This window comes from Priestia sp. P5 (genome assembly GCF_029522155.1).
In the GTDB taxonomy this organism is placed as follows: Bacteria; Bacillota; Bacilli; order Bacillales; family Bacillaceae_H; genus Priestia; species Priestia megaterium_E.
Window position 1 is genome coordinate 749729 of record NZ_JAKWFJ010000002.1, and the last position, 57671, is coordinate 807399.

At 38.6% G+C, this 57671-nt stretch carries 59 protein-coding genes and 1 pseudogene (1 of these 60 cut by a window edge); 45 read left to right on the forward strand and 15 right to left on the reverse strand.

Annotated features, from left to right (window positions below):
* Together rnjA and MMB69_RS20570 are read right to left on the reverse strand one after the other, a co-directional pair.
* On the reverse strand, positions 1-1624 hold the 5' portion of the coding sequence (gene rnjA / locus MMB69_RS20565; protein WP_013056048.1) for a ribonuclease J1. It extends 44 nt beyond the left edge of the window; 1624 of the gene's 1668 nt are visible here — the first part of the coding sequence; the start codon lies at positions 1622-1624; the stop codon falls past the left edge of the window.
* Positions 1625-1629: 5 nt separating this feature from the next.
* Positions 1630-1839, reverse strand: coding sequence for a DNA-dependent RNA polymerase subunit epsilon (locus MMB69_RS20570; RefSeq protein ID WP_013056049.1), 210 nt, complete (start codon positions 1837-1839; stop codon positions 1630-1632).
* A 549-nt stretch (positions 1840-2388) separates the two neighbouring features.
* Here MMB69_RS20570 and MMB69_RS20575 point away from each other — a divergent pair.
* Positions 2389-3171: a Cof-type HAD-IIB family hydrolase gene (locus MMB69_RS20575; protein WP_028407939.1), complete on the forward strand. Its 783-nt coding sequence runs from the start codon at positions 2389-2391 to the stop codon at positions 3169-3171.
* A gap of 29 nt (positions 3172-3200) precedes the next feature.
* Here MMB69_RS20575 and def read toward each other — a convergent pair whose 3' ends face one another.
* Together def and MMB69_RS20585 are read right to left on the reverse strand one after the other, a co-directional pair.
* On the reverse strand, positions 3201-3755 hold the full coding sequence (gene def / locus MMB69_RS20580) for a peptide deformylase (RefSeq protein WP_221785657.1): 555 nt from the start codon (positions 3753-3755) through the stop codon (positions 3201-3203).
* 174 nt (positions 3756-3929) lie between these two features.
* On the reverse strand, positions 3930-4040 hold the full coding sequence (locus tag MMB69_RS20585) for a YjcZ family sporulation protein (protein WP_016763434.1): 111 nt from the start codon (positions 4038-4040) through the stop codon (positions 3930-3932).
* Positions 4041-4209: 169 nt separating this feature from the next.
* Between MMB69_RS20585 and MMB69_RS20590 the strand changes: the two genes are divergently transcribed.
* The 6 genes from MMB69_RS20590 (at position 4210) to MMB69_RS20615 (ending at position 10864) form a co-directional block, all read left to right on the forward strand.
* Positions 4210-4875: a YkyA family protein gene (locus MMB69_RS20590; protein WP_221785656.1), complete on the forward strand. Its 666-nt coding sequence runs from the start codon at positions 4210-4212 to the stop codon at positions 4873-4875.
* Between the two features lie 580 nt (positions 4876-5455).
* Entirely contained in the window at positions 5456-6571 is a 1116-nt protein-coding gene (gene pdhA / locus MMB69_RS20595) for a pyruvate dehydrogenase (acetyl-transferring) E1 component subunit alpha (RefSeq protein WP_013082293.1), read from the forward strand.
* 3 nt (positions 6572-6574) lie between these two features.
* The gene (locus tag MMB69_RS20600) at positions 6575-7552 is read left to right on the forward strand and encodes an alpha-ketoacid dehydrogenase subunit beta (RefSeq protein ID WP_013056055.1); all 978 of its coding nucleotides are present in this window, start codon (positions 6575-6577) and stop codon (positions 7550-7552) included.
* A 102-nt stretch (positions 7553-7654) separates the two neighbouring features.
* The gene (locus MMB69_RS20605; protein WP_013082294.1) at positions 7655-8956 is read left to right on the forward strand and encodes a dihydrolipoamide acetyltransferase family protein; all 1302 of its coding nucleotides are present in this window, start codon (positions 7655-7657) and stop codon (positions 8954-8956) included.
* A 3-nt stretch (positions 8957-8959) separates the two neighbouring features.
* A complete protein-coding gene (gene lpdA / locus MMB69_RS20610; RefSeq protein WP_013082295.1) occupies positions 8960-10372 on the forward strand; it encodes a dihydrolipoyl dehydrogenase in 1413 nt (470 codons plus the stop codon).
* Between the two features lie 249 nt (positions 10373-10621).
* A complete protein-coding gene (locus MMB69_RS20615) occupies positions 10622-10864 on the forward strand; it encodes a hypothetical protein (protein WP_014460997.1) in 243 nt (80 codons plus the stop codon).
* Between the two features lie 43 nt (positions 10865-10907).
* Here MMB69_RS20615 and MMB69_RS20620 read toward each other — a convergent pair.
* A pseudogene (locus MMB69_RS20620) lies at positions 10908-11669 on the reverse strand (BCCT family transporter); the annotation flags it as partial.
* 238 nt (positions 11670-11907) lie between these two features.
* Between MMB69_RS20620 and MMB69_RS20625 the strand changes: the two are divergent.
* The gene (locus MMB69_RS20625; protein ID WP_013056059.1) at positions 11908-12033 is read left to right on the forward strand and encodes a GapA-binding peptide SR1P; all 126 of its coding nucleotides are present in this window, start codon (positions 11908-11910) and stop codon (positions 12031-12033) included.
* A gap of 37 nt (positions 12034-12070) precedes the next feature.
* Here MMB69_RS20625 and MMB69_RS20630 read toward each other — a convergent pair whose 3' ends face one another.
* Positions 12071-13546 carry an aminotransferase class I/II-fold pyridoxal phosphate-dependent enzyme gene (locus MMB69_RS20630; RefSeq protein ID WP_277448376.1) on the reverse strand — a complete coding sequence of 492 codons (1476 nt, stop codon included), beginning with the start codon at positions 13544-13546 and terminating at the stop codon, positions 12071-12073.
* Positions 13547-14076: 530 nt separating this feature from the next.
* On the opposite strand from MMB69_RS20630, the gene MMB69_RS20635 reads away from it, so the two are divergent.
* Positions 14077-14346 carry a UPF0223 family protein gene (locus MMB69_RS20635; protein ID WP_014460994.1) on the forward strand — a complete coding sequence of 90 codons (270 nt, stop codon included), beginning with the start codon at positions 14077-14079 and terminating at the stop codon, positions 14344-14346.
* Between the two features lie 49 nt (positions 14347-14395).
* Here the strand turns inward: MMB69_RS20635 and MMB69_RS20640 are convergent, their stop codons facing one another.
* A complete protein-coding gene (locus tag MMB69_RS20640) occupies positions 14396-15031 on the reverse strand; it encodes a YktB family protein (protein WP_057238635.1) in 636 nt (211 codons plus the stop codon).
* Positions 15032-15298: 267 nt separating this feature from the next.
* On the opposite strand from MMB69_RS20640, the gene MMB69_RS20645 reads away from it, so the two are divergent.
* Together MMB69_RS20645 and MMB69_RS20650 are read left to right on the forward strand one after the other, a co-directional pair.
* Positions 15299-15484 carry a hypothetical protein gene (locus MMB69_RS20645; RefSeq protein ID WP_013056063.1) on the forward strand — a complete coding sequence of 62 codons (186 nt, stop codon included), beginning with the start codon at positions 15299-15301 and terminating at the stop codon, positions 15482-15484.
* Between the two features lie 195 nt (positions 15485-15679).
* Positions 15680-16486, forward strand: a complete 807-nt coding sequence (locus MMB69_RS20650) for an inositol monophosphatase family protein (RefSeq protein ID WP_221785654.1) — start codon at positions 15680-15682, stop codon at positions 16484-16486.
* Between the two features lie 108 nt (positions 16487-16594).
* Here MMB69_RS20650 and MMB69_RS20655 read toward each other — a convergent pair whose 3' ends face one another.
* The gene (locus MMB69_RS20655) at positions 16595-16780 is read right to left on the reverse strand and encodes a YlaF family protein (protein WP_016763441.1); all 186 of its coding nucleotides are present in this window, start codon (positions 16778-16780) and stop codon (positions 16595-16597) included.
* Between the two features lie 113 nt (positions 16781-16893).
* On the opposite strand from MMB69_RS20655, the gene typA reads away from it, so the two are divergent.
* Both typA and MMB69_RS20665 read left to right on the forward strand, forming a co-directional pair.
* A complete protein-coding gene (typA, locus tag MMB69_RS20660) occupies positions 16894-18732 on the forward strand; it encodes a translational GTPase TypA (protein WP_013056066.1) in 1839 nt (612 codons plus the stop codon).
* Between the two features lie 159 nt (positions 18733-18891).
* Positions 18892-19209, forward strand: a complete 318-nt coding sequence (locus MMB69_RS20665) for a YlaH-like family protein (protein ID WP_013056067.1) — start codon at positions 18892-18894, stop codon at positions 19207-19209.
* Positions 19210-19235: 26 nt separating this feature from the next.
* Here MMB69_RS20665 and MMB69_RS20670 read toward each other — a convergent pair whose 3' ends face one another.
* Entirely contained in the window at positions 19236-19670 is a 435-nt protein-coding gene (locus tag MMB69_RS20670) for a hypothetical protein (RefSeq protein ID WP_277448377.1), read from the reverse strand.
* Position 19671: 1 nt separating this feature from the next.
* Positions 19672-19872, reverse strand: a complete 201-nt coding sequence (locus MMB69_RS20675; protein ID WP_013056069.1) for a YlaI family protein — start codon at positions 19870-19872, stop codon at positions 19672-19674.
* A gap of 185 nt (positions 19873-20057) precedes the next feature.
* Between MMB69_RS20675 and MMB69_RS20680 the strand changes: the two genes are divergently transcribed.
* Complete coding sequence (locus tag MMB69_RS20680) at positions 20058-20513, forward strand: pyridoxamine 5'-phosphate oxidase family protein (RefSeq protein WP_028414102.1); 456 nt, start codon at positions 20058-20060, stop codon at positions 20511-20513.
* Positions 20514-20539: 26 nt separating this feature from the next.
* On the opposite strand, the gene MMB69_RS20685 is transcribed toward MMB69_RS20680, so the two are convergent.
* On the reverse strand, positions 20540-21139 hold the full coding sequence (locus MMB69_RS20685) for a YhcN/YlaJ family sporulation lipoprotein (RefSeq protein ID WP_074678412.1): 600 nt from the start codon (positions 21137-21139) through the stop codon (positions 20540-20542).
* Between the two features lie 216 nt (positions 21140-21355).
* On the opposite strand from MMB69_RS20685, the gene MMB69_RS20690 reads away from it, so the two are divergent.
* Positions 21356-22684 carry a PhoH family protein gene (locus MMB69_RS20690; RefSeq protein WP_013056072.1) on the forward strand — a complete coding sequence of 443 codons (1329 nt, stop codon included), beginning with the start codon at positions 21356-21358 and terminating at the stop codon, positions 22682-22684.
* Between the two features lie 38 nt (positions 22685-22722).
* Here MMB69_RS20690 and MMB69_RS20695 read toward each other — a convergent pair whose 3' ends face one another.
* Positions 22723-23223 (reverse strand): hypothetical protein, encoded by a 501-nt coding sequence (locus MMB69_RS20695; RefSeq protein WP_014460988.1) that lies wholly within the window; start codon positions 23221-23223, stop codon positions 22723-22725.
* Between the two features lie 281 nt (positions 23224-23504).
* Between MMB69_RS20695 and MMB69_RS20700 the strand changes: the two genes are divergently transcribed.
* The 3 genes from MMB69_RS20700 (at position 23505) to pyc (ending at position 28688) form a co-directional block, all read left to right on the forward strand.
* Positions 23505-23771, forward strand: a complete 267-nt coding sequence (locus MMB69_RS20700) for an Fpa/YlaN family protein (RefSeq protein WP_370506486.1) — start codon at positions 23505-23507, stop codon at positions 23769-23771.
* Positions 23772-23914: 143 nt separating this feature from the next.
* A complete protein-coding gene (locus MMB69_RS20705; protein WP_016763444.1) occupies positions 23915-25105 on the forward strand; it encodes an FtsW/RodA/SpoVE family cell cycle protein in 1191 nt (396 codons plus the stop codon).
* 133 nt (positions 25106-25238) lie between these two features.
* Entirely contained in the window at positions 25239-28688 is a 3450-nt protein-coding gene (gene pyc / locus MMB69_RS20710; RefSeq protein ID WP_277448378.1) for a pyruvate carboxylase, read from the forward strand.
* Positions 28689-28727: 39 nt separating this feature from the next.
* On the opposite strand, the gene MMB69_RS20715 is transcribed toward pyc, so the two are convergent.
* Positions 28728-29630 carry a COX15/CtaA family protein gene (locus tag MMB69_RS20715; RefSeq protein WP_277448379.1) on the reverse strand — a complete coding sequence of 301 codons (903 nt, stop codon included), beginning with the start codon at positions 29628-29630 and terminating at the stop codon, positions 28728-28730.
* Positions 29631-30134: 504 nt separating this feature from the next.
* Between MMB69_RS20715 and cyoE the strand changes: the two genes are divergently transcribed.
* From cyoE to ctaG, 6 genes are all read left to right on the forward strand, one after another.
* Positions 30135-31073 carry a heme o synthase gene (gene cyoE, locus MMB69_RS20720; protein WP_277448380.1) on the forward strand — a complete coding sequence of 313 codons (939 nt, stop codon included), beginning with the start codon at positions 30135-30137 and terminating at the stop codon, positions 31071-31073.
* A 137-nt stretch (positions 31074-31210) separates the two neighbouring features.
* Positions 31211-32266 (forward strand): cytochrome c oxidase subunit II, encoded by a 1056-nt coding sequence (coxB, locus tag MMB69_RS20725; protein WP_013056079.1) that lies wholly within the window; start codon positions 31211-31213, stop codon positions 32264-32266.
* A 34-nt stretch (positions 32267-32300) separates the two neighbouring features.
* Positions 32301-34166, forward strand: a complete 1866-nt coding sequence (gene ctaD / locus MMB69_RS20730) for a cytochrome c oxidase subunit I (RefSeq protein WP_097823984.1) — start codon at positions 32301-32303, stop codon at positions 34164-34166.
* Positions 34166-34786: a cytochrome c oxidase subunit III gene (ctaE, locus tag MMB69_RS20735; RefSeq protein ID WP_013056081.1), complete on the forward strand. Its 621-nt coding sequence runs from the start codon at positions 34166-34168 to the stop codon at positions 34784-34786. The genes ctaD and ctaE overlap by 1 nt, the downstream gene beginning before the upstream one ends.
* A gap of 4 nt (positions 34787-34790) precedes the next feature.
* Entirely contained in the window at positions 34791-35123 is a 333-nt protein-coding gene (ctaF, locus tag MMB69_RS20740) for a cytochrome c oxidase subunit IVB (protein ID WP_195780784.1), read from the forward strand.
* Positions 35124-35180: 57 nt separating this feature from the next.
* Positions 35181-36119, forward strand: a complete 939-nt coding sequence (gene ctaG, locus MMB69_RS20745) for a cytochrome c oxidase assembly factor CtaG (protein WP_277448381.1) — start codon at positions 35181-35183, stop codon at positions 36117-36119.
* A 36-nt stretch (positions 36120-36155) separates the two neighbouring features.
* On the opposite strand, the gene MMB69_RS20750 is transcribed toward ctaG, so the two are convergent.
* Complete coding sequence (locus tag MMB69_RS20750) at positions 36156-36515, reverse strand: YugN family protein (RefSeq protein ID WP_013056084.1); 360 nt, start codon at positions 36513-36515, stop codon at positions 36156-36158.
* Between the two features lie 185 nt (positions 36516-36700).
* Here MMB69_RS20750 and MMB69_RS20755 point away from each other — a divergent pair, with 185 nt between their 5' ends.
* The 4 genes from MMB69_RS20755 to MMB69_RS20770 all read left to right on the forward strand — a co-directional run bounded on the left by MMB69_RS20755 (position 36701) and on the right by MMB69_RS20770 (position 39930).
* Positions 36701-37120, forward strand: a complete 420-nt coding sequence (locus tag MMB69_RS20755) for a CBS domain-containing protein (RefSeq protein WP_013056085.1) — start codon at positions 36701-36703, stop codon at positions 37118-37120.
* Positions 37121-37310: 190 nt separating this feature from the next.
* Positions 37311-38327 (forward strand): CAP domain-containing protein, encoded by a 1017-nt coding sequence (locus MMB69_RS20760; RefSeq protein WP_029325123.1) that lies wholly within the window; start codon positions 37311-37313, stop codon positions 38325-38327.
* An 84-nt stretch (positions 38328-38411) separates the two neighbouring features.
* On the forward strand, positions 38412-39188 hold the full coding sequence (locus tag MMB69_RS20765; RefSeq protein ID WP_221785647.1) for a sporulation protein YpjB: 777 nt from the start codon (positions 38412-38414) through the stop codon (positions 39186-39188).
* A 64-nt stretch (positions 39189-39252) separates the two neighbouring features.
* The gene (locus tag MMB69_RS20770; RefSeq protein WP_013056088.1) at positions 39253-39930 is read left to right on the forward strand and encodes a zinc metallopeptidase; all 678 of its coding nucleotides are present in this window, start codon (positions 39253-39255) and stop codon (positions 39928-39930) included.
* A 29-nt stretch (positions 39931-39959) separates the two neighbouring features.
* Here MMB69_RS20770 and MMB69_RS20775 read toward each other — a convergent pair whose 3' ends face one another.
* On the reverse strand, positions 39960-40826 hold the full coding sequence (locus tag MMB69_RS20775; RefSeq protein ID WP_013082317.1) for a YitT family protein: 867 nt from the start codon (positions 40824-40826) through the stop codon (positions 39960-39962).
* A gap of 312 nt (positions 40827-41138) precedes the next feature.
* On the opposite strand from MMB69_RS20775, the gene MMB69_RS20780 reads away from it, so the two are divergent.
* The 17 genes from MMB69_RS20780 to MMB69_RS20860 all read left to right on the forward strand — a co-directional run bounded on the left by MMB69_RS20780 (position 41139) and on the right by MMB69_RS20860 (position 57634).
* Complete coding sequence (locus MMB69_RS20780) at positions 41139-41468, forward strand: nucleotide pyrophosphohydrolase (RefSeq protein ID WP_013056090.1); 330 nt, start codon at positions 41139-41141, stop codon at positions 41466-41468.
* Between the two features lie 13 nt (positions 41469-41481).
* Complete coding sequence (gene dapB / locus MMB69_RS20785) at positions 41482-42282, forward strand: 4-hydroxy-tetrahydrodipicolinate reductase (RefSeq protein ID WP_013056091.1); 801 nt, start codon at positions 41482-41484, stop codon at positions 42280-42282.
* 12 nt (positions 42283-42294) lie between these two features.
* Positions 42295-42693: a methylglyoxal synthase gene (gene mgsA, locus MMB69_RS20790; RefSeq protein ID WP_013056092.1), complete on the forward strand. Its 399-nt coding sequence runs from the start codon at positions 42295-42297 to the stop codon at positions 42691-42693.
* A 10-nt stretch (positions 42694-42703) separates the two neighbouring features.
* Entirely contained in the window at positions 42704-43414 is a 711-nt protein-coding gene (bshB1, locus tag MMB69_RS20795; protein WP_221785646.1) for a bacillithiol biosynthesis deacetylase BshB1, read from the forward strand.
* Positions 43415-44542 carry an N-acetyl-alpha-D-glucosaminyl L-malate synthase BshA gene (gene bshA / locus MMB69_RS20800; RefSeq protein ID WP_013056094.1) on the forward strand — a complete coding sequence of 376 codons (1128 nt, stop codon included), beginning with the start codon at positions 43415-43417 and terminating at the stop codon, positions 44540-44542.
* Between the two features lie 15 nt (positions 44543-44557).
* Positions 44558-45751 carry a CCA tRNA nucleotidyltransferase gene (locus tag MMB69_RS20805; RefSeq protein ID WP_028407961.1) on the forward strand — a complete coding sequence of 398 codons (1194 nt, stop codon included), beginning with the start codon at positions 44558-44560 and terminating at the stop codon, positions 45749-45751.
* Positions 45736-46725, forward strand: a complete 990-nt coding sequence (locus tag MMB69_RS20810) for a bifunctional biotin--[acetyl-CoA-carboxylase] synthetase/biotin operon repressor (protein WP_013056096.1) — start codon at positions 45736-45738, stop codon at positions 46723-46725. Before MMB69_RS20805 ends, MMB69_RS20810 begins: the two co-directional genes overlap by 16 nt.
* A gap of 272 nt (positions 46726-46997) precedes the next feature.
* The gene (gene panB, locus MMB69_RS20815; protein ID WP_277448382.1) at positions 46998-47831 is read left to right on the forward strand and encodes a 3-methyl-2-oxobutanoate hydroxymethyltransferase; all 834 of its coding nucleotides are present in this window, start codon (positions 46998-47000) and stop codon (positions 47829-47831) included.
* A gap of 1 nt (position 47832) precedes the next feature.
* Complete coding sequence (gene panC / locus MMB69_RS20820) at positions 47833-48690, forward strand: pantoate--beta-alanine ligase (protein WP_221785644.1); 858 nt, start codon at positions 47833-47835, stop codon at positions 48688-48690.
* Positions 48691-49074, forward strand: coding sequence for an aspartate 1-decarboxylase (gene panD, locus MMB69_RS20825; RefSeq protein WP_013056099.1), 384 nt, complete (start codon positions 48691-48693; stop codon positions 49072-49074). It abuts the gene before it with no gap.
* A gap of 202 nt (positions 49075-49276) precedes the next feature.
* On the forward strand, positions 49277-52078 hold the full coding sequence (gene dinG / locus MMB69_RS20830; protein WP_221785643.1) for an ATP-dependent DNA helicase DinG: 2802 nt from the start codon (positions 49277-49279) through the stop codon (positions 52076-52078).
* Positions 52079-52167: 89 nt separating this feature from the next.
* Positions 52168-52965, forward strand: a complete 798-nt coding sequence (locus MMB69_RS20835; RefSeq protein WP_221785642.1) for a ComEC/Rec2 family competence protein — start codon at positions 52168-52170, stop codon at positions 52963-52965.
* Positions 52966-53153: 188 nt separating this feature from the next.
* The gene (locus MMB69_RS20840) at positions 53154-53324 is read left to right on the forward strand and encodes a YpmA family protein (protein ID WP_013056102.1); all 171 of its coding nucleotides are present in this window, start codon (positions 53154-53156) and stop codon (positions 53322-53324) included.
* An 11-nt stretch (positions 53325-53335) separates the two neighbouring features.
* Positions 53336-53824, forward strand: coding sequence for a cell wall elongation regulator TseB-like domain-containing protein (locus tag MMB69_RS20845; protein ID WP_221785641.1), 489 nt, complete (start codon positions 53336-53338; stop codon positions 53822-53824).
* 133 nt (positions 53825-53957) lie between these two features.
* Positions 53958-55142: a pyridoxal phosphate-dependent aminotransferase gene (locus tag MMB69_RS20850; RefSeq protein ID WP_221785640.1), complete on the forward strand. Its 1185-nt coding sequence runs from the start codon at positions 53958-53960 to the stop codon at positions 55140-55142.
* 155 nt (positions 55143-55297) lie between these two features.
* Complete coding sequence (asnS, locus tag MMB69_RS20855; protein WP_028407969.1) at positions 55298-56590, forward strand: asparagine--tRNA ligase; 1293 nt, start codon at positions 55298-55300, stop codon at positions 56588-56590.
* A 336-nt stretch (positions 56591-56926) separates the two neighbouring features.
* Positions 56927-57634 (forward strand): DnaD domain-containing protein, encoded by a 708-nt coding sequence (locus MMB69_RS20860; protein ID WP_028407970.1) that lies wholly within the window; start codon positions 56927-56929, stop codon positions 57632-57634.
* Positions 57635-57671: the final 37 nt, after the last annotated feature.

The following is a 57671-nucleotide window of genomic DNA, read 5'->3' on the forward strand; positions in this document are numbered from 1 at the left end:
TTTTTTCGTAAAGGAATGGAGCCAAAGTGTCTGTGATTTCATTTTTAATCTCAGACCATTGTGACGTACGACGTTCCATCACTTTGTTCAAGTGTTTTGTAATAAGAGATTGTGCATCATTAATTAAGTCACCAGATTCGCGCATATAAACAAAACCACGAGAGATAATGTCTGGACCAGCAGCGATCTTGAAGTCTTTCATATTGATGCTTACAACGACAATAACAAGACCTTCTTCAGATAAAATGCGGCGGTCACGAAGTACGATATTTCCAATGTCACCGATTCCGCTTCCGTCAATATATACAGAGCCTGAAGGGATTTTGCCGGCTACTGAAGCTTCGCTGTCGCTTAAAGCTAGCACCTCTCCATTATCCATAATGAAGCAGTTTTCTTCAGGAACTCCACAGTCTGTTGCAAGTTTGATGTGCATCTTCTGCATGCGATACTCACCGTGAATTGGCATAAAGTATTTTGGCTTCATTAGGCGAAGCATTAATTTTTGCTCTTCCTGTCCACCGTGTCCAGAAGTATGGATATCGTTTAGAGCACCGTGAATAACCTCTGCTCCCGCACGGAATAGCATATCAATTGTTTTGCTAACACTTACTGTATTTCCTGGAATAGGTGAAGATGAGAATACAACCGTATCTCCAGGGATAATTTGAATTTGGCGGTGAGTACCATTTGCAATTCTAGATAGCGCTGCCATCGGTTCACCTTGGCTGCCTGTACATAAAATAGTCACGCGGTTAGCTGGAATTCGGTTAATTTGAGAAGGCTCAATGAACGTATCTTTTGGACATGAAATATATCCAAGCTGTTGGCCAATCTCAATAGCTGCTTCCATACTGCGTCCGAATACAGCAACTTTACGGTTATGCAATACGGCTGCTTCCACTACTTGCTGTAAGCGGTGAATATTTGAAGCAAACGTTGCAAAAATAATACGGCCGTCTACTTTACGGAAAATGTCATGAATGCTGTCACCTACGCGGCGCTCAGACATCGTAAAGTTAGGAATTTCACTGTTTGTACTGTCTGAAAGCAAGCATAGAACGCCTTCTTTACCGATTTCAGCCATTTTTGTTAAGTTAGCCGGTTCGCCCACTGGTGTAAAATCAAACTTGAAATCTCCTGTATGTACGATTTGTCCGTTTGGTGTTTTTACCACAATTCCGTAAGAATCAGGAATACTGTGAGTTGTACGGAAGAACGTTACCGATGTTTTACGGAATTTAATTACGTCATCTTCAGTAATTTCATGAAGCTGAGCTGTACGAAGCAACCCATGCTCGTCTAATTTGTTGCGAAGAAGCCCAAGGGCTAATTTCCCTGCATAAATAGGAATGTTTAATTCTCTTAATAAGTAAGGAATTCCGCCGATGTGATCTTCATGACCATGTGTAACGAAAAGGCCACGGATTTTATCTGCATTTTTTACTAAATAACTGTAGTCAGGAATAACGTAGTCAATTCCTAAAAGCTCATCTTCAGGGAATTTAATTCCTGCATCAATAAGAATAATTTCATCTTGAAACTGTACGGCATACGTGTTTTTACCGATTTCGCCTAGTCCACCCAGGGCGAAAACTGCCGTTTGATTATTTTTTACAAATTTCATTTTCATCATATCTCCAATACTTTAAAATCTTCATGCTGTTGTTCATATTCTAGATAGTCTCCAGTCACTGCTTGAACAAACTCAATATTAATTGAACGCGCTTTTAACTTTTTACGAACGTCACGCTCAGAATCTGCGTTCACATACACTGTTTTTGTATTTTCACGTACAGCTACTTCACTCATTTTTTCTTGAAAATAAACTTTAAAAATCATAACAAAAATCTCTCCTTAATTCCGAAATTCAAATAACTTATTTTATTATATTATAAAATGTGTATGTATTTCATGTATTTTCTAAAGAAACTTGCTTTCACTACATTTTAGTCATCTAAATATAACAAGTCAATTAATTATAGAATAATATTAATAGGAAACGGATACAAGACTATATTTTCCGGGCGTATAAAAAATAAGGGCTATTCCATTGTACGATGCAGACACACACTCTGCAAATTTTACAACAGAAAGCCCTAAAAAAATCGATTATGCCATCGTTTTTTTACGCAATAATTCATTCCAGCGTTTTAGCAGCCTTTTTCGAAAATCTTTTAACATGATTTTTCAGCTCCTTTGTTTTTTTGCGATACCTGCCTGTCTCTCTCTGTACTTTTATTATATGATGAAAAGGGAGAGGTTTCTCGTGGTTAAATATGGAAAAATTGTAAATGAGGCCGTCCATTTATAGAGAAACCAGCGCTTGTTTGATATAATTGGAAAGGCTTAACAAAGAGATAAAAAATTATAAAAAATAAGGTGATAAACGTGGAACGAAAGATTATTTTTTTTGATATTGATGGAACGTTATTGGATCATGATAAAAAACTGCCTGCTTCTACAAAAAAAGCTGTCCAGCTGTTAAAAGAGCAGGGGCATGAAGTGGCAATTGCAACTGGAAGGGCTCCTTTTATGTTTAAAGATCTGCGTGAAGAGTTGGATATTCAAACATATATTAGCTTTAATGGTCAGTACATTGTTTTAAATGGAGAAGTTCTTTATAAAAACCCGTTAAATAAAGAAGAGCTTCAAGATTTAACAGCTTTTGCTGTTGAGCACGATCACCCTGTCGTATACATGGATCATGAAGATATGAAATCAAACATTGAATTTCATGATTATATCGAATCCAGCATCAGCACGCTGAAAATTGGATTTACCCACCCTCACCACGATCCTACTTATTTCAAAGGGCGTGAAATTTATCAATCCCTCTTATTCTGTACAGCGGGAGAAGAAGCTCCTTATGAAGAAAAATTTAAGAAATTTGATTTTATTCGCTGGCATGAATTTTCAACTGATGTTCTGCCAAAAGGTGGATCAAAAGCGCGAGGAATTGAGACCATGATTGAAAAGCTTGGCTTTGACAAAAAAGATGTATATGCATTCGGAGACGGCTTAAACGATATCGAAATGCTGGAATTTGTCGGAAATGGCGTAGCGATGGGAAATGCGGAAGAAGTCGTGAAAGAAGTTGCTAATCTTGTTACAAAAGATGTAGCAGAAGATGGTATTCTCCACGGATTAGAGCTAGTAGGATTATTAAAGTAAGAAAAAACGCGAGCTCTGGCTCGCGTTTTTTAGCGTTCATATGGAAAAGCATTTTCAGGTTCTTGAAATGGACTTTCTTTATTAATGTAATCATAAAACATAATTCCGTCTAAATGATCAATTTCGTGCTGAAATACGACAGCAGGAAGGCCCTTCAAACGAATTTTGACTTCTTCGCCTTCAAGCGTTGTGCCTTTTACTGTGATACGTGCATATCGAGGAACAAATCCTGGGATATCTTGATCGACAGACAAGCAGCCTTCACCGCCTGTAAGATATGTCTTTTCAACTGAGTGGCTAATGATCTTAGGGTTAAATAATGCATAGCTGTATAGCTTGCCTTTTTCATCCGTAACGTGTACCCCAATCATTCGTTTTGATACATTGATTTGAGGAGCGGCAAGCCCGATACCAGATCGCAGTCCATATTTAGCAGCAATTTCAGGATCTTGGCTGTTTTTTACATATTCTAATAAGCTATGTAAAATCTTTTTGTCTTCTTCAGAAGCAGGTAACGGTACTTCTTTTGCTACTTCTCGCAGCGTTGGGTGTCCGTCTTGAATAATATCATTCATTGTAATCAACTTTCACATCTCCCTAGGCTATTTTATAGGTATAAAGTGTACCAAATCCGTATAAAAAAGTCATTACCTCGACCTTCACCACATAAATGTTTCTACTAATTATATGTATCAAACATATGGAAAAACATGCATAAGAAAAAATAAAAGCGACCGTTAGCCGCTTTTATTGTATAATTACCAGCCGCCACAGCTGCAGCCGATAATAACTAATAAAATGAACAGTACGATTAATAACACAAAACCTTTATTAGAACCGCCGCAGCCATATCCACCATAACCCAACATAATATAACCTCCCGTAGTTATCAATCCCAAGGTAAAAAGTAATAAACTCCCTTTTTTTCACGATTGGGTTAGTATAATATATTAAAAGGTGGAAAAAGGGTGTAGATAAATTGCTAATTTCCTACAAAAATTGTATAATGACCCATGAATAAGGGAGGATTTACCAGATATGAAATGCGTCGGAAGATATATAGTTATCGGCATTGCTGCTATGTCACTAGCAGGCTGTGCAGAAGGCTCATCGCCTGAACTTGAAGTATATAATGGATTAGAAAAAGTGGTAGCCCAAGAAAAGCAATTTGCTGATCAGCAAAAACCGTTAGCTGACTTAGAACAGCAAGAAAATGCGATATACGACCAAATTATTGAGCTAGGAATTAAAGATAAAAAGAAAATAAAAAATAAAGCACAAAAAGCGCAGCAGTTATTAGATGAGCGTGAAAGTAAATTACAAAAAGAAGAAAAAAGCATCAGCGCTTCGCAAAAACAGTTTGAAGCAACAGAGCCAAAGATCCAAAAGCTAGAGGATGGGAAAGCAAAAGAAGAGGCGCTTGAACTATCTTCGTTAATGAAGAAGCGTTATAAGGCCTACCAGTCCTTACATGACGCCTATCTTCATTCCATTGAATTAGATCGTCAGCTATATACGCTCTTTGAAAAAGACAATGTGAAATTAGAGAATCTTGAAACACAAATCGCTTCGATCAATACTACTTATAAAGAAGTTGAAAAGAAAAAAGAAGCGTTTAACACATTAACAGCTGACTATAACAAAGCCAAAGAGGATTTTTATAACAAAACGAAGTTAAAGGTGAAAGATAGCGAGGATAAATGAGGAGGCCTGTGAAGTTTACAGGTCTTTTTTTTGGCTGAAAAGGAAGGTTTTCTGAAATAAAGAAAGAGTTTCGACATGATTCAAGTAAAAATTACAAAAGGTTATTGTTTTAAAAAATCGTTTATTTGTGGCAAGATAGGAGTTGTGCAGACGTAAAAAAAGAGAAGGTTATTATAAAACATATAATACAGTTTGTGTCTGTGTAATAGTACAGCATGTCTTTTTTATGTGTTTTATTTCACAAACTAAAAAAGCGTAATTTCTTGATGTAAATGCATTGACGAACTGTTTTAGTGTATTGTAAACTAGGTAGCGTAGTAAGTGTTGTATTAATCATTTTTGCAAAATAATTAATACAGTTTAACGAAACGCTCGTTTCGCTTAAACTTTCCTTTTACGTAAATGTTTGCACAGAATTCGCTGGGGAATACATAGAAATGTTAAGGATTAGCGAATTCAAAAAGCTACTCGACAAAATATGACTTTTACTTGTCCATTTGGGACATTCTAAAAGCGTGTATGTTTGTTTGATTAGTAAAATGAATTTATACGGCTTAAATGAAAGGAAGAGGTGACTTAGATGGCTGCTAAAACTAAAAAGGCTATTATTGATGTATCAAAGCAACTTGATAAAATCGCTGAGCAGTACCAAACGTTCCAAATTCTTAATGAAGAGGGCGAAGTAGTAAATAAATCAGCGTTGCCAGATTTATCTGACGAAAAATTAAAAGAGTTAATGACTCGCATGGTATACACTCGTATTCTTGATCAACGTTCAATTTCATTGAACCGTCAAGGTCGTTTAGGTTTCTATGCACCAACTGCTGGGCAAGAAGCTTCTCAAATCGCTTCACATTTCGCATTAGAAAAAGAAGACTTCATTTTACCTGGGTACCGTGATGTGCCTCAGTTAATTTGGCATGGTCTTCCACTATATCAAGCGTTCTTATTCTCACGTGGTCATTTCCACGGTAACCAAGCGCCAGAAGGTGTAGATATACTTTCTCCACAAATCATCATCGGTGCACAAATCGTGCAAACTGCTGGTGTGGCACTAGGTCTTAAAAAGCGCGGTAAAAAAGCAGTAGCAATCACTTATACAGGTGACGGCGGAGCTTCACAAGGTGACTTCTACGAAGGTATGAACTTCGCAGGTGCATTCAAAGCTCCAGCAATCTTTGTTGTACAAAACAACCGCTTTGCAATTTCAACACCAGTTGAAAAGCAATCTGCAGCACGTACAATCGCTCAAAAAGCAGCGGCTGTTGGTATCCCAGGCGTTCAAGTAGACGGTATGGATGCACTAGCAGTATACGTTGCAGTAAGCGAAGCTCGTGAGCGTGCAGTAAACGGTGAAGGTCCAACTTTAATTGAAACATTAACTTACCGTTATGGTCCACATACAATGGCTGGTGACGATCCAACTCGTTATCGTACAGCTGAGCTTGACACTGAGTGGGAAAAGAAAGATCCACTTGTTCGCTTCCGTAAATTCTTAGAAGCTAAAGGCATCTGGAATGAAGAAGAAGAAAACAAAGTAATCGAGCAAGCTAAAGAAGATATCAAACAAGCTATTAAGAAGGCTGACGATTATCCAAAACAAAAAGTTACAGATTTAATGGAAATCATGTACGAAACTATGCCTTCAAACTTACAAGAGCAATATGAAATCTACAAAGAGAAGGAGTCGAAGTAAGCCATGGCGCAAATGACAATGATTCAAGCGATTACTGATGCGTTACGCACAGAAATGAAAAACGACGAAAACGTATTAGTTTTTGGTGAAGACGTTGGCGTAAACGGTGGAGTATTCCGTGCGACTGAAGGTCTTCAACAAGAATTCGGCGAAGATCGCGTATTCGATACGCCATTAGCTGAATCTGGTATCGGTGGTCTTGCTGTGGGTCTATCGACTCAAGGTTTCCGTCCGGTTCCTGAAATTCAATTCTTTGGTTTCGTATACGAAGTACTTGATTCTGTATCAGGTCAAGCTGCACGTATGCGCTACCGTTCTGGCGGTCGCTGGAATGCACCAATCACATTCCGTTCACCATTCGGTGGAGGCGTTCATACACCAGAACTTCACGCTGATAGCTTAGAAGGTATCGTAGCATCTCAACCTGGTTTAAAAGTTGTAATTCCTTCAACTCCATACGATGCAAAAGGTCTTTTAATTTCATCAATTCGTGATAACGATCCGGTTGTATACTTAGAGCACATGAAGCTTTACCGTTCATTCCGTCAAGAAGTACCTGAAGAATCATACACAATTGATTTAGGTACAGCTGATGTGAAACGTGAAGGTACAGACGTAACGCTTATCGCTTACGGTGCAATGGTACACTCATCATTAAAAGCAGCTGAAGAACTAGAAAAAGAAGGTATCTCTGCTGAAGTAGTGGACTTACGTACAGTTCAACCTTTAGATATCGATACAATTCTTGCATCAGTTGAAAAAACTGGTCGCGTAGTAGTAGTTCAAGAAGCTCAAAAACAAGCTGGTATCGCAGCTAACGTTGTAGCTGAAATTAACGATCGTGCAATCTTAAGCTTAGAAGCACCAGTATTACGTGTAACAGCACCGGATACTGTGTTCCCATTCTCTCAAGCTGAGGGCGTATGGTTACCAGACCACAAAGATATCGTTGAAACAGCTAAGAAAGTACTTGAATTTTAATTAGCATTTTACTGTGATAGAAATCAGCTTTGTGCTGATTTCTGTCTTAGATAAAATAAACACTAACAAATTGAACGCAACTAACTAGGAGGGTGAAGACACGTGGCATTTGAATTTAAACTGCCGGATATCGGTGAAGGTATCCACGAAGGTGAAATTGTAAAATGGTTCGTAAAAGCTGGAGATGAAATTGATGAGGATGATGTACTAGCAGAAGTACAAAATGACAAAGCTGTTGTTGAAATCCCATCTCCTGTAAAAGGTAAAGTATTAGAAGTAAAAGTTGACGAAGGTACAGTAGCTACTGTAGGACAAGTTATCGTTACTTTTGATGCTCCTGGATACGAAGACTTAAAATTCAAAGGTGACGATCATGATGATGCACCAGCAGAAGAAGCTAAAGAAGAAGCTTCAACTGAAGAAGTGACTGAAGAAGCAACGGCTCCTGCAGCACAAGCTGATGTTGATCCTAACCGTAAAGTAATTGCTATGCCTTCAGTGCGCAAATATGCTCGTGAAAAAGGTGTAGACATTAAAGCTGTTCCTGGTTCAGGTAAAAACGGACGTATTGTTAAAGATGACATCGATGGCTTCCTATCTGGTGGTTCTACAGCTACAGCAACTGCTGAAGCTCCAGCTAAAGAGGAAACTGCTTCAGCTGAACCAAAAGCAGCAGCAGCACAAGCTATTCCTGAAGGCGACCTACCAGAAACTCGCGAGAAAATGAGCGGTATCCGTCGTGCAATCGCAAAAGCTATGGTTAACTCTAAACACACTGCTCCACACGTAACATTAATGGATGAAATCGATGTAACAGCTCTTGTTGCTCATCGTAAAAAATTCAAAACAGTTGCAGCAGATCAAGGTATTAAATTAACATTCTTACCTTACGTGGTAAAAGCGTTAACTTCAGCACTTAAGAAGTTCCCAGCTCTTAACACTTCAATCGATGACTCTACTGATGAAGTAATTCAAAAACATTACTACAACATCGGTATCGCTGCTGACACTGAAAAAGGTCTTTTAGTACCAGTTGTGAAAAATGCTGATCGTAAATCTGTGTTCGAAATTTCTGATCAAATTAACGACCTTGCTGGAAAAGCACGTGATGGTAAATTAGCTCCTGCTGAAATGAAAGGCGCTTCTTGTACAATCACAAATATTGGTTCTGCTGGTGGACAATGGTTTACTCCTGTTATCAACCACCCAGAAGTTGCAATTCTAGGTATCGGACGTATCGCTGAAAAACCAGTTGTACGCGACGGTGAAATTGTAATTGCTCCAGTATTAGCATTATCACTAAGCTTTGACCACCGTATTATCGATGGCGCAACAGCTCAAAACGCTCTTAACCAAATCAAGCGTTTATTAAATGATCCAGAATTATTATTAATGGAGGCGTAATAAATGGTAGTAGGAGATTTCCCAATCGAAACTGATACTCTTGTCATTGGTGCTGGCCCTGGTGGCTACGTTGCAGCAATTCGTGCAGCTCAATTAGGTCAAAAAGTTACAATCGTAGAAAAAGGTAACCTTGGAGGCGTATGCTTAAACGTTGGTTGTATTCCTTCAAAAGCATTAATCGCTGCAGGTCACCGTTTTGAACACGCTAAACATTCTGAAGACATGGGGATTATCGCTGAGAACGTAACAGTTGATTTCTCTAAAGTTCAAGAATTCAAAAACGGCGTTGTAAACAAACTTACTGGCGGTGTTGAAGGCCTTCTTAAAGGTAACAAAGTTGACATCGTAAAAGGTGAAGCTTACTTCGTTGACAGCGAAACTGTACGTGTAATGGATGAAAATTCTGCACAAACGTACAAATTCAAAAATGCTATCCTTGCAACTGGTTCTCGTCCAATCGAGATCCCTGGATTCAAATTCTCTGAGCGCGTAATCAACTCTACAGGTGCATTAGCGCTTAAAGAAGTTCCTAAAAAATTAGTTGTAATCGGCGGAGGTTACATCGGTACTGAGCTTGGTACTGCTTTTGCTAACTTCGGTACAGAAGTTACATTTGTAGAAGCTGCTGATGAAATCTTAGCTGGTTTTGAGAAACAAATGAGTTCACTTGTTAAACGTAACCTTAAGAAAAAAGGAAACGTTGAAATCTATACAAAAGCAATGGCTAAAGGTGTTGAAGAAACTGCTGACGGCGTACAAGTTACGTTTGAAGTAGGCGGAGAGTCAAAAGTAATCGATGCTGACTACGTATTAGTTACTGTAGGCCGTCGTCCTAACACTGATGAGCTTGGTCTTGAGCAAGTTGGCGTTAAAATGACTGACCGTGGTCTTATCGAAATCGATAACCAAACTCGTACATCTGTAAGCAACATCTTTGCAATTGGTGATATCGTAACTGGACCACCACTTGCACACAAAGCTTCTTACGAAGGTAAAATCGCAGCTGAAGTAATCGCGGGCGAACCTGCTGAAATTGACTACTTAGGAATTCCAGCAGTTGTATTCTCTGAGCCTGAGCTTGCATCTGTAGGTTATACTGAAGCACAAGCGAAAGAAGAAGGATTAGCTGTTAAAGCTTCTAAATTCCCATTTGCTGCTAACGGACGTGCGCTTGCACTTAACGCTGCAGAAGGCTTCTTAAAGCTTATCACTCGTAAAGAAGACGGAGTAGTTGTTGGTGCTCAAATCGCTGGACCTAGCGCATCTGACATGATCGCTGAGCTTGGTCTTGCTATCGAAGCTGGCGTAACAGCTGAAGATATCGCATTAACAATTCACGCTCACCCAACATTAGGTGAAATCACAATGGAAGCTGCTGAAGTAGCTATTGGAAGCCCAATTCACATTGTAAAATAATGTTTTTAAAAAGCTGATGCATATGCATCAGCTTTTTTTTTGAAGAAAACGGTTTTCATAAAGTATCAGATGCTTGTCAGACAGTTTTTGTTGCTAATGGGTATACTCCTTTAGAAGAAACGTGTAAAAAGCGCTGAGGAAGTCTTAAATGAGCTCTAGGTGCATACATATGAAGTGGGACGTGCCTTCCTTATAGATAGATAAAAAATTGCTCTTTTGGATAACGAATGAAAAGGCGGCGAAGGAGCTATGAAGACGTATTTCGTTTGGAGCTTACACATTGTTATTTGGATGGGGTATTCACTGGTTGAATTATTATCAAAACGTGATCAATTGACATCTAAAATTATTTTATTTTTAGTATTTGCTTATTTAGCTTACGGTATAGCAGAAATGAACGTTAAATCTAAAAGACTGGCACTTATGATGACAGGCACGACGTCAGCTGTCTGCTTGACATGTTATCAACTAATTTTATTTTGCATGGCATAACATAAAAAAGGGGTTCGCTTATATAAGCAAACCCTTTTTTATGTTACACAGATTTTTTTTCTTTTTTCAATGCAGCTTCTTCTTTAAATGCCTTCATTAATGAGAAGACCGTTAGCACCAGAACAATTGAGAATGGAAGTGCTGCTATAATCGCAGCCGTTTGGAGCGCATCCAAACCACCTGTCCAAAGCAGAATAATTGCTGTTAACGATTGAATTAAGCCCCATGTAAGTTTAATAGAGCCTGAAGGATTTAGATCACCATTTGTTGTCTGCATTCCTAAAACAAATGTAGCTGAGTCAGCTGATGTAATGAAGAATGTAGCAATTAAGCAAATAGCGACAATGGACATGAACGTACCAAATGGAAACTGTTCAAGTACATAGAATAAAGCAACTTCTGTTCCTTTATTGTTGATAACATCCATAACAGGAAGATCCTTAAAAAAGTCTAAGTAGACCCCAGAACCTCCGAATACAGCAAACCATAATCCACCAAATACGGTCGGAACAGCTAGTACACCAATTAAAAATTCTCGAATGGTTCTACCTCGTGAAATACGAGCAATGAACGTACCAACGAACGGTGCCCAAGCGATCCACCATGCCCAGTAGAAAATTGTCCAATCTTGAACCCAGGTGCTGTTATCAAACGGGCTCAATCGAAAACTCATCGACGGCAAGTTTTGAATGTAGCTGCCGATTGTTGTAACGAATAAGTCCATAATAAAGTTGGTCGGACCTGCAAATAACAAGAATAGCATTAACAGAATCGCTAAAACAATATTAATGTTACTCAAATTCTTATTTTTCGTAATTATTTTAAAGTGATGAAATAGATGTGAAATTAGACATTGTTTTTTCATATAAATAGAGACGATGCTAAGCGTTCGGCTTTTTGAAAACAAATATAACAATTATGAGAAAAATATTTTTAATGTGACATACTAATTAGTTGTTGACATATTTAATGTGACATAATAATATAATATCAAGAGTTGTAAAACGCTTACAAAAAAAGACGGTTAAAGGGGAGTTTACAAAATGGGAACAATCGTATGTCAAACATGTAACTGCACAATTGATCATTTCGAAGATGAGAAAGTGACGCGATTATACTCAACATGTAAAAGCGGAGAATGTCAAAAAGCAGATGAAGATTTAGATTAATTCAATAAAAAAAGGTGCGGAAGTTCGCACCTTTTTTTTATTGAATTGCTTTATGTTCTTTAATGACACGAAATGTTTTTAATTCAAAATCTTCCGGACCCTGCACTGGTAAACCTGCCTCTAAGTTTGTTTCAATGTAGGTTAAATTTTCCTCAGTGATGATTTCCCCAGGAATAAAAATAGGAATACCAGGAGGATAGACCATCACAAATTCCGCAATAATACGACCTGCCGACTCATGAAAAGGTACCACTTCGGTTTCAGCGTAAAAAGCATCGCGAGGTGTTAAAGCCAATACAGGAATATCAGGCAATAAAATAGCCGGTTTTGCCGTTGTCTCAGAAAGATTATGGAATTTTGCAGATAACTCACGCAGAGCCGTGACCAGACGTGAAAGATCTTCTTCTGTATCTCCAGGCGTGATAATACATAGAATATTATAAAGGTCAGACATTTCAACTTCGATATTATGAGCTTCACGCATCCATTTTTCTGCGTCATAGCCCGTAATTCCTAAATCTGAAACAGAAATAATTAATTTAGTAGGGTCTAAATCATACGTAGCTTTTGTGCCTAAAATTTCTCTGCCTATACATCGGATATGCTCAATTGTATTAATTTCTTTTCGTGCTTTTTCAGCAAGAGAAATTGCACGTTCAGCCAGCTCTTTTCCTTCTGTAGCTAAACGTTTTCGTGCAACATCTAAAGAAGCCAGCAGCAGATAAGATGTTGATGTTGTTGTGAGCATACTTAAAATAGACTGTACACGTTTTGGAGAAATTAAGCCTTCGCGTATGTTTAGAATTGAACTTTGCGTCATAGAGCCCCCTAATTTATGCACGCTTGTTGCTGCCATATCTGCACCGGCCTGCATAGCAGACAGAGGCAAATCATCATGGAAGTGAATATGAACGCCGTGAGCTTCATCAACAAGTACAGGCACTTGATACGAGTGGGCAATTTCTACGATTTTACGAAGGTCTCCAGAAATTCCAAAATAAGTTGGATTGATAACAAGCACTGCTTTTGCTTCAGGGTGCTGCTTTAAGGCTTTTTCTACAGAGTCCGATGTAATACCGTGAGAAATGCCAAGATTTTCGTCAATTTCAGGGTGAATAAAAATAGGCGTAGCTCCTGAAAAAACAATCGCACTCATAACAGATTTATGCACGTTTCTAGGAACGATAATTTTATCTCCAGGACCACATGTCGCCATGACCATTGCCATAATTGCTCCGCTCGTTCCTTGAACAGAGAAATAAGTATGGTCAGCACCAAATGCTTCTGCAGCTAAATCCTGCGCTTGTTTGATAATGCCTTTTGGCTGGTGAAGGTCATCAAGAGGACCGATATTAATTAAATCAATGGATAAAGCGTCATCGCCAATAAATGAGCGGAATTCAGGATCCATTCCATTTCCTTTTTTATGTCCAGGGATATGGAATTGTGTTGGGTTTTTCTTAGCGTGATTAACCAATCCAGTAAATAATGGAGTTGAAAATTGAGAAGACAACTTTGCTATACACCTCTTTTATCATAAATTGTCAGTCCCTCTAAGCAAAGCTTAGAGGGACTTTGATTGTTTTTTATCAAATTACAGCATTCAATTTTATATATCAAAAACGAGCGGCTGTTGGATTCTACATATTAAAATATCAGATCTTTTTTCTATAAAAGAAATTCAACAGAAATTCTACTCGGCAGTTTTCTTGATTTTAACCATTATATAAATGAATGAAACGCGTATGTTTACTACTGTTTGATAATATAAATACAATTTTTAGTTAAAAAAATACAAGTAATTGTAAACTGCTTATTACTCATTATTTTATAGTTCTTTATGTTTTGAAAATCCCCATAAAACAAAAGAATTATAGCACTTATTAACCCATTTGCAAAGATATTTTAAAGAGAAAATAAAAAGAAAAAAAAGGAGAAATTCTTTTGTGTGAAAAGAGAATAAATTTTGTGTACATTATAGATTGTGATAGAGTTAAGAATATAGATATACATAGATTGAAGAAATAAATGGAGTGATGAGAAGTGGAATATCAATACCCTATCTCCCTTGATTGGAGTACAGAAGAAATTATTGATGTAGTGAAGTTTTTTGAAAGCATTGAACGTGCTTATGAAAAAGGTATTGAGCGCGATAACCTAATGGCAGTCTATCGCCGATTTAAAGAAATTGTGCCAAGTAAAGCAGAAGAAAAAACAATCTGTAACGATTTTGAAGACCAAAGCAAATACTCTTCTTATCGAACGATTCAAAAAGCAAAGGCTGCTTCTTCTGGAGACATCATAAAAATGTAAAAAATGGAGCCAAGCTTGGCTCCATTTTTTTTATATCAATTCGTGAAAATTATGCATATGCTTTTTTAGTTAGTTCATATAATGGAGTTACCGTATGAAATGTTTGTTCAATACGAGCTATCCATTCTTCGCCGTTCATTGCAATCGCTTCTTCTTTTGGAATCGTAATGCCGCATAGGATCTCAGCTTTTTTAACCGTCTCTAGACGTTCAAACAAACTCTCTAAGTCTTCAGAAGATAAGTCGCCCATTTTTTCACTATCAGGTTTTGTATGATCTTTCGACCAAACAAACGAGGCTGGGATATTTTGACGAATCTCCTCAATGTTTTGTTTTAGCAGCTTTCCAAATTGTTCTTTAATAGGTGATTCGTAAATGACGGCGAACCACACGAAGACGTGTGTTTCCCAAAGGCCAATTTGAAAATGAGGGAGCTTTTTATACCCGCGTTTACTGTTAGCAAAGGCTACCCACGTATCTGCTGGCGGGTTAACTGTTCTTCGTGCATGTTTGGCAATGTGTACGAACATTTCATCTCCACAAAGTGAAGAAAGAGTAGGAGCAAAATGATTGCTCAATTGTTCGAATTTTGGGCGTATCGTTGTCTTGATGGCTTCCATACGTGCATCAAGCCCTTCGATACGGAATACGTTAAAGTCATCTTGTGAAAATCCTGAGAATGCCATGTGAAACCTCCGTTTTTTAGTGAATATGTATAGCTGCTGTGCATCTATGCAAGTAAGTATGATTTACGCGAAGATTCTACCACATGAAAAGCATAAACACCAATTAATTCGCATATGCTTGTCAAAACGTGTCTATCATTTTTTTATAGGTAATCACACAATTTAGTTACATGAGATTAGGTTTCGACATAGACTATATCAATCAAAATATCTGAAAATTTAGTTTTCTATAAGCGGGTTCAATAATTTGAGAGGGGTGTTTGAAACATGAAACAAGTGGTGAATATGTATAAGAAGAATGATGGACAAAAAAGATTAGGTGTAATTCGTTTGGAGTTAGATTACGAGTTAGCAACGTTATATGAAGCCATGATGGAGAATAATGAGGAACAAAAACAAAAATGTAAGCGAAAGCTCGAGAAACTTCGTGAAGAAATGATATCTCTTCAGTAGCAGATACGGGAATAAAATAGAACAAATAAGGGTAAACTGTAAAAAAGGATTAAACTGAATGAGCAGATTCATAAGTGGTAACAGAGCACGTGGGAGAAGAAGCGGCAGTTCTTCTCCCACGTGCTCTGTTAATTGACATCTTGCAGAGGTTTTTTTAAGCTTAAATAAGAGACGTATTTTTGAGGGGGAATTGAGATGACGCAACGCTGGAAAGAAATTGATACATACGTTAAAGAATGGCTAAAAGAAGCTGGACAAAAAATTCAACAGTCGTTTAGTAAAGAGCTTCTCATTCAAACGAAATCGAATCCAAATGATTTAGTAACAAATATGGATAAAGAAATTGAACAGTTTTTTATCTCAAAAATCAATGAAACCTTTCCGGAACATCATATTCTCGGAGAAGAAGGATATGGAGAAGAGCTTGAATCAGACGAAGGAACGATTTGGATTATCGATCCAATCGACGGGACGATGAACTTTGTTCATCAGCAGCGAAATTTTGCTATTTCCATCGGTATATTTGAAGATGGTGTAGGACAAGCAGGTTATATTTATGATGTTATTCATAATGAGCTGTATCATGCTTTAAAAGGACAGGGCGCGTTTATGAATGATATCCAATTGCCGAAACTTGAACCTGTACCAGTTGAACAAGCTATTATTAGCCTAAATGCAACATGGGTGACGGAGAACCGCCGTATTGATCCTTCCGTATTAAGTCCGCTTGTGCGTAAAGTAAGAGGGACCCGTTCATATGGATCCGCAGCTATTGAGCTTGCTTACGTAGCGGCTGGACGCTTGGATGGATACATTACTTTACGCTTGGCTCCATGGGACTTTGCTGCCGGTAAAGTATTGATTGAAGAAGTTGGAGGAGTTATGACGGATTTAGAAGGAAAGCCGTTAGAGATTCTTGAAAAAAGCAGTGTATTTGTAAGCAAACCAACATTACATGACGAAATCTTTCGTACGTACCTTGAAGGAAAGTGGAATAAATAAAATAGAAGTGAAGACTTACGTGTAGTCAAAAAATTTTGTGATGAAAAAACGTCATGAACCATTTTGATGTTGCAAATGGCCATGACGCTTTCAATCATCGCAAAAAAATTACAGCTGCCCTTTTTCTCGCATTTTTTTCTTAGTCGTAAAGCCAAGGCCCATTACAACAATTAAAGCTGCGATAGCTAAAATGACCCCGAGAGCGCTTCCTTCTCCGATAAATATGCCGATTGACATAATTGCCGCAGTTGCGATAAATGCATATAAAACAAATACCCACTTAATGTTTCTCATGTTGATTCCTCCCATTTATAACGGATATTTATAGTGTACAACAAAATCATTCTGCAATTCTAGAGTTAGTGTGATATAATAGCTTAGTTATTACAAGCATAGGAGTGAAATGCGTGAACATTCGTAAAGATTTACGTAATATTGCCATTATTGCCCATGTAGACCATGGGAAAACAACGTTAGTAGATAAATTATTACATCAGTCCGGAACATTCCGTACTAATGAGCATGTTGAAGAACGTGCGATGGATTCAAATGACCTTGAGCGTGAGCGTGGAATTACAATTTTAGCAAAAAATACAGCTATTAATTATAAAGATACGCGTATCAACATTATGGATACGCCAGGACATGCTGACTTCGGTGGAGAAGTTGAGCGTATTATGAAAATGGTAGACGGTGTTCTACTTGTAGTAGATGCATATGAAGGATGTATGCCTCAAACTCGCTTTGTATTGAAAAAAGCATTAGAGCAAAACTTGACGCCGATTGTTGTTGTTAACAAAATTGACCGTGACTTTGCTCGTCCAACTGAAGTAGTTGATGAAGTAATTGACTTATTTATTGAACTAGGTGCAAGCGAGGAACAAATTGAGTTCCCTGTTGTTTATGCTTCAGCAATCAACGGAACGGCTAGCACGAATCCTGAAAAGCAAGATGAGAACATGTCATCTCTATTTGACTCAATCATCGAGCACATTCCAGCACCAGTAGACAACAGCGACGAACCACTTCAATTCCAAGTGGCAATGCTTGACTACAATGACTATCTTGGTCGTATCGGTGTAGGTCGCGTATTCCGCGGAACAATGAAAGTAGGCCAGCAGGTTGCATTAATGAAGCTTGACGGTACGGTAAAACAATTCCGTGTAACAAAATTATTCGGTTTCCTAGGCTTAAAGCGTGTTGAAATCGAAGAAGCAAAAGCGGGAGACCTGATCGCTGTATCAGGAATGGAAGACATCAACGTAGGTGAAACCGTATGTCCGTTTGACCACCAAGATGCACTGCCAATTTTACGTATTGATGAACCTACTTTACAAATGACGTTCTTAGTAAACAATTCACCGTTTGCTGGCCGTGAAGGTAAATTTGTTACATCTCGTAAAATTGAAGAGCGCTTAATGTCTGAACTTGAGACGGATGTAAGTTTACGCGTGGAAAATACTGATTCACCGGATGTATGGGTCGTTTCAGGACGTGGAGAGCTTCATTTATCTATTTTAATTGAAAACATGCGTCGTGAAGGATATGAGATTCAAGTATCAAAACCTGAAGTAATCGTTCGTGAAATTGATGGCGTTCGCTGTGAGCCAGTTGAACGTGTGCAAATCGACGTGCCTGAAGAACATACGGGTTCTATTATGGAATCAATGGGTGCTCGTAAAGGTGAAATGGTTGATATGATTAACAACGGCAGCGGTCAAGTTCGTCTGATCTTTATGGTTCCTGCACGTGGTTTAATCGGTTATACAACTGAGTTCTTATCGTTAACTCGTGGATTCGGTATCATTAACCATTCATTTGATAGCTACCAACCAATGCAGCAAGGTCAAGTTGGAGGTCGCCGTCAAGGTGTACTTGTTTCTATGGAAAGCGGTAAATCATCTACTTATGGAATCCAAGGCGTAGAAGACCGCGGTACAATTTTCGTTGAACCAGGTACAGAAGTATACGAAGGTATGATCGTAGGAGAACACACTCGTGAAAATGATATCGTTGTTAACATCTGTAAAATGAAGCAAATGACGAATATGCGTTCTGCTAATAAAGATCAAACAACAGGTATGAAAAAACCTCGTATTATGTCTTTAGAGCAATCACTTGAATATTTAAACGAAGATGAATATTGTGAAATCACACCAGAATCTATTCGTCTACGTAAAAAAATTCTTGATAAAAATGAACGTGAAAAAGCAGCGAAAAAGAAAAAATACGCTGACACGAAATAATAAAAAAGTAAGTCGTTAGCTTTATTTGCTAGCGGCTTGTTTTTTATCTATTATATCAGAATTTTCTATTTTTTGAAAGCGTTTTATAAAGAAGGAATTTGGAAAGGAAAAAGGTGGCTTATATCGAATAATGTAAAGTAAGGAATAGGGGGAAGAATTATGGATGTAAAAGAACACCTTTCATTTTTTGCTGCTTTGTATCAAGTAGATGAACATGCAAAAATAGGAATGTGGCTGTTATACTTTACCATTTTAGGGCTATCTGTTCTCGTGTACAAACTTGGATTTGCAAAGAAGCTGCCGCTTTTAAAATCTGTTGTTATTTATCTATTTTTAGCTTTTGGATGTACGATCTTAACGTTTTTAGGCATTTTTTTACCTGTAGCTGAAGGGCTTGTGGTTGCAGCGCTTGTATTAATTATTTATAAAATACGGCTGTATCAGGCTAAAAAGCAAAACTCCACGTTGGGTTCATAAAAGACTACATAAAAAGACGCTTGTAGCTACAAGCGTCTTTTTAGTATGATATAGCCGAAGACAAGAGCGGCTGCGAAAATTAAATGGCCCGCTGTCCAATAAAAAATCGCTACTGCATCATCCACCGCAGGCGTAGGCTTGAGCGCAAGCAGCGTCAACGGAAAATACAAAGGAATGGTTGGAAGTGTTAACAAAAAGGAACACAATACGATTTTTCGAATAGACATATTGTTTAATTTACCTACTATGTAAACAAAAACGATCCCAATTACAAAGGCAATGAGTAAATGAAAAACAAACTCTACCCATTCACGCCATTGAATAAGGCCAATGATAGGAATAAAATCAACATTTAATAAAAGGGTATAAACTTGTTTGCCGGTTAGCCATTCTATCCATTTTAAACATAACCCAAGGATAATCCCGCTTAACATGCCAATACTTATTCCTAATCGGAGCACCTTACCAATCCTCCTCTGTCTTTTTCGACTCATATAGTTTAAAGTTACCGGTAGCTATGCGTTCTTTTGTTCGTTTTTCAATCCGTTCAGAACATTCATTGCACATATATGTATGGATAGGACGGTTGCGCAGTCGTTTTGCTACGAGTGTTTCATCCTCAATCGTTTCAATTTTATCGCACATGACACATTGTACTCTCATTTCTATCACCTCAACTTCTCTATACATCATTCTAGCCGAAAATTCTTGTTTTATAAAGTTTTTTTGCGGTGCTATCTCTCAGTAGAAAAGGAACGATAGGAAAACATTCCTAAAGAAGCAGGTAATTTTGCTTGTTAGCTCGAAGATAGTAACTAGTAAGTACATAAACAGTAGGAGGGATGAAAATGGCCAACGAAGTCGAGACTCAATTAGTAGATGCATTATACGATGAGCTACAGACAGAGAGATTTGCAACCATTTCAACTATTGATTTTGAAACAAACGCTCCAAATGTTAGTGCCATTTCGTGGTTAGTAGCTCCGACTAAACAAAAAATTCGATTTGCCGTAGATGTCAAATCGAGGATTGTAGAAAACATTAAACATACGAATAAAGCAGTGGTAAATATTCTTGCTAATGAATCATGCTACTCAATCAGCGGAATAGCTGAGGTAGTGCAAGAAAAGTTAGAAGGGGTAGCTTTAAAGCTGACGCTAATTGAACTAGATATTAATGAAGTAAGAGATGTCATGTTCTATGGTTCTAAGATTTCAGTAAACCCTTCATATGAAAAGACCTATGATCCAGTAGCAGCCGCTAAACTTGATAAGCAAGTAATTGAAGCGATAAAAAAAGCTTAGCAGCAGCCTGCCGCTAAGCGACTTTCTTATTCATTTTTTTGAAGATGATTATTAGATTGTTTTTCCTGCTCATTCTTTAAATTTTGCTCTTGTTTATTATTTAATTTTTGATTGTTTGTATCTGTTGAACTAGGATTTCGGCGAATTTCTTCTGCAAATTCAGGCATCACCCGGTTTACAATGGCCGCTAATTCATCTAAAAATCCTGTGACCGGCCGACCTTTGCGAATTTCATTTCCAATTTGTTTTAGCCGAGCCACCGTATCAGGATCTGCAATAACAACAGAATTAGCGCCGTACGGATCAGCTTTCAGACCTTCGGCAACTGTATATTTGATTGAACTTACTTCTGAACGATCAATATTTTTGCCGACGTCAATGCCTACGATTGCATACTTACCGAGCACAATGGCAGTAGCATCATTTACATTCGGAACGCTTGAAGCCAGTTCAACTAAATGCGCTGATATTTCATTAGCAGTACGCTTGTGAGAGCGTTCAGGAGATGAATTTTTGACCTGTACAATTCGATCTGTTTTTTGCCCTTCTTCAACGTCTGCTTGGTTATTATTGCAGCCGGTTAGTGTAATAAAACATAAGCTAATGGATAGAAAAAATTTGTTCATGTGGGAGACTCCTCCTTATGAATGACTCATTTTTTGTAGTAATTTGTATTTAGTTTCTAATAGTTCTTCTATCTTTATACACGTGTTCATATATTTAAAGAAAATGGTCCGTCCATTTAAGGTCACTTCACACATGTGCGTTACATAGTATATAAATGGATGGGTGCCTTGTTTCACTCCTTACAGGAAAAACAATCGGAGTAGGAGGCTGAATTATTGGGAAAAATTTATGTATTAGATACGAATGTTTTATTACAAGATCCGCATTCAATTTTTTCATTTGATGATAACGAAGTAGTGATTCCGGCCGTTGTACTAGAAGAAGTTGATTCGAAAAAAAGAAACATGGATGAAGTCGGACGAAATGCAAGGCAGGTATCCAAACTCATTGATAACTTAAGACAACATGGAAAGTTATATGAGAAAATCCCTTTAGAAAATGGGGGCCATTTGCGAATTGAACTCAATCATCGCTCTTTTCAACAGCTTCAAGAAATCTTTGTGGAAAAAACAAATGATAATCGAATTTTAGCTGTTGCTAAAAATCTATCTCTTGAAGAGGAAACAAAAGAAGATGGACGTGAAGTGATACTAGTGAGTAAAGATGTGTTGGTACGTGTGAAGGCTGACGCAATCGGCTTAAGAGCAGAAGATTTTTTAAGTGATCGAGTAGTGGAATTCAATAGTATTTATACAGGCTTTTCGGAAGTCTATATTGCAAAAGAACTGCTGAGTCAATTTTACGAAAAAGGAGAGCTGCTAACGTCTCAAATTGCGAACCACTCCTTTTTTGCAAATCAATTCTTAGTGATGAAAGATGCATTTGGGGGATCCGGATCAGCCATCGGCATTGTCGATCAAACAACAACAAAAGTAAAAAAGCTTTTATTTGAATATGATCATATCTGGGGAATCAAACCTCGAAATGTTCAGCAAATTATGGCTTTAGAACTTCTTCTTAGAGACGACGTTCAACTGGTCACGTTAATTGGAAAGGCAGGTACGGGTAAAACGCTGCTTGCTTTAGCTTCAGGACTTATGCAGACGGAAGATCTAGGATGTTTTAAAAAGCTGCTTGTAGCTCGTCCAATTGTTCCTTTAGGGAAAGATATTGGATTCTTGCCAGGAGAAAAGCAGGAGAAGCTTCGTCCATGGATGCAGCCAATTTATGATAACTTAGAGTACTTATTCAACACTAAAAAACCTGGAGAACTGGATGCGATTCTAGCGGGGCTGAGTTCAATAGAAGTGGAAGCCTTGACGTATATAAGAGGCCGAAGCATTCCGGAACAGTTTATTATTATTGATGAAGCGCAAAATTTAACGAAGCATGAAATTAAAACAATTTTAACAAGGGTAGGGGAAAAGAGTAAAATTGTGCTTATGGGAGATCCGGCTCAAATTGATCATCCTTATTTAGATGAGTATAACAACGGATTAACGTACGTAGTTGAAAAGTTTAAAGAGCAAAAAGTATCGGGCCACGTTCGGTTAATCAAAGGAGAGCGCTCCGGGCTGGCACAATTAGCAGCTGATATTCTTTAAAAAAAAGGGGGGTTCCTTTTGGAACCCCCCTTTTTTTATTATGTAACGATGATTTCTTCCACATATTTAATAGGGTTATTTCGGTTAGATCCGTCCGGTAAATAGACATAGATAGGCCCGTCTTCTCTAAGAGGCTTTCCGTCTTGGCTGAAACCAAAGATTAGTTTTTGCGCTTCTTCTAATGAAAAAGAAATCAGCGCGTCTTTTGTTTTAAATGAAACGTTGGTAGCGTCTTCAGTAGGTGAAGCGTTTGCTAGAAAAGGTGCAAATAAAATGCCAAATGTTCCATTTACTAGCTCCTGTTTTTTGAATTTCTTTTCGGTTTTTAACGTAGGAGGAAAGACGGCTCCTTCTTGAATTTCACGGTCCCAATGCTTCGAAACAGCCTTTGTGTACGCTTCTGTCTCGTCTTTTTGCTCGGGTGGATGTTCAAAGAAAACGTCCATATCGAGCTTGCGGTCATCGAAAATCCACACGCTTGGGTCGAGTGTCAGCGTATATTTTACTTTTCCTTTTAACATAATAATTGAATTCATCATAAATGCCCCCTTGCTAAAAGTATAAGCGCTTTCTCCTTATTTGTCACTTTGATGAAAAAATTTAGTTGAGAGTGATTCTCGTATGATATAATGTAAGAGTCAACGAAAGTGCGAAATTTCCTACATCTATGGTAACGGTTTTGAGAAAGTAACAGTATAAAAAAGACGGCCAGCCTCACGGACATGTTTATCCTTGCTTTTTTGGAGCATAGCCTTTAAAATTGAGAGATAGATTAGGTAATCGCTCGCGAACGGAGGGATTGAGTTTGACGCCTGAGACAATGATAGATCATCGTGAAAAAGCGTATGCGTTGTTAAAAGCTGATGCAGATAAGATTTTGCAATTAATTCAAGTTCAAATGGATAACTTAACAATGCCACAATGTCCTCTTTATGAAGAGGTTTTAGATACACAAATGTTTGGTTTATCAAGAGAAATTGATTTTGCAGTTCGTCTTGGTTTAATTGATGAACGTGTTGGAAAAACATTGCTAGACCGCCTCGAGCGTGAACTTTCTGCACTGCATGAAGCGTTTACAAAAAAATAAAAATCACGCGATCGAAACTCAAACTATATACAAACGTAGTTTGAGTTTTTTATTACAGGTGGTTGAAATTTCCTAATTTACTCAAATTTGTACATAAAAGATGAAACGAAACAGAAACACGTCATTTTTAAAGGAAGAGGGTTATGGTAAAAAAAATATTTAGGCATTTTGACTATTCAATTGTAATTCCAGTGCTGCTTCTTTGTGCGGTTGGACTAGTTATGGTTTACAGTTCAAGTATGATTGTAAGTATTACAAGATATCATACGTCAAGTGATTTCTTTTACAACAGACAAAAAATGTGGCTTGCTTTTACGCTTGTATTGTTCATTTTAACAATGCTAACACCTTACAAGCTGTATCCTAAAATACTGCCTTATGCGATTCTGGGCATTTTTGTACTGCTTTTGCTTGTGTTTGTAATGGGGCATACGAGTAACAATGCGCAAAGTTGGCTGCAGCTTGGCGGGGCAAACATGCAGCCGGCTGAGTATGCCAAGCTTGTTGTCATTTTATACTTATCGTATGTTTTGTCTAAAAGGCAAGAGTATATTGACAATATCAAAAAAGCTTTTTTTGGACCTATGGGTCTTGTATTTCTAATATTAGGCTTTGTAGCGATTCAGCCTGACCTTGGAACGGGCTCAATTATTTTTGCTATTGCCGTTACCATTATGCTATGTTCGGGAATCTCTAAAAAAACCTTTTTCCGCATGCTAGCACTAGGTATCATTTTGCTTACGGTTATTATTACGATTGGTTTTTTTACAGGGCAGTTTACTCCCAATCGAATCGGCCGTTTTACCGGTGCATCAGATCCGTTTACCAATGCTCAAGGAACCGGTTATCAGCTGGTTAATTCATATTTAGCAATAGGTACAGGAGGCTTAAAAGGCCTTGGTTTAGGAGAAAGTGTACAAAAGTATGGTTATCTTCCGGAGCCCCATACCGATTTCATTATGGCTATTATTGCAGAAGAATTAGGGTTCTTTGGAGTTATGCTCGTGCTGGGCCTTTTAGGCTTCTTAATTTTCAGGATTTTAATGCTGGCTAAAAAATCTCAGGATCCGTTTGCCAGCATGATTTGTATTGGAGTAGCCAGTATGATAGGTATTCAAACAGGCATTAACCTTGGAGGGCTTACGGGACTCATTCCGATTACCGGCGTCACGCTTCCGTTTATCAGTTACGGAGGGTCTTCGCTGCTAACGCTGATGGTATCTATGGGAATTATTGTAAATATTTCGTTTTTCGTAAATTATCAAAATAAAAAACAGAAAAATACGGAAAATATTGTGCTACATCCGAACAATACATCAACAACAAGCGATTGATTTTCGTGAAAAAATTGTGTAAAAAAAGCAAAAATTTATTGGAATTTTATTATTTTCCATTGATTTTTGCTTTTCTTTTATCCAATTTTGCTATATATTGAAGTTTATACGAAATTGAGAGGAGATTAGCAACATGAGTTTTGTAACTAAAAAAATCAAAAAAGTATTAGTAGCAAACCGAGGAGAAATTGCGATTCGTGTATTTCGAGCATGTACTGAACTGAATATTCGGACTGTTGCAATTTATTCGAAGGAAGACGCAGGTTCTTATCACCGTTACAAAGCGGATGAAGCCTATTTAGTAGGAGCGGAGAAAAAGCCGATTGATGCTTATTTAGATATAGAAGGCATCATCGACATTGCTAAGTCTCATGATGTAGATGCTATTCACCCTGGCTATGGTTTTTTGTCAGAAAATATCCAATTTGCGAAACGTTGCGAAGAAGAAGGCATTATTTTTATTGGCCCAAAATCCAAGCATCTTGATATGTTTGGCGATAAAGTAAAAGCACGTCACCAGGCTATTCAAGCAGATATTCCCGTTATTCCTGGTACGGATGGTCCTATTGATTCAATTGACGAAGCAAAAGAATTTGCTAATCAGCATGGATATCCTCTAATGATCAAAGCGGCTTTGGGCGGAGGCGGTCGAGGCATGCGTATCGTTCGCGATGCAGACAGCCTGAATGAATCTTATGATCGTGCCAAATCAGAAGCAAAAGCGGCTTTTGGTAATGATGAAGTGTACGTCGAGAAACTAGTTGAAAATCCAAAACATATTGAAGTGCAAATTTTAGGTGATGAACAAGGAAATGTTGTGCATCTTTACGAACGCGACTGTTCTGTGCAGCGTCGTCACCAAAAAGTAGTAGAAGTAGCACCAAGTGTTTCTATAGATGAAGACTTACGTCTCCGCATTTGTGAAGCAGCTGTGCAGCTGATGGAAAAAGTGCAGTACATAAATGCTGGTACAGTAGAATTTTTAGTATCAGGAAACGATTTTTATTTTATTGAAGTAAATCCACGTGTTCAAGTAGAGCACACAATTACTGAAATGATTACAGGTATTGATATCGTTCAATCGCAAATTTTAATTGCGGACGGTTACGCACTTCACAGCAAGGAAGTGTCTATTCCTGCACAAGATCAAATTCACGTACATGGATATGCAATTCAATCTCGTGTAACGACAGAAGACCCGTTAAATAACTTTATGCCGGATACGGGTAAGATTATGGCTTATCGTTCTGGTGGCGGTTTTGGCGTACGTTTAGATACGGGAAACAGCTTCCAAGGTGCTGTGATTACGCCGTATTATGATTCACTGTTAGTAAAAGTAACAACATGGGCCTTAACATTCGATCAAGCCGCATCAAAAATGGTACGGAACTTAAAAGAGTTTCGTATTCGTGGAATTAAAACCAATATTCCGTTTCTTGAAAATGTAGTAAAGCATGATAAGTTCTTAACAGGCGCTTATGATACATCCTTTATTGATACAACGCCTGAACTTTTTGTCTTCCCTAAGCGAAAAGACCGAGGAACTAAAATGCTTACATACATTGGGAATGTTACGGTAAACGGATTCCCAGGTGTATCCGAAAAGAAAAAGCCAATCTTTACGAAACCGCGTGTTCCTAATGTCGATATAAAACAACCAATTCCAAACGGAACAAAGCAGATTTTAGATGAAAAAGGCGCTGAAGGGCTAGTAAATTGGGTGAAAGAACGCAAGGAAGTGCTATTAACGGATACAACTTTCCGTGATGGCCATCAGTCTCTTTTAGCAACGCGTATTCGTACAAACGACTTAAAACAAGTAGCTAACCCAACTGCACGCTTGCTTCCAGATTTATTTTCTATGGAAATGTGGGGAGGAGCAACGTTTGATGTCGCTTATCGATTCTTAAAAGAAGATCCGTGGGATCGCTTGCTTACTTTACGTCAACAAGCGCCAAACGTTCTTTTCCAAATGCTTCTTCGTGCGTCAAATGCGGTTGGATATAAAAACTATCCTGATAATGTAATTAAGGAATTTGTTGAAAAATCAGCTTATGCAGGTATTGATGTTTTCCGTATCTTTGACAGCTTAAACTGGGTGCAAGGAATGACTCTTGCAATTGACTCCGTTCGTCAAACAGGGAAGATTGCAGAAGCAGCGATGTGTTATACAGGTGATATTTTAGATCCGACGCGCCGTAAGTATGATTTGGATTACTACAAGAACTTAGCAAAAGAGCTTGAGCAGTCTGGAGCACATATCCTGGGCATTAAAGATATGGCGGGTCTTTTAAAACCACAGGCAGCTTATGATTTAGTATCGGCTCTAAAAGAAACGGTTGATATTCCAATTCACCTTCATACGCATGATACAAGCGGAAACGGTGTATACACGTACGCAAAAGCAATTGAAGCAGGTGTAGACATTGTAGACGTAGCCGTAAGCTCAATGGCAGGCTTAACGTCTCAGCCAAGTGCTAACTCTCTTTATTACGCATTAGAAGGTGCGGACCGCAGACCAAATCTGGATATTAAAAATCTAGAACAGCTTTCGTACTATTGGGAAGACGTGCGAAAATATTACCAAGACTTCGAAAGCGGCATGAACGCTCCTCATACGGAAGTGTACGAGCATGAAATGCCAGGCGGTCAATATAGCAACTTACAGCAACAAGCAAAAGCAGTTGGTTTAGGAAACCGCTGGGATGAAGTAAAAGATATGTATTCACGCGTGAATTTGTTATTTGGTGATATTGTAAAAGTTACGCCATCATCAAAAGTAGTTGGAGATATGGCATTGTTCATGGTCCAAAACAACTTGACAGAAGAAACGCTGTTTGAGCGCGGTGAAACGCTTGACTTCCCGGATTCAGTTATTGAATTGTTTGAAGGGTATTTAGGACAGCCTCACGGGGGCTTCCCTAAAGAGCTTCAGCGCATCATTCTAAAAGGCAGAAAACCTATTACAGTTCGTCCTGGAGAACTGTTAGAAGATGTGGACTTTGATGCAGTGAAAGAAAAGCTGTTTAAAGACTTAAATCGTCAAGTAACGAGTTTTGATGCCATTGCTTATGCGCTGTATCCAAAAGTATTTATGGATTATCACAAAGCAGTCGAACAATACGGGGACATTTCTGTTCTTGATACACCGACTTTCCTATACGGCATGCGTTTAGGAGAAGAGGTGGAAATTGAGATTGAAAAAGGAAAAACCTTAATTGTCCGCCTTGTATCCATTGGAGAACCGCAGGCAGACGGTACGCGAGCGGTATACTTTGAATTGAACGGTCAGCCTCGTGAAGTCGTGATTAAAGACGAAAGTGTCAAAACAACCGTTACGGCAAAACAAAAAGCCGACCAAGGAAATCCAGCCCACATCGGAGCTTCAATGCCTGGAACCGTTATTCGAGTAGTAGTAGAAAAAGGCGATAAAGTCTCAAAAGGTGATCACTTAATGATCACAGAAGCAATGAAAATGGAAACAACCGTGCAAGCACCATTTGACGGCGTGATTAAACAAGTATACGTGTCGAATGGAGATGGCATCCAGCCGGGAGATCTATTAATTGAATTAGAAAGCTAATTAAAAAAGGTACGAGCTCAGAGCTCGTACCTTTTTTGATCAATTATGTGTATGACGCGTTGCAAGTAAGGTTAAGTAGCTTAATACACCGAATAGAAAAGAGATAATTAAAGAATGCGCAAGCGCGAGCTCTAGCTGCAGACGTGTGACAACAACAAGCATACCGGAAACCGCCTGAAAAATAACTAGAATGAGAGCGGCTAACCATCCGTAAAAAATATTTTGTTGATGGCGATAATATTTAACTGCATGGATAAAGGCAGCTAAAATCCATACAAACGTTAAAACAGCAGCGAATCGATGTCCCATTTGAATCCACTGATTCAAATCAACAGGTAGCCAACCGTTTCCATTTGAACAAAATGGAACGTCTGGGCAAGCCAAGCTAGCTTCTTTATGGCGAACAAGCGCGCCCGTGTATACAACAGCATATGTGTACAAGATAACCCCGTAAATATGTTTTTTCATTTTAGAGCCTAGCTGTATATTAGTTGAGTCGAGCTTTTGATCCACTTCAAAGATAATAAGTGTTAACAGCAGCACCGAAGCAAACGAAATAAGGGAAATACCAAAATGAAGAGCAAGCACTGCGTCTGATTGCCCCCACATAACGGCAGCAGCCCCAATTAATGCTTGCAGTACTAGGAAGAAAAAAGAGATAAACGCTAAAGGTCTAACTTCTTTTATATGTCCTAGTGAAATCCATGCCCATACGCATAAAGCGAGCACAAGAAAGCCCGACACGCCAGAAACTAAACGGTGGCTTAGTTCAACAACGGTTTCAAATGTTAAAGGGTCAGGAATGAACTGTCCATTACACAGAGGCCAAGAATCTCCGCACCCGTCTGCTGAACCAGTTTTCGTGACAAGGGCACCGCCAAGCAGAATAAGTAACATGGCCATGCTCGTCACAACGGATAAAAACTTTAATCCAAGTCGCACAATAATCACCATCCTAAAAGCAAAGTAAGTAAGATAACGAGCTAAACAATTTATCCTAATCTTTTTGTATATTAAACATAAATTTCATTTATTCTCCATAAACTTGATTGAATTTGTTATAATGGTAGAAAGTGTAAGGTTTGTTCATGAGTTTGACTCTGCAGATATGTAAAAGGTACCGTACCGAAAACTATTTTACTTGCACAAATATCTTTTAACAAGTGACAGGGACATGCATTTAGCTCATGACAAAAAAAATCCATATTTTTTTCATGAATTCTTCACAAAGTAACGGCAAAATATGGTTTAATAAACATGAGAAATAGATATTTCTCTACTATTTTATCGTTTGCATGTGAAGCTTTTAAGTAGCTTTGGTGAGAGGAATATGACTTCTTTGTGAACAAAGAGGAGATTTTTGTAAAAATATGTTGAAAACGCCTTCATTTATAGACTCTTTATTTACTAGATAAAAGTCTGTGGATGAGTAAAGGAGGAAGCGCCATGGAAGATTCAAAAATGGTGGAAGATTCAACGCTTTCTGCATCGCCTAACACAGCTCATGTAAGCGAAAATAGTTCCGTTTGGTCAGATTTTTTAGCTACGATTAAAATTGGAATAGTCAACTCAAATTTCATCACCACCTTTACTGGTTTTTGGCTAGCTCTTTTCTTCAACGAACAACACTTCTTAGAAAACCTGGATAAAGCATTTTTTACTTTAATAGGTTCTTCACTTATCATCGCCGGTTCATGCAGTTTGAACAATTACATAGATCGTGACATTGACCCTCTAATGGAACGAACAAAGGGACGACCTACAGTGACAGGGAGTTTTACACCTTTGACGGTCCTTGGGATTGGGATCGGTTTCACGTTAACCGGCTTGCTTATGCTACTAGTTGTTTCTTCCGTAGCCGCCCTCATTGGATTAGCAGGAATACTTACATATGTAGTTCTTTACACCATGTGGTCCAAAAGACTATACACAATTAATACGGTAATCGGAAGTATATCAGGCGCTGTCCCGCCTTTAATTGGATGGGCCGCTATCGATCCCAATTTACATGTAGTAGCTTGGGTATTATTTTTAATCATGTTTATTTGGCAGCCGCCTCATTTTCTAGCTCTTGCTATGCGAAGATGTGAAGAATACCGGGCAGCGGGAATCCCTATGTTGCCTGTTGTACACGGGTTTGAGCTTACAAAACGACAGATTCTCATTTGGATTGCTTGTTTGTTGCCATTACCTCTTTATTTATACGAATTAGGCACTCCATTTCTAATTTTGGCCACTGTTTTAAACATAGGATGGCTATTTTTAGGATTTGCTCAATACAATAAACAAAAAGATACAAAGTGGGCTAGCATGATGTTTGTCTACTCACTAAACTATTTAACTATTTTATTTGTCTCAATGATTGTCGCAACGCTTTTTGCCTAGATAAAATCTTTCACTGAATGCGACACTGCACAAGGGGGATTTCTTCTACATGTAGAATTCATTATAGAAGGAATAAGTTTTATGCTCAAGAGGGCATAGATGAAATCACGTCAATGAAAGAGAGGTTGGGGAATGGTATGAAAAAATGGCGATTGAACTTTCGTGTTTTGTCGTTATTTACGCTGCTTGCATTCGTGTTATCGGCCTGTGGAAAACCGTTTTTGTCAACACTTAAGCCTGCAGGTGAGGTAGCTGAAGAACAATATTCGCTTATGCTGCTTAGTACAGCCATCATGGTTTTAGTTATTATTGTTGTCACCATTATCTTTATATTTGTTATTCTGCGCTTTCGTCGTCGCAAAGGCGAAGAAAATGTGATTCCAAAGCAAGTAGAGGGGAGCAGAAAGTTAGAAATTATATGGACAGTGATTCCTATCTTGCTGCTGATTATTTTGACTGTTCCAACGGTCATCTCAACATTTAAGCTAGCGGATGTAAAAGGAATGAAGGACAAAGATGCTGTCGTAGTAAATGTGCGCGCTAACTTGTACTGGTGGGAATTTGAGTATCCTAATCAAAAAATTATTACATCGCAAGATCTAGTTGTTCCAACGGATAAAAAAGTCTACTTTAACATTAAAGCTTCTGACGTCAAGCACTCATTCTGGATTCCTTCAGTTGGAGGAAAGCTCGATGCTAACACAGAAAATGATAATAAATTCTGGCTAGTGTTTGATTCTAAAAAATCGAAGGAAGCTAACGGGGTTTTCTACGGAAAATGTGCTGAGCTTTGCGGTCCATCTCATTCTCTTATGGACTTTAAAGTACGGGCTGTATCAAGCGGTGAATTTGATACGTGGGCAAAAGATTTGAAAAAGGCAAAGCCTGATGTAGAGACAGCATCCGCAAAAGCTGGTCAAGAGGTCTTTAATGAAAGCTGTATCGGATGTCATGCTGTTGACGTTAAAGACAATCGTCCAGAGCAAGCTCGTCAAGCACCAAACTTAGCCGGTTTTTCTGAACGTGAGCGTGTAGCTGGGGTGCTTCCTCACAATAAGGAAAATATCAAAAAATGGTTAAAAGACCCTGAAAAAGTTAAGCCGGGTAATAAGATGAGTGGTACATATCCTGACTTAACAGATGAACAAGTGAATGAGCTAGCAGACTATTTAATGAGTTTAAAAGAAAAATAAACGTCCAGTCGTTTTTAAAAGGGGAGGTTTAGCGATGAGTACACTCAGTCAAAAGAAGGGTGTAGGTGGAACAATTTGGGACTTTATGACAACCGTTGACCATAAGAAAATCGCCATTCTTTATTTAATTGCCGGCGGTATCTTTTTTCTAGTCGGAGGAGTGGAAGCGCTATTTATACGTATTCAGCTGGCTATACCAAGCAATGACTTTGTCAGTGCAGGAACGTATAATGAAATTTTAACAATGCATGGAACAACGATGATTTTCTTAGCCGCAATGCCGCTTCTTTTTGCCATGATGAATGCAGTTGTTCCGCTGCAAATTGGAGCTCGAGATGTAGCATTTCCATTTTTAAATTTGTTAGGTTTTTGGTTGTTTGCCTTTGGGGGACTCTTTTTAAATCTAAGCTGGTTTTTAGGAGGAGCACCTGATGCAGGTTGGACATCATATGCTTCGCTGTCTATTGCATCACCTGGTCACGGAATTGATTTTTATGCGATAGGTTTGCAGATTTCCGGAGCCGGGACATTGATTTCAGGTATCAACTTTCTCGTGACAATCATTAACATGAGGGCGCCAGGTATGACTTATATGCGTATGCCGCTGTTTACGTGGACGACGTTTGTTGCATCAGCTCTTATTTTGTTTGCGTTTCCAGCACTAACGGTTGGATTGTTTTTAATGATTTTTGACCGCTTATTCGGTGGAAACTTTTTTGACGCCACAATGGGTGGGAACACCATTATCTGGGAGCATCTTTTCTGGATATTCGGTCATCCGGAAGTATATATTTTAATTCTCCCAGCGTTTGGTGTTTTCTCTGAAATTTTACCTACTTTTTCAAGAAAGAGATTATTCGGGTACTCGTCGATGGTTTTTGCTACCGTATTAATCGGATTTTTAGGGTTCATGGTGTGGGCTCACCACATGTTCACAACCGGACTTGGTCCAATTGCAAATGCCATTTTTGCTGTAGCTACGATGGCTATCGCCGTTCCAACTGGAATTAAAATTTTCAACTGGCTGTTTACGCTTTGGGGAGGAAGTATTGAGTTTACGTCTCCAATGCTGTATGCTGTCGCCTTTATTCCATCATTTGTTATCGGGGGAGTAACAGGAGTTATGGCAGCTGTAGCACCTGCAGATTATCAATTTCAAGATTCTTATTTTATCGTTGCCCACTTCCATTACGTTATCGTAGGCGGTGTCGTATACGCTATATTAGCAGGTGTCACATACTGGTGGCCAAAAATGTTTGGGAAGATGTTAGATGAAAAGTTAAGCAAAGCAACGTTTTGGCTCTTTTTGATTGGTTTCCACTTAACGTTCTTTATTCAGCATTTCTTAGGCCTAATGGGGATGCCTCGCCGTGTATGGACGTTCTTGCCTAATCAAGGTCTTGACCTTGGGAATGCAATCAGTTCATCAGGAGCTGCTTTCATGGCGGTTGCTACGCTCATTTTACTGGTTAATATTATAAAAACAACTGCCAAAGGACAAAGGGTAGGAGGAGACCCTTGGGGAGACGGACGTACATTAGAATGGGCTATTTCATCTCCGCCTCCAGAGTATAACTTTAAACAAACGCCGCTTGTACGCGGGTTAGATGCATATTGGATTGAAAAAATGGCAGGAAATAAAGAAATGACGCCAGCTGAACCTCTTGGTGATATTCATATGCCAAACTCGTCGTTTATTCCATTTATGATATCGCTTGGAATGTTTATTGCAGGGATTGGCTTTTTGTATCGAAATGATCATGCGTGGGGAGATATTGTAGGGATTATCGGAATGATCGTCATGTTTTTATCAATGTTCTTCCGTTCATGGATTGATGATCACGGCTTTCATATTCACAAAGAAGACTTAGTTGATGATGACAAGGAGGCGAAGATGTAATGGAGACTGAACAAAAGCTAACTGCTGAAACTTTCCCTGCTTCGCCTGAAAAAGCAACGCTTGAAGGGAAAAATAAATTTACTGGCTTTTGGCTCTTTTTAGGCGGAGAGACGGTTTTGTTTGCTTCACTTTTTGCTACTTATTTAGCGTTACGTAATTCAACGATGTCAGGACCTAAGCCAGAAGAATTGTTTGATATTAAGCTTGTTTTTGCAGCCACCATGATTTTATTAACAAGTTCACTAACAAGCGTATATGCTATGTATCATATGAAAAATTTTGAATTTAAAAAGATGCAGCTATGGTTAGGCGTTACGTGGCTTTTAGGTTTAGCATTTTTAGGGCTAGAAATTTATGAGTTCAGGCATTATGTTCATGAAGGACATACGTTTACAAGCAGCGCATTCGGTTCTTCTTTCTACGCGCTAGTTGGGACACACGGAGCTCACGTAACGTTCGGATTGCTTTGGATTGGTTCTTTGATGATTCGAAATGCGAAGCGGGGGTTAAACTTATATAACGCTCCTAAATATTATGTCGCAAGTTTATACTGGCACTTTATCGATGTTGTGTGGGTCTTTATTTTCACGGTTGTATATTTAATGGGAATGGTGGGATAAGCTGATGACGACAAATCAATCAAACTCAGATAACCCAAGGCTCAATTTAGATTATCGTAAAAAAAGAAACGCAGAAGATATGAAGATGCAAGTTATCTCTTTTGTGATGATGTTGTTTCTAACGCTAATTGCTTTTTTTGCGGTTTATCAAGAGTTTAGCGGATGGTACATTATGCCTGTGATCGTGCTCTTGGCCGTTGTTCAAGTCATTTTTCAACTTTATTATTTCATGCATATGAACCACAAAGGACATACCATACCAGCATTTTTCTTGTATTCAGGCGTATTGGTAGCTCTTTTAACCATTTTAGCTTTTGTAACCATTATTTGGTGGTAAAGAGAAGGGCTGGCATGCGCCAGTCCTTTTCATCATCTGTAGAAGGAGGAATAGACGTTGATTAACAATTTGCAGATGTTTGGTTTTGAAGCACTTTGGAGTCCTTACTATTTTTTAACCATTTGTCTGGTGACCGTCTTATATTTTTTCATCGTTGGTAGATGGAGAGGGAATTTTATAGGAGCGGTGGCCGTAAACAGAAAAACAAAAGCGTATTTTGTTATTAGCATGGTTCTTTTATATATATGTAAAGGAGGACCTGTAGATTTACTAGGTCACTTTATGTTTAGTGCTCATATGACGCAAATGGCAATCGTTTACTTGGTGATTCCTCCGCTTTTTATTTTAGGAATTCCGCCGTGGTTAGCTCGTTCTGTTATTTATGTAAAAGGGGTTAAACCTATTTTTAAATTCTTTACAAAGCCCTTAATTGCGCTACTATTATTCAATGGGTTATTTTCTTTGTATCATATTCCGCTGCTTTTTGATTTTATTAAAACGGATATGATGCTCCACGGAATCGTGAGTGTTGTATTATTTATCGCTGCATTTTGCATGTGGTGGCCACTCGTTAATCAGCTAGAAGAAGAACAAACGTTAAGTTCTTTAAAAAAGCTTGGCTACATTTTTGCAGATGGCGTACTCCTTACTCCAGCGTGCGCGCTGATTATTTTTGCAAATCATTCTTTATATGCGACGTATACAGACTCAAGCGCTTGGGTACAAGCTCTTTCTCTTTGTGTACCGCCTTCTATGATTGCCAGTTTAGGGCAGCTTGCTCCCGAGATGTTTAATACGCTGCCGCCTGTGGAAGATCAGCAGCTAGGCGGCGTTATTATGAAGATTATTCAAGAAATTGTGTATGGAACGGTTTTAGGATTTATTTTTTTTCAGTGGGCTCGAAAAGAACGAGAGAAAGATACGTACATGCCCGATTTTACTGAGCCTCAAGATATAAAAACAAAGGAATTTCCGTCTACTCCTCCTTTGAATTAAAAAAAGCGCAGTCTGATTACTGCGCTTTTTCTAATTCTATAGCTGAACGGTTTCAAGCTGTGATTTGATTTGTGTTAATATCTTTTCACACTGTTCTACAAGGGATGGCGGAAAATATTCGCCGTCTCCATATTCTACACCGTGAGGATAATAATGTTTGCCTAGTAGAGGTGTCATAAGATGAATAACAGCATGCCTGCCCCCTACGTCGCCTGAAATAGCATGTCCTTGGACTCGCAAATAGAAGGTATCTCGCTGAAACTCGAATTTTCGATCGTACGTGACGCGTTCATAATCCCATTGTCCGGCGCGGACCAGACCAAATTGATGCATAATCTCATCTAATAAATCTAAATCAACCTTTAATGAATCAAATTTTGCATATTCAAATTTCATATGAACTCCCTCCCAAAACAGATATACCCCAATTAAATCATAAGCTGAATGGATAAAACTTGCAATATCTAATAAGGAAAAATGTAAACGTTATCTATTTTTATTTAAACGTTTTAAATGCGAAAGTTTACTAAAAAGTTGGTCACACTATAAAACGAGCACACGATGTAAAGGAGGATAAAACAATGAAAACTGTACAAGAGGTAATGACAGCTGATACGGAAACATGCACCACGCTTGATAACGTATATGAAGTGGCAGTGAAAATGAAGGAATGGAATGTAGGAGCAATTCCAATTGTCGATAGAGATCAGCTAGTAGGGATGATTACAGATCGAGACTTAGTTATAAAAGGTATTGCAGAAAAGAAGCCAAATTCAAGTAAAGTAACGGATGTTATGAGTGAAGAGCTTATAACTATTACAGCGGAAGCCTCTGTAGAAGAAGCTTCTAAGCTTATGGCTCAACATCAAATCCGTCGTCTTCCCGTTGTGGAAAATCAAAAGCTAGTAGGGATCGTATCGCTAGGTGATTTATCAACGTTTCGCTATGCAAATGAACGTGCAGGAGAAGCGCTCTCAGACATTTCACAACAAACGCATTAAAAAGCGAAAGTCAACTGTTTGCAGTATATTCGTAAATAGTTGGCTTTTTCTTTTGTTTCCTCCATACCGATAGCTATTTTTTTTTGAATGCATGTATAATAGAGATAAAAATAAGTTAAACAGGTAAAGAAAACAGGTGTAAGGAGAGGAAGAAAAGCTGAAAAAAGTTATTTTTATTCTCGTATTAATAGTGGCATTTGTATACGCGGAGGATTATTTACCTCAGCTAGAAAAATATCTAACGGGTCAAAATATTGAGCAAAACCAAACGGATTCCAAAAGTCAGCCCACACAAGAAGTGGCTTCTTATGAAAAACAAAGTGAAAATATGATGAGACTCATTGGAGATCATTCAGAACAGTTAATTGGAATGCTTGGAGAGCCGGATCGTATTGATTCTTCTGCATATGGCTATGACTGGTGGATTTACAAAAAAAATCGTCAAACGTATGCGCAGGTAGGAGTAGAAAATAATCAAGTCGTATCTGTATACGTCATTGGCTCAAAAACAAATACAGATCCTTTTGAGATTGGTGAGAAGCGAGAGGAAGTAGAAAAAAGAGTTTCACTTTCATCCGAACTCACGCTTCAAAAAGACGGAAATGAATACCGATTTCGTCTGAGTGAAGAGGATATGAAAATGCGTCCCATTATTAAATATGGAGATGTATACGTCCAACTATATTTTGATCAGTTCCTTAATACAATCTCAAGTATTCGAATTATGGACATGGACACGCTATTAAAACAGCGTCCGTACGAAATTGTTTATCGCGGCGAGCTTCCCACAGCTCCGTCATTGACATCGGAGGAGTGGAAAAGCGTCCAGGAAGGAGAAGAGCAGCAAATTATCGATATTACAAATGTAATTCGAGACCGGTTTCAGCTGTCACCTTTAGCTTGGGACGAAGCCACTGCCGGAGTAGCTTATTTACACAGCAAAGAAATGAGCGACTTAAACTATTTCTCTCACGTTTCACCAGCACAAGGTGATTTAGGCAACCGTCTGCAAAAAGGTGATGTAGTATACCGTATCGCGGGCGAAAATATTGCCTCGAATTATCAGGATGGAATCGCTGCGGTTGAAGGGTGGCTTAATAGTGAGGGACATCGTAAGGCTTTACTCAATAAAGAGTTTACGCGTCTTGGTGTAGGTGTATATGAGAAATATTATACGCAAAACTTTATCACTCCGATGAATGAATAGTAAGTTTAAAACTTCCTTTTGAAAATAGGTCTACTCTTGTCCTCTTTCTCATAAGTTTTAGTAGAGGTTAGAGGAGGGACGAGAATGAAAGGAAGAATAGTAGGAATATTGCTCGTACTTTTCTTTGCATATACGACTACTGTACATGCAGCTGAAGGGCAGTGGGAAAAGCTTGATAACTTATCTGATCAAACGCTATCGCTTGTAGAGCAAAAGGAGTATAAAGCAGCCCAACATTTGTTCAGAAACTTTTCGAATGAATTTACCAGTCTCAATACAGCTTCTTTGGGCGTATCGGCCGAAGATATACGTATTTTAACTCTTTGTTATGAACAGGTAGAAAGGTCTCTTTTATCTTCTGATTCCAGTGATGAAGAACGTCTTCAAAAAGCTACTCAATTTCGATTATTAGTCGATGCGCTGCACAGCAAGCATCAGCCTATGTGGACTGAGCTCGAAGGCAGTATGCTAGCAACATTTAAAGAGATGCGAAATGAAGCGGTAAAAGGAGAACAAGCGGCTTATGAAGCGCAGCTTAAGCAATTTTTGAAGGAGTATGATATGATCTTACCGAGCGCGCAGGTAGACGTGTCGTCTCCCTACGTACAGCGTGTGAGCGCGGACGTTCACTTTTTACAAACTGAAGAAACGCTCAGTGAGATTAACGATGAGCAGTTTAACCAAATGGAACAAAACTTAAAAGATTTTTTTGAACAAGTAAAAGAAAATCGTACAGACCCGTCTTTTATTTGGGTTACAATTACCACCGGAAGTATTATTATTGCTACACTTTTTTATGTAGGAGCGCGAAAATATTTCGCTGACCAGAAAAGAAAGTCAGCTAGAGGGCGTAATGATTGACGTAAAAGCGCAGAATTGTCTAAAATAAAAGAGTAGTCAAACACATAATGAAAGGTGTGGGTAAATGAGCTTTTTGATTTATTTTCTCATTATTATCCTTGTGCCAATTTGGGCACAGTTTAAGGTGAGAAGTGCTTACAAAAAATATTCACAAGTAAGCAACTCATCAGGAATGACAGGCGCAGAAGTAGCAAGAAAAATTTTAGATGAAAACGGGTTGTACAACGTTCACGTAGAGCCTGTAGGTGGATTTTTATCGGATCACTACGATCCTCGTTCAAAAGTCATTCGTTTGTCAGAAGACAACTATTACGGAACGTCTGTCGCAGGCGCTGCCGTTGCGGCTCACGAAGTGGGACACGCGATTCAAGACAAAGAAAACTATTCGTTTTTACGTCTTCGCCACTCGCTTGTACCGGTGGCAAGCCTTGGATCAAACGCTTCTTGGATTTTAATTATGATTGGAATTATCGCGTCGATTAAGCCGTTGCTATTGTTAGGTATTATCTTCATGGCAGCAGCGGTCGTATTCCAAGTTGTAACACTGCCTGTTGAATTTAACGCTTCAAGCCGAGCGATGACGCAAATCGTCTCAGTCGGAGCGATTCGAAATGACGAAGAGCGCGAGACGCGCAAAGTGCTTAACGCAGCGGCTTTAACATACGTAGCAGCCGCAGCAGTAGCAGTTCTTGAGTTGGTTCGTTTAATCATGATTTATACAGGAATGAATAACGACGACTAATAAAAAAATACCGCATTAGCGGTATTTTTTTATCTTTCAAGCGGTTTTTTATTTTCATCAAGGGTAAATCCTTCGCCTAAGACATCATGAACATCCGTAACTGCAACGAATGCGTGTGGATCTACAGAAGTAATAACTTGCTTTAAACGGAAAATTTCATTTTTACTAACCACGCAGTATAGCACGTTGGTATCTTGCTTAGAAAAAGAACCTTGGCCTTTTAAAATCGTCACGCCTCGATCCATTTCTTTCATAATTTTATCCGATATGGCTTCGTTATGATTTGAAATGATCGTTGCTCCTTTTGCGGCATACGCGCCGTCTTGCATAAAGTCAATAACCCGTGCAGCGACAAAGACTGCAACAAGTGTGTACATAGCTTCTCGATAGGATAAATAAATGAGAGATGCACTAATCACAATAAAGTCAAAAAGAAACATCGTTTTCCCCATATTCCACCCGATATATTTTTGAACAACACGTGCGATGATATCGACTCCTCCTGTTGTTCCTCCAAACCTGAAAATAATACCAAGACCCACTCCAATAAAAACACCGGCAAAAAGAGCTGCTAGAGTCATATCATGACGCAGGGGCATATTCACCGGGAAGCGCTGGAATATCCATAAAAATAGGGATAAGCTGACGACTCCGAGCATGGTATAAATAAAGGCTGTTCTCCCTAATAGTTTCCACCCTACAAAAAACAAAGGAATATTTAACACTAAGTTAGAATAAGAGGGATCAATGTTAAATAAGAAAAATAAAAGCAGGGTAATGCCTGTGAATCCACCTTCAGCTAAATTGTTTTGCATGTTAAAATTAACAAGTCCAAACGCAAATATGGCAGCACCAAGCAGTATAAAAATAATATTTTTTAATCTGAGACCTTTCATACTTACAAACCTCCTATGACCGTTTTTGCACTACCTTATCATAAAGGAATATATTTCATTTCGTAAATAACTATCGAAAAGATTTTTGAAAATAGTAAAAAGTGATGATGTTTCTTCTAGTGCTATGTATTAGTAGTATCCTCAATTCGTAAAATATAGACAGATTTTTGAGAATTAAGGGAAACGTGAGGAATATCGTGAAAGAGCATCTGATAAAGGCTTGGTAAGAAGAAGTAATTACACTAAATAATTTGAAGTAAAGATGTTATAATAGTAAGCTGAGTGTACTTCTAAAAGAGGTGAAATAAAAAGATGTCAAAAAAAACGATGGAGCAAATGCAGCAAGAAGTTGATGCATATATTAGCCAATTTAAAGAAGGATATTTTAGTCCTCTTGCTATGCTTGCGCGCATGTCGGAAGAAGTGGGCGAATTATCGCGCGAAATTAACCACTATTATGGTGAAAAGCCGAAGAAAACGACTGAAGCAGAACGTACGGTCGAAGAAGAAATGGGCGACATTTTATTTGTATTAATTTGCTTTGCAAATTCATTAAATATCGATTTACAAGAAGCGCATGATCGCGTTATGAATAAATTTAATACGCGTGATAAAGATCGCTGGACGAAAAAAGAAGACTAAGGAGAGAAAAAGAATGGACAAAATTCGAATTGTACTTGCGGGACCAAGAGGTCGTATGGGAAAAGAAGCTGTGTTATTAATAGAAGAAACAGAGCATTTTGAATTAGTAGCAGCGGTAGATCGTATCAATGAAGGAAAATACATAAGTGATATTGAAGGAATGCCAAATGTACAAGCGCCAATCTACACGGATATTGAAAAATGTTTTCAAGACGTTAAGGCAGATGTTTTAGTTGATTTGACAACACCTGAAATTGGGCGCGTTCATACTAAAACAGCTCTAACATATGGAGTAAGACCTGTTGTAGGAACAACGGGCTTTTCAGAAGAAGATTTAAAAGAATTAAAGCAGCTTGCTGAAGAGAAGGAACTTGGCTGTATCATTGCACCTAATTTTGCGATTGGCGCTATTTTAATGATGAAGTTTTCACAAATGGCAGCTAAATACTTTGATGATGTTGAAATTATTGAAATGCATCACGATCAAAAGTTAGATGCACCATCAGGAACAGGCTTAAAAACAGCGGAGCTTATCAGTGAAGTTCGTGAAGCAAAAAAACAAGGTCATCCTGAGGAAAAAGAATTGCTAGAAGGGGCGCGCGGTGCAGATTATGAAGGAATCCGCCTACATAGCGTACGCCTGCCAGGACTGATTGCTCACCAAGAAGTGATGTTCGGAGGATTTGGACAAACATTAAAAATCCGTCATGATTCATACAACCGTGCTTCTTTTATGTCAGGTGTGAAGCTAGCCGTTGACACAGTTATGAACGTAGACACACTTGTATACGGGTTAGAAAATATTATTGACTAAGGAGCGAGAAAAATGAAAATCGCCTTAATTGCACATGATAAAAAGAAAAATGATATGGTACAATTCACAACAGCCTATCAAGCGATTTTACAGGAACATTCGCTGTTCGCAACAGGAACAACAGGAACGCGTATTTCAGAAGCAACAGGTTTGAAGGTTCACCGCTTTCAATCAGGACCGCTTGGAGGAGATCAGGAGATAGGCGCTTTAATTGCTCAAAATGAAATGGATATGGTTATTTTTTTCCGCGATCCGTTAACAGCTCAGCCTCATGAACCTGATATTTCAGCTCTGATGCGTCTCTGTGACGTCTATGCGGTTCCTCTTGCAACAAATATGGGAACAGCAGAGATTTTAATTCATGGACTTGAACGAGGCGATTTGCATTGGCGTTCAATTATAAAAAAATAGGGTGAAGATAATGAAAGAAACAATAGATATCCTTGCCTTTGGTGCTCATGCCGATGATGTAGAAATCGGCATGGGTGGAACCATTGCAAGAATGAGTGAACAAGGTTTGAAGGTAGTTATTTGCGATTTGACGCAAGCTGAACTTTCTTCAAATGGAACGGTTGAAATTCGAAAACAAGAAGCGTCCAAAGCTGCTGATGTCTTAGGTGTTCATGAGCGAATTCATCTTCATTTGCCAGACAGAGGTTTGGTTTTAAAGGCAGAGTATATAGCTGAAATTGCATCAGTCATTCGCATGTATCAACCAAGGATTATATTTGCTCCTTACTTTGAAGATCGTCATCCTGATCATGGGAATTGTGCAAAGCTTGTAGAAGAAGCCATGTTTTCCGCTGGCGTTAAAAATTATATCGATTATAAAAAGCAAAAAGCTCATCGTGCTGAGTCTCTTTATTTCTATATGATAAATGGATTTCATAAGCCAGATTTTATCGTAGATGTATCAAGCACGTTTCAAAAGAAAGTAGCTAGTCTAGAGGCTTATGAAAGTCAATTTATAAAAACAGCAGATACGTTTGATACGCCGCTGGTAAACGGATATATTGAAACGGTAGAGAGCAGAGAGCGATTATTTGGCAAAGAAGTCGGGGTAGCATACGGTGAAGGTTTTTTATCTAAAAAACCGATTTTGATGTACGACGATTTAGTAGGTGGAAAATAAATGAAGTTAAAAATTGGTATTACATGTTATGCTTCCGTTGGAGGTTCAGGAGTGGTAGCAACGGAGCTAGGGAAGCTGCTGGCTGAAAAGGGGCACGAAATTCATTTTATTTCCTCTAGCATGCCTTTTAGATTGACGAAAGTATATCCAAATATTTATTTTCACGAAGTAGATGTAAATCAGTACTCCGTCTTTAAATACCCTCCGTATGATCTTGCTTTATCCAGTAAAATGGCTGAAGTGGCTAAAAGAGAAAAGCTTGACATTATTCATACGCACTATGCAATCCCCCATGCCGTTTGCGGGATTTTAGCTAAACAAATGGTGGAGCACGAAGTGAAAATTGTGACGACTCTTCATGGGACAGATATTACGGTTCTAGGAGAGGATCCATCGTTAAAAGATTTAATTAAATTTGGAATTGAGAAATCAGATGCAGTGACGGCTGTATCTCAGTCACTTGTTGATCAAACTCACCATTTAATTAGTCCAGATAAAGAAATTGAAACGATGTATAATTTTATTGATGAACGAGTTTATCATAAAAAAGAAGTTCAGTATTTAAAAGCGGAGTATGGCATATTAGAAAATGAAAAAGTCGTTATTCATATTTCAAACTTTCGTCAAGTCAAACGAGTTACAGATATAGTCAAAACGTTTGCTATTATTAATAAAAAGCTTCAGTCTAAGCTGCTGCTTGTAGGAGACGGCCCTGAAATGACGGTTGTGTCTCAATTAGTAAGAGAGCTAAATCTTCAAGATTCTGTGTTATTTCTTGGGAAACAAGAAAATGTAGCAGAATTATATTCGATTAGCGATTTAAAATTGTTATTATCTGAAAAAGAAAGCTTTGGGCTTGTACTTTTAGAAGCTATGGCTTGTGGTGTTCCATGCATCGGAACAAATATAGGCGGAATTCCTGAAGTAATTGAACACGAAAAAACAGGATATATTTGCGAAGTGGGAGACGTCGAAGAGGCAGCGAGCAAAGCAATTCAGCTACTTGAAAATGAACAGCTGCATCACCAAATGAGGGAAGCGTCTCTAAGCGCAGTTAATCATAAATTTCATTCAACAGAGATTGTGAGTCAATATGAAAAACTTTATTATAAATTGGTACAGGGTTGAAGAATGGAGGACGTTATGAAAGAACCGTTCATTCATCCGCTTTATATTATTGAAAAACTGGAGACAGCCGGTTACGAAGCGTATTTTGTTGGAGGAGCGGTCCGGGATCTCATTTTAAATCGGACGATTGGAGATATTGATATCGCTACGTCAGCTAGGCCTGAACAAGTGATGGAACTCTTTCCTAAGACGATTCATGTAGGAATCGAGCATGGTACGGTTGTCGTTGTCCATGAGAACGAGACCTATGAGGTAACTACTTTTCGCTCTGAGGGAGAATATGATGATTTTCGTCGTCCCTCGTCCGTTACGTTTATTTCGTCTCTGATAGAAGATTTGCAGCGTCGCGATTTTACAATCAATGCAATGGCTATGAATGCAAAAGGAGAAATCATTGATCCATTTAATGGAAGAGAAGATTTACGAAACCAGTTAATTCGAACTGTCGGAAATGCTAAAGAACGCTTTCATGAAGATGCTCTTCGTATGATGAGAGCCGTTCGCTTTGTCAGTCAGCTGGCGTTTTCGCTGTCTGATCAAACTAAAAGAGCCATTCAACAATACGGTGAACTGCTGAGGCACGTTTCTATTGAACGCATTACAGTTGAATTCGAAAAAATGCTGAGTGGAAAGCGTCCGTCTTTAGCATTAGCACTTGTAGCAGATACGGAGCTGTATCGCTACTTACCCCAATTGAATGTAGATCCGCAAAAATTCCGATCTGTTTGTGCACACGATTGGATGATGCTTCAGCGAGTATCGGAGTCATGGACACTTCTGGTACATCTACTCGACATTCAAGACAAGCAGGCATTTTTTAAAAGCTGGAAATTATCTAATAAGCAAATTAAAGATATTCAGCTTCAGTCTATTGGTCTTCGAGACGTTTTGGAAAATGGATGGTCAAAACGCATCATGTATACAATTGGAGAGCAGGCCAGCGTAAGCGTGAATCGTATTTTACAACTTCTTCGAAGCAATGAGCACATGAATGAACATGAGCTTCTTTACATCTATAGCGAGCTGCCTATTCATTCTTTAAAAGATTTAGATATAAATGGTCAAGATCTTTTAGTGTGGACAGGTAAAAAGGGTGGTCCATGGGTGTCTCAACTGTTAAAAGAAATTGAGGAGAAAGTTCTATACAATGAGTTAATGAACACGAAATCTTCAATAAGAAAGTGGGTGCAGTCTTGCAGTCAGATATAAGAAGAACGCTGCTTGAAATGTTTACGAACGCAGATGGGGACTATGTGTCCGGCCAAAAGATCAGCGATTTATTAGGCTGTTCAAGAACAGCTGTATGGAAGCATATCGAAGAGCTGCGAAAAGACGGCTATGAACTTGAAGCTGTTCGTAAAAAAGGCTATCGTATTGTTGGGAAGCCGAACAAAGTAAGCAGCAACGAGCTTTTATTAGGGCTCCAAACAACAAAAATCGGTCAGTATATTCATTATGAGGAAAGCGTACATTCTACTCAAAAAATTGCTCATCGAATTGCTCAAGAAGGAGCAAAAGAAGGAACGGTCGTAGTTGCTGAAGAGCAAACGGCAGGGAGAGGAAGACTTGATAGAGCGTGGTATTCCCCAAAATATACTGGTGCCTGGATGAGTATTATACTGCGTCCTTCTATCCCTCCGCAGCAGGCTCCTCAGCTGACTCTACTATCAGCAGTGGCTGTTGTACAGGCCATTCAAGAAGTGACGAACCTTTCTCCAGACATTAAATGGCCTAATGATGTTTTATTAAATGGGAAGAAGCTAGTTGGGATTTTAACAGAAATGCAGGCTGATTTTGACCGGATTCATTCGGTCATCATTGGAATCGGCATCAATGTGAATCAGCAGGAAACGGATTTTAATGAACAAATCAAACACATTGCCACATCTTTACGTATTGAAAAAGGTGAAGAAATTAATCGTGCAGCTTTGATGCAAGCGTTTTTCTTAAAGTTAGAAACCCTTTACGAAGAATACTTAAAAAATGGCTTTGGTTTAATTAAAGTTCTTTGGGAAACGTATGCGATCAGTATTGGCAAGCGAATTATAGCACGCACGATGACAGCCAACATTGAAGGCTTTGCAAAAGGTATAACAGATGAAGGCGTTTTATTGATTGAAGATGACGAAGGAGTTATACACCGAATTCATTCTGCAGATATTGAGCTCTCTGCTAAAAAATAGTAGAAAAATAAAGAAATTTTTATTATAATACGAGTATCAAGGTAGTATCGCAAGAACTTCACTTGATACTCGTTTGTTTATTTTTAATACGACAATAAATCTGCCTTGATCCATTAAGGACTAGGACAGAGGGATGACGCGTAGGTAAGCACATTAGGTAAAGTGTGCTTTTTATAGATGAAGTCTGTCAAAGTCCTTCTTCCTTTTATAGGTAGAAGGACTTTTTGTGTGCAGACGTGCGCTCATCTCCTCTGAGAAGGAGGAGAAAGTTAGTGAAAACAAAATTAGATTTTTTACGTATGAAACAAAACAATGAACCAATTGTGATGCTGACTGCGTACGATTATCCGTCAGCTAAGTACGCTGAGGAAGCAGGGGTAGACATGATTTTAGTAGGCGATTCTCTAGGAATGGTCGTTTTAGGATATGATTCGACGATTCCTGTAACGGTAGGTGATATGATTCATCATACAAAAGCGGTTAAAAGAGGAGCTGCTGATACATTTATCGTCACCGACATGCCATTTATGTCCTATCACGTGTCGAAAGAAGACACGATGAAAAATGCTGCTCGCATTATGCAGGAAAGCGGAGCTCATGCTTTAAAAGTAGAAGGTGCAAACGATGTTCTTTATACAATTTCAGAATTGACGCAAGCTGGTATTCCAGTTGTTGCACATCTCGGGTTAACACCTCAGTCTGTCGGTGTCCTGGGCGGCTATAAAGTGCAAGGGAAAGAAGCGAAAGAAGCCAAACAGCTAATCCAAGACGCGATCAAGTGTGAGCAGGCGGGAGCTATTGCTGTTGTATTAGAATGTGTTCCTAAACAAGTAGCAAAACAAGTAGCTGAACGCTTAAGCATTCCCACAATCGGAATTGGAGCAGGAGCTGATACGGATGGTCAAGTACTTGTATACCACGATGTATTAACGTACGGCGTAGAGCGTGTGCCAAAATTCGTTCAGTCATTTGCGAAAATAAATGAGCCTATTTTACAGGGGCTTTCTCAGTATGTAAGTGAAGTGAAAAAAAGAGAGTTTCCGAAAGAAGCCCATACTTTTTCAATGAAAGAAGAGCAGTTAACGGCGCTGTACGGAGGAAAATAAGATGAAAGTCATTACAACAATTAAAGACATGCAGCAGGAGATGAAAAAAGAAAAGCAGCTTGGACGTTCAATTGGATTTGTCCCGACGATGGGCTATTTGCATGAAGGCCACGCTACTTTGCTTGGAGCGGCTCGCACAGAAAATGAAGTAGTGGTGCTAAGTATTTTTGTGAACCCGACTCAATTTGGACCAAATGAAGATTTTGATACGTATCCAAGAGATTTTGAACGCGATGAGCGCGTGGCAAAAGAAACTAACGTCGACTATTTATTTTATCCTTCAGTAGAGGAAATGTATAAGTCAAGCCGTTCAGTTGCTATAACCGTGACCGATCGTGTAGACGTATTGTGTGGACAGAAGCGCCCCGGCCATTTTGACGGAGTAGCCACGGTCCTAACAAAGCTTTTTCACATTGTAACACCAGATCGTGCATACTTTGGTAAAAAAGATGCGCAGCAAGTTGCTGTGGTAGATGGCTTAATTGAAGACTTTAATTTTCCTGTGGAGCTTAGAGCAGTAGATACGGTGAGAGAAGCAGATGGATTAGCTAAAAGTTCTCGTAACGTATATTTAACAGATAAAGAAAGAGAAGAGGCACCTGTTTTATTTAAGAGTTTACAAAACGCTTTGCAGCTTCTTGAAAGCGGAGAGAAGCAAGTAGAACTCCTTAAAGAGACCATTCGAAAAGAAATTGAGCAACATACGAGCGGTAAAGTGGATTATATTGATGTTTATACGTATCCAGAGCTAAAAACGATTAAGCAAGCCGCTGGAAAAATCATTATTGCTTTAGCTGTTCAATTCTCTAAAGCCCGTTTGATTGATAATGTAATTGTAGACGTACAGGAGGATAACTAAATGTTTCGCACGATGATGAATGCTAAAATACACAGAGCTCATGTAACTGAAGCCAACTTAAATTATGTTGGCAGTATCACCATTGATGAAGATATCATCGACGCAGTAGGAATCGCAGCAAACGAAAAAGTCCAAATTGTAAACAATAATAACGGAGCTCGCTTGGAAACGTATGTGATTCCCGGCGAACGCGGGAGCGGCGTAGTTTGTTTAAATGGAGCTGCTGCAAGACTCGTGCAGCCTGGAGATATTATCATCATTATCTCTTATGCGCTCGTGGCCAATGAAGAAGTAGCCCACCATCATCCAACCGTAGCGATTATGAACGAGCAGAATAAAATCCAACAATTGCTTAAACAAGAACCAGCTGGTACAATTCTATAAGAACAGTCCCCCTTTATGAGGGGGATTTTTATTTGAATACATACGCTAGTAAGTGAACGGTATAAACCTCTATACACACTAAAGTAAAACTTCTATGTATGAAAGCCTCTCTGTTTTTCACGAGAAGGAGTTGCGCTTTTAAAGCATATAGAGCAGGCTTTCACTTTATACTATAAAAAGACAGACTTGCGAGGTGTTGACCGTGAATAAACGCTTTGTTGTGGTAGATCTTGAAACGACGGGACATTCTCCAAAACAAGGAGATAAAATGATTCAATTTGCTGCTGTCATAGTAGAAGACGGCAAAATTGTTGAACGTTTTTCTAGTTTTTTAAATCCTGGTATGGATATTCCGCCTTTTATTACACAACTAACTAACATTCAAAATGATATGGTGAAAGATGCGCCTTTATTTAAAGAAATTTCACCTAAAATTATAGAATTGCTAGATGATGCTTATTTTGTTGCACATAATGTGGCATTTGATTTAACTTTTTTACAAGAAGAACTCTATCAGTGCGGAAGGGAGACGCTTTATAATTCAACCGTAGACACCGTCGAACTGGCCCGGATTCTGCTGCCTACAGTTGATGGGTACAAACTTAGCCAATTAGCTGAGTATTTACATATTGAACATGAAAACCCTCATCAAGCAGATAGTGATGCAGAAGTAACGGCACGTATTTTACTGTTACTAATTGAGAAATTAAAGAAGCTGCCTCTAACAACCTTAAAGCAGCTGTATGCGCTAAGCTTGCACTTTAAAAGTGAAATTGGAGAACTGATTCAACAAGTTATAGATGATAAAAGTTATGCTGAGGATGATTCTTATGAATTTATACATGGGATTGCGCTAAACAAATATCAGCCGCATTCAGCTAATGAAAAGCAGCACTCTCATACGTACGAAATATTTGAAACTGAAAAGCAAAAGCTGTTCCATCAGGCTCTGCCATTGTTTGAAGAACGAAAAGGGCAGTGGGAGATGATGAACTTTGTACAAGAGTGCTTTGCAGGTAATGAGCATGCTTTAATTGAAGCCGGGACCGGTATTGGTAAAACCTACGCTTATTTAGTTCCTGCCGTGTTTTATGCTTCTGTTCATCATCACCCAGTCATTATCTCAACCAACACGGTAACGCTTCAGCAGCAAATCATCGAAAAAGATGTGCCTATTCTAGAAAAGATTGTTCCATTTCCTGTTACAGCAGCTGTTTTAAAAGGAAGAGAACACTACATTAGTATAAGAAAATTTATTCAGCTCTTAAAAGAGCGCAATAATAATTACGATGCAATCCTCACAAAAGCGAAGCTGCTTATTTGGCTGACGGAAACGGAAACGGGCGACAGCGATGAAATAAACCTGCCTTCTGGCGGCAAACTTTTTTGGGAACAGCTAAATGAAAGCAATCCGTCTCCAAGTGACTTTAAGCATCCTTGGAAACTTTATTCTTTTTATGAACGAGCGCAGAACAGAGCGCAAAATGCCCACATAGTAGTGACAAATCATCGCTTGCTGTTGATGGATGTGATGAGTAATCATGAGCTGCTGCCTGAGTATGAACAAATTATTATTGACGAGGCTCATCACTTAGAAGACATTGCTGGAGAAGAGCTGGGGGAGCGCTTAGATTATTTTGCGGTTCATGCACTATTAAACCGAATCGGCACCATTCAAGACAAAGGGCTGTTAAAAAAAGTTCATCATACCTTTGTAAAATATAGCATCGAGCTTAACACTGAACTTCTTCAAAACCTGTTTGTGCAGCTTCATTCTGAGTGCGATGACTTATTTCGTTTGATTCATTCTTTTGTCCAAAAAAGAATCGGCAATCAGCAGGGCGAGATTGGAAGAAGCAGCTATCGATATAAAGTGGAAAAAGAGCATGGGCATTACTGGACGGCTATTCAAGAAGCAGCTTCGCGCATTCGTTTTTTAATTCACGATCTTTTTACATGGAATGATGGGGCAAGACATTCCTTTGACGAACTATATGACAAAGTCACAAAAAATGAACAGTCGTCTCTTCATGAATTTCAAACGGCTGTTAAAGGATTTGAGCACATATCTCAGCAAATAGAAAAGCTTTTGTTCAAACAGCAGAGTCATCACGTAACGTGGTTTGAGATTGAACCAAAAGGAGCAGCGAATGCTACGTATATCTATAGTCAGCCTACTTCCATTGCCGATACGCTAGCTGATGAATTTTTCGCTAAGAAACAAAGCGTTATTTTAACATCGGCTACATTGACGGTGAATGGAACATTTGATTATTTAATTCAAGAGCTAGGGTTATATGACTTTCAGCCTGCTCAACTCATTCTCCCTTCCGAGTTTGATTATGAGAAGCAAGCTAGAGTCTATATTCCTCAAGATATGCCTGCTGTTAACGAAGTATCATTATATGAGTATAGCGCTATGATGGCAGAAAGTATTCTTGACGTAGCTAAAGTAACAAATGGTCGTATGCTGGTGCTTTTTACTTCATATGACATGTTGAAAGCTACGTATGGTTATTTAAAAGAGTTAAACGATCTTGAAGAGTTTGTACTGCTCGGTCAAGGAGTCACAACTAGAAACCGTAATAGACTGCTAAAAGACTTCAGCCAGTTTGAGCATTCCATTCTATTAGGTACAAACAGCCTGTGGGAAGGAATTGATCTGCCAGGAGATTTATTATCATGTCTCGTAATTGTCAGACTTCCTTTTTCATCTCCAAATCAACCTCTGCTGACAGCTAAATTTGAGCAGATGAAAAAAGAAGGAAAAAGTCCTTTTATGAATTATTCACTTCCTCAGGCCGTTATCCGTTTTAAACAAGGATTTGGACGGTTAATTCGTTCCAAAAGTGACCGAGGAGCTATATTTATTTTTGATAATCGTATTACGCGCACAGCATATGGATACCATTTTCTTCATTCACTTCCAAAAGTCAAGGTTGTTCAAAAGACGTTTTCGAATATCTTACTGGACTACAAAGAATGGTGGAATGAAAAGACTTGAGCATACGCTTAAGTCTTTTTTTTATGCATACTGTTTCTTCACTTGAGAGACGATAGTAATATACTATGATAAGCAAATGAGGACAGTGTATGATTAAAATATTGCTAAGTGCTGTACTACTTTTTAGTTTTATGAACTGTTCGGTTTCAGCAGCCGTCATTAAAAACGTAGATTTTGGTTTGCAAGCTGATGAAGTAGTGATTACCTTTCTACCTCTTTCAGCTGGAGAAGCGAGTCTGATTCAAGATGGAAGCGGTAAGACTATTTTGATAAATACCGGTAATGCATCTTCCTATCCCGAGCTAAAGAAGTGGTTGAAGCGATATAAAGTAAAAAAAATCAACCAATTAGTGATTACAAAACAGCAAAAGTACTATGATTCAAATGTTCAGCGAGCTGTGAATGATTATCATATAGAGCGTATTATTGTCCCAGCTCAGTACCGGGCGGAATTTCAAACAGAGAAGTGGAAAGAAAATGATTTATTTCAGTTAACAAATAATATACACGTTGATGTCTTGCATGCATCGAAGCAAAAAACAGCGGCTATGGACCTATTATTTACGATTGGAGAACATCGGATTCTATATGCAATGAGCAGCTCAGATGAAGTAGAAGAAAAGTTTTTACGCATTCCTCTTACCCATGTAGATGTATTAAAAATTCCTAATTTTGGAGAGGGAACGTTTTTTTCGAATGCATTTTTGAAGCAATTAGATACACAGCTTGCGGTTGCGTTTACGAAACCAGGCCGTTCCTATTCCCCTCGACTGCTTTCAAATTTAACAGCTGAATGGATTGAATTATATGACGTAAGAGAGGGGAGCGCTTACTCTATTAAAATGTCGCTAAAATCCTATGATGTGATGAAATTTTCTGCAAAATAAACAAATTTCCTTTTGCAAAAAGAGGTAAATTCCTTATAATATTATATATGTTTACTTATTTATTCGGTTTTTACGCAAAACGTACAGACGGGATTGATGAGTGAAAAAGATGACGATGGTTTTTGATACCTGTTATAATACGGATATCGTCATTTTTGCGTCGTGATAGACGAGCTAGGAGGTTTACAATGGAAAGTAGGATTGAAGTATTATCAACTGTCCGCGTGGAAAATTCCTCGGATTTATATAAAATTGTTGATAGTTTGAATCGCACGTTGAAAAAGCAAGATTTGATGTTCGGATTAGCGTTAGATGAAGAAGATCAAAGCAAAGCTGTATTTACAATTTATCGTACATAAGTAGGGATTTTATGAAAAAGTTAATTATTGTAGCCGTAGCTGCTGTGCTTTTAATTATCGGGGGCATTTCTTTTAGCATTTATCGCTCGTCCGTGAAGGATGTTCAGTCTGCTGAGGAGAAAGCAGCATCCCAAGCAAAAAAAGAATTTAATTTGAAATCTGTCACAAGCACCCAGCCATATTTCGGCAATCATGCATTTTATGTAGTAGAAGGTACAAACCGAAGCAATCAAAAGGTAATTGCTTGGATGCCTAAAAGCAAAAAACAAACAGCAGTTTTAAAGAAAGCAAGCAGCGGGATCACAAAAGAAAAAGCCATTTCCATTGTGAAAAATGATAAAAACCCGCAGGAAATTAAGTCGGTGCGCCTAGGCATTGAAAATAAAAAGCCGCTGTGGGAAGTAACATATGTGGATAAAGATAAGAAACATTTAACATACTATTATCTTGATTTCTCTAGCGGTGAATTTATAAAACGATACAGCTTATCTCAATCATAAATCGTTTATACCATATGAAATACCATATGTGTCATAATATAAGATTTCAGCGCTTTATGAAAATGAAGCCAATTTTTTATCTATAATCAGCCCGCGGGCTGATTATAGCTTTAGTTCATAGGGGGAGATTTTAGTGAAGTTAGCAAAACGTGTATCAGCATTAACGCCATCATCAACATTAGCGATTACAGCAAAAGCGAAAGAATTGAAAGCGGCTGGTCATGATGTGATTGGACTTGGAGCAGGGGAACCTGATTTTAATACGCCGCAACACATTTTAGAAGCGGCTGTTACAGCAATGAATGATGGTCAGACAAAATATACGCCAGCAGGCGGCCTTGCACCATTAAAAGAAGCGGTAATTGAAAAATTCAAACGCGACCAAGGCCTGACGTATTCACCTTCTGAAATTATTGTTTGTACAGGTGCTAAGCACGCACTGTATACGTTATTTCAAGTTCTGTTAGACGAAGGTGACGAAGTGATTATCCCAACTCCTTACTGGGTAAGTTATCCTGAGCAAGTAAAGTTAGCAGAAGGTACACCAGTATTCGTTGAAGGTTCTGAAAATAACGAATTTAAAATCACACCTGAACAATTAGAAGCGGCTATTACTGCTAAAACCAAAGCTGTTATTATCAATTCACCAAGCAACCCAACAGGTATGATTTACACAAGAGAAGAGCTACAAGCTTTAGGAGAAGTTTGCTTGAAGCACGATATTTTTATCGTATCAGATGAAATTTATGAAAAGCTTGTGTATGGTCAAAATGAACATGTATCGATTGCACAGCTTTCACCAGCGTTAAAAGAAAAAACAATTATCATTAACGGTGTTTCTAAGTCACATTCCATGACGGGCTGGCGCATTGGATATGCAGCTGGTGATGCTACAGTTATTAAAGCGATGACAAACCTAGCGAGTCACAGCACGTCAAATCCAACATCTATTGCTCAATATGCAACAATTGCTGCTTATAACGGCACTCAGGAGCCGGTGGAAATGATGCGACAAGCTTTTGAAGAGCGTCTAAACGTGATTCATGAAAAGTTGGTTAACATTCCAGGGTTCTCATGCTTAAAACCACAGGGTGCTTTCTACTTATTCCCTAACGCAATTGAAGCTGCAAAGTTAACTGGCTTTGATACAGTTGATGCTTGGGTAGAAGCTATTTTAGAAGAAGAGAAGGTAGCCCTAGTTCCTGGATCAGGATTCGGTTCACCTGAAAATGTACGTCTTTCTTATGCTACATCACTAGATCTGCTAGAAAAAGCAGTGGAACGCATCCATTCATTTATGACTCGTCATATGAAATAAAAAAGATTATATTTAAAAACAAAGGAGCCTTTTAGCACAAATCACACGTGTTAGAAGGCTCTTTTTGTTTGTTACTTGTTATTATGTTTGTCGAAATGTATAATAGGATGGCATACATAATTACGAAATGTAAGTTTTTTGGAGGGATATTAATCGTGAAAATTACGATTTCAGAAGCAAGCAAGCATGTAGGAAAAGAAGTAACAATTGGTGCTTGGTTAGCGAATAAACGTTCAAGTGGTAAAATTGCCTTTTTACAGCTGCGCGATGGATCTGGATTCATGCAAGGGGTAGTTGTAAAAGCTGAAGTAGAAGAAGAAACTTTTAAATTAGCTAAATCTATGACGCAAGAATCATCACTATATGTAACAGGTGTAGTACGTGAAGATGAGCGCTCACCGTTTGGCTATGAGTTAACAGTTACAAGTCTTGAAGTTATTCATGAAGCTGTTGATTATCCAATTACGCCAAAAGAACATGGCACAGAGTTCTTAATGGACAACCGTCATTTATGGCTGCGTTCTAAACGCCAACATGCTGTTATGAAGGTTCGTAACGAAATTATTCGTGCAACGTATGAATTCTTTAACGAAAACGGGTTTACAAAAGTAGATCCGCCAATCCTAACAGGAAGTGCTCCTGAAGGAACAACAGAATTATTCCACACGAAATATTTTGACGAAGATGCATATCTTTCTCAAAGTGGCCAGCTTTATATGGAAGCAGCGGCAATGGCGCTTGGAAAAGTATTTTCATTCGGTCCAACGTTCCGCGCTGAAAAATCTAAAACACGCCGTCATTTAATTGAGTTTTGGATGATTGAACCAGAGATGGCTTTCTACCAATTCGAAGATAACTTGAAAGTACAGGAAGAGTATGTGTCTCATGTTGTACAGTCTGTTTTAACAAACTGTAAGTTAGAGTTAAATGTACTAGGCCGTGATACATCTAAGTTAGAACAAATTAAAGCGCCATTCCCTCGTATTTCGTACGATGACGCTCTTAAGTTCTTACATGAAAAAGGATTTACAGACATTCAGTGGGGAGATGACTTTGGAGCACCGCATGAAACGGCTATCGCAGAAAGCTATGACAAGCCGGTATTCATTACACACTATCCAACGTCATTAAAACCATTTTATATGCAGCCAGATCCAACAAATGAAGACGTAGTATTATGTGCAGACTTAATCGCACCAGAAGGCTACGGAGAAATTATTGGAGGCTCTGAACGTATTCATGATCAAGAGCTTTTAGCTCAGCGTGTAGAAGAGCACAAATTAGATACTGAAACGTATAAGTGGTATTTAGAGCTTCGTAAGTATGGTTCAGTTCCACATTCAGGATTTGGTTTAGGCCTTGAGCGTACGGTAGCATGGATTAGCGGCGTAGAACACGTTCGTGAAACAATTCCATTCCCACGCTTATTAAACCGTTTATACCCGTAAGGAAGTGAAAAAAGTATTCTGACTCTTGTAGTCAGGATACTTTTTTAGCTTTTTTTATGAATCATAAAAAGAAAAGATAAACGAGGCTTTTACTTATATCATAAGGAAACAAAGGCAAACATAGAAAAGAGTCTAACTTAAAAGGGAGTTGCAATTCTCGAAAAAATAAGTTAGTGTAATATTCTTGGAAGGAAGTCATCGTTCGTATATATTTTATATGTGCAGAGCAATGGTACGGTTTCAGCGGAAAGTTTTACATAGAAGCTTTTTTAGCTTCGAATAATTATTACTTTGACTATAAACTTCATGATATACTAACTACTGAGGTGTTCGGATATGAAAAAAGAAACGTTAATTGAATGGTTTGAACAAGGCACAGTTTCAATTCCGAAGCTGCTGTTTAATCACTATAGCGATTTGGGAATGAACGAAACGGAATTCATGACGTTAATGCATATTTATGTTTCCATTGAAGGCGGTGAAGGTTTCCCGACACCTAACGAATTGGCGGCAAAAATGAGTATTTCAAGTGCTGTCTGCATGGATACGCTGCGAGCATTAATTCAGCGCGGCTTTTTATCTATTGAACAAGATCAACAGCAAAACGCCCTTATTTGTGAACGTTATTCATTAAAACCGCTTTGGGAAAAGCTTATTCATCATATGATGCAAGAAACAAGAGAAGTAGAAAAAAACGAAGAAGAACAAGAAGAGCTTAATTTATATACAATGTTTGAAAAAGAGTTCGGCAGAGCATTGTCTCCGTTTGAATGTGAAACGCTAGCGATGTGGATTGATCAAGATCATCATGATCCCATTATTATTAAAGCGGCACTAAGAGAGTCGGTGATGTCTGGGAAATTAAACTTCCGGTATATTGATCGTATTTTATTTGAATGGAAGAAAAATGGTATTCGGACCATTGATCAAGCCCGCAAGCATAGCCAAAAATTTCGTCAAAATCAACAGCCCAAAAAACTATCTTCTGTTAACCCTTCTCAGTCTACATCAGCCATTCCTTTTTTTAACTGGCTAGAGCAATGACAGGATAAAAAGCTGCTTCAAGATCCAAGTAATTGAA

Excerpts from the sequence above, each read along its gene's own strand:
- panD (WP_013056099.1), top strand. The coding sequence starts at position 48,691 with ATGTTTCGCACGATGATGAATGCTAAAATACACAGAGCTCATGTAACT.
- MMB69_RS20590 (WP_221785656.1), top strand. The coding sequence starts at position 4,210 with ATGAAATGCGTCGGAAGATATATAGTTATCGGCATTGCTGCTATGTCA.
- MMB69_RS20680 (WP_028414102.1), top strand. The coding sequence starts at position 20,058 with ATGGCCAACGAAGTCGAGACTCAATTAGTAGATGCATTATACGATGAG.
- ctaF (WP_195780784.1), top strand. The coding sequence starts at position 34,791 with ATGACGACAAATCAATCAAACTCAGATAACCCAAGGCTCAATTTAGAT.
- MMB69_RS20650 (WP_221785654.1), top strand. The coding sequence starts at position 15,680 with ATGACGCAACGCTGGAAAGAAATTGATACATACGTTAAAGAATGGCTA.
- MMB69_RS20645 (WP_013056063.1), top strand. The coding sequence starts at position 15,299 with ATGAAACAAGTGGTGAATATGTATAAGAAGAATGATGGACAAAAAAGA.
- MMB69_RS20570 (WP_013056049.1), bottom strand. The coding sequence starts at position 1,839 with ATGATTTTTAAAGTTTATTTTCAAGAAAAAATGAGTGAAGTAGCTGTA.
- cyoE (WP_277448380.1), top strand. The coding sequence starts at position 30,135 with ATGGAAGATTCAAAAATGGTGGAAGATTCAACGCTTTCTGCATCGCCT.
- bshB1 (WP_221785646.1), top strand. The coding sequence starts at position 42,704 with ATGAAAGAAACAATAGATATCCTTGCCTTTGGTGCTCATGCCGATGAT.
- MMB69_RS20840 (WP_013056102.1), top strand. The coding sequence starts at position 53,154 with ATGGAAAGTAGGATTGAAGTATTATCAACTGTCCGCGTGGAAAATTCC.
- MMB69_RS20625 (WP_013056059.1), top strand. The coding sequence starts at position 11,908 with ATGGGAACAATCGTATGTCAAACATGTAACTGCACAATTGATCATTTC.
- MMB69_RS20640 (WP_057238635.1), bottom strand. The coding sequence starts at position 15,031 with ATGGCATTCTCAGGATTTTCACAAGATGACTTTAACGTATTCCGTATC.
- coxB (WP_013056079.1), top strand. The coding sequence starts at position 31,211 with ATGAAAAAATGGCGATTGAACTTTCGTGTTTTGTCGTTATTTACGCTG.
- MMB69_RS20695 (WP_014460988.1), bottom strand. The coding sequence starts at position 23,223 with ATGATGAATTCAATTATTATGTTAAAAGGAAAAGTAAAATATACGCTG.
- MMB69_RS20845 (WP_221785641.1), top strand. The coding sequence starts at position 53,336 with ATGAAAAAGTTAATTATTGTAGCCGTAGCTGCTGTGCTTTTAATTATC.
- MMB69_RS20765 (WP_221785647.1), top strand. The coding sequence starts at position 38,412 with ATGAAAGGAAGAATAGTAGGAATATTGCTCGTACTTTTCTTTGCATAT.
- MMB69_RS20585 (WP_016763434.1), bottom strand. The coding sequence starts at position 4,040 with ATGTTGGGTTATGGTGGATATGGCTGCGGCGGTTCTAATAAAGGTTTT.
- MMB69_RS20655 (WP_016763441.1), bottom strand. The coding sequence starts at position 16,780 with ATGAGAAACATTAAGTGGGTATTTGTTTTATATGCATTTATCGCAACT.
- panC (WP_221785644.1), top strand. The coding sequence starts at position 47,833 with ATGAAAGTCATTACAACAATTAAAGACATGCAGCAGGAGATGAAAAAA.
- lpdA (WP_013082295.1), top strand. The coding sequence starts at position 8,960 with ATGGTAGTAGGAGATTTCCCAATCGAAACTGATACTCTTGTCATTGGT.
- MMB69_RS20675 (WP_013056069.1), bottom strand. The coding sequence starts at position 19,872 with ATGAGAGTACAATGTGTCATGTGCGATAAAATTGAAACGATTGAGGAT.
- dapB (WP_013056091.1), top strand. The coding sequence starts at position 41,482 with ATGGACAAAATTCGAATTGTACTTGCGGGACCAAGAGGTCGTATGGGA.
- MMB69_RS20615 (WP_014460997.1), top strand. The coding sequence starts at position 10,622 with ATGAAGACGTATTTCGTTTGGAGCTTACACATTGTTATTTGGATGGGG.
- MMB69_RS20860 (WP_028407970.1), top strand. The coding sequence starts at position 56,927 with ATGAAAAAAGAAACGTTAATTGAATGGTTTGAACAAGGCACAGTTTCA.
- ctaD (WP_097823984.1), top strand. The coding sequence starts at position 32,301 with ATGAGTACACTCAGTCAAAAGAAGGGTGTAGGTGGAACAATTTGGGAC.
- MMB69_RS20770 (WP_013056088.1), top strand. The coding sequence starts at position 39,253 with ATGAGCTTTTTGATTTATTTTCTCATTATTATCCTTGTGCCAATTTGG.
- MMB69_RS20780 (WP_013056090.1), top strand. The coding sequence starts at position 41,139 with ATGTCAAAAAAAACGATGGAGCAAATGCAGCAAGAAGTTGATGCATAT.
- mgsA (WP_013056092.1), top strand. The coding sequence starts at position 42,295 with ATGAAAATCGCCTTAATTGCACATGATAAAAAGAAAAATGATATGGTA.
- MMB69_RS20805 (WP_028407961.1), top strand. The coding sequence starts at position 44,558 with ATGAAAGAACCGTTCATTCATCCGCTTTATATTATTGAAAAACTGGAG.
- pyc (WP_277448378.1), top strand. The coding sequence starts at position 25,239 with ATGAGTTTTGTAACTAAAAAAATCAAAAAAGTATTAGTAGCAAACCGA.
- MMB69_RS20600 (WP_013056055.1), top strand. The coding sequence starts at position 6,575 with ATGGCGCAAATGACAATGATTCAAGCGATTACTGATGCGTTACGCACA.
- MMB69_RS20750 (WP_013056084.1), bottom strand. The coding sequence starts at position 36,515 with ATGAAATTTGAATATGCAAAATTTGATTCATTAAAGGTTGATTTAGAT.
- pdhA (WP_013082293.1), top strand. The coding sequence starts at position 5,456 with ATGGCTGCTAAAACTAAAAAGGCTATTATTGATGTATCAAAGCAACTT.
- MMB69_RS20705 (WP_016763444.1), top strand. The coding sequence starts at position 23,915 with ATGGTAAAAAAAATATTTAGGCATTTTGACTATTCAATTGTAATTCCA.
- MMB69_RS20700 (WP_370506486.1), top strand. The coding sequence starts at position 23,505 with ATGATAGATCATCGTGAAAAAGCGTATGCGTTGTTAAAAGCTGATGCA.
- MMB69_RS20665 (WP_013056067.1), top strand. The coding sequence starts at position 18,892 with ATGGATGTAAAAGAACACCTTTCATTTTTTGCTGCTTTGTATCAAGTA.
- MMB69_RS20685 (WP_074678412.1), bottom strand. The coding sequence starts at position 21,139 with ATGAACAAATTTTTTCTATCCATTAGCTTATGTTTTATTACACTAACC.
- bshA (WP_013056094.1), top strand. The coding sequence starts at position 43,415 with ATGAAGTTAAAAATTGGTATTACATGTTATGCTTCCGTTGGAGGTTCA.
- ctaE (WP_013056081.1), top strand. The coding sequence starts at position 34,166 with ATGGAGACTGAACAAAAGCTAACTGCTGAAACTTTCCCTGCTTCGCCT.
- MMB69_RS20755 (WP_013056085.1), top strand. The coding sequence starts at position 36,701 with ATGAAAACTGTACAAGAGGTAATGACAGCTGATACGGAAACATGCACC.
- MMB69_RS20835 (WP_221785642.1), top strand. The coding sequence starts at position 52,168 with ATGATTAAAATATTGCTAAGTGCTGTACTACTTTTTAGTTTTATGAAC.
- MMB69_RS20775 (WP_013082317.1), bottom strand. The coding sequence starts at position 40,826 with ATGAAAGGTCTCAGATTAAAAAATATTATTTTTATACTGCTTGGTGCT.